The following is a 56,672-nucleotide window of genomic DNA, read 5'->3' on the forward strand; positions in this document are numbered from 1 at the left end:
ACATCTGGACGCTCCCGCGCGGCATGGAGCGGACCGGGCAGGTCGGCCCGACCTCGATGGAGTGGACGGCAGAGTACGGCAGCGTCGTCACGACCGCCTACGATATCGCCACCACTGACGGAATGAACGAGGCCGGCCTGGTTGCGAACCTGCTGTGGCTCCCTGAATCGGAGTACCCTGACTGGGACGGCGAGGAAGAAGCCATGGCGATCTCGCTGTGGGCGCAGTACATGCTCGACAACTTCGAAACCGTCGCAGACGCCGTCGAACACGCCCAACAGAAGGAGTTCGTCGTCGTCACCGAGCAGGTCCCCGGACAGGACAGACTGGCGGCGCTGCATCTCTCCCTCTCGGACGCGACCGGCGACAGTGCGATCATGGAGTACGTCGACGGCGAACTCACCATCCACCACAGCCGGGAGTATCAGGTGATGACGAACTCGCCGACGTTCGACAAGCAACTCGCGCTAGCCGAGTACTGGAGTGAAATCGGTGGGACAGTCATGTTACCCGGAACGAACCGTCCAGCAGACCGATTCGTGCGGGCGCGGTTCTACGTTGATGCCGTGCCGAGCGTCGAGGACCGTCGTACCGCGACCGCCAGCGCGTTCGGCGTGATTCGAAACGCCTCAGTGCCGTACGGCATCAGCACGCCGGACGAACCCCACATTTCCTCGACGCGCTGGCGAACCGTCGCGGACCACAAGGACGGCATCTACTACTTCGAGTCGGCACTCATGCCCAACGCCTTCTGGGTCGAACTCGACGAACTCGAGTTCGCTGCCGGCTCCGGGGCGCGAACCCTCCAACTCGGTCCCAACCAGTCGAACGCGTTCGCCGGCGACGTCTCGGGCCAGCTAGAGCCCCACGAACCGTTCGTCTTCCTCGGCCCCGAAGCGGCGACTGGGTGAGCGGGCACACCGCCGTCTCCGCGTAGCCCGGCAGCACACCAGCGATCCGACAGCTCAGTGTATTTATACACCTGCAGCGTACTGTCCGGGCAATGTATCTGGCTCAACTGGTCAACAGTGCGGATGTCCTGCTGGCCTCGCTGCTCGCGCTCATCGCATTCGCGGTCGTAGGCGGGAGCGTCACGCTGAACGCGAGACATCACCGCGTGGCGAATCCACCAGCGTGGGGACTGACGCTGTTCGCCGTACTCCTCCTCGCCACAGTCATGACCGGCCTTCGTGGTGCTGTCCTGTTCGGCCTCCTCCTCGTCGGTCTCTATCTTGCCGTGCGGCGTGATACCCGTCGTGCGAGGTAACGTAACACTTGAAGCGTGCACAGGTGTACTCGAGTTCCTTTCTGGCTGGCGGTGTTCTGGTCGGTATCGAATGGGAGGATTTGATTTTGATGCTGGCTCCGATTCTGGTTCTGACACCGGTTCAAATACCGACCCAGACGCACACGAGTACGCCGGCGACATCCGCTGGGGATGGTGCTGTCCGCGCTGTGAGCGGGACGTCTCGGTGACGAGAGATCCGCACTCGGAGACGTTCGTCTGGGCGTGTCCGGACGAGGAGTGTCCGGCCGTTGGCTTCGGTTTTCAGTCACGCCGACGCGCACGGATCGCACTACGTGAGTATCGCGAGCGGTATCAGCAGATCTATCGCTGACGGCAGCGATCAGCGGAAGGTGGGTTTTAGCACGATCAGCCAGCGAGCGACGCAGCCGGCTCACCCGGCTCCGCTTCGGCCTCGACGGTGCCGCCCTCTGACTCCTCGATCACGTACCGCTGGCCGAACATCGGATCGAGCAGGCTGTCCACCTCGCCACGGTCGTCTCGCAACACCGGCGCATCGTCCGATTCTGGCTCGTCGAGTTTGTTGTCGATCGCACCACTGAGGTCGACCCCCATCGCCGCGGCCCGCTCGTTGTTTCTGGACTCGAGTACTTCCTCGTCGAACGCTGGTGCGCTGTCGTCGTTAGTCGCGACGACCTGGATGTTCTGAATCGCGTTCGCGTCCGAGGTGCGGAAGCTGTAGGCCTCGGGGAAGACCTCGTCGATCGTTTCGTACTGGGCGTGGTAGAACTCGGCTGCTGGGCCGCTCGGCGCGGCGATGACGTTTGCGTGGAGGATGCCGTCGTCGGCCAGTCGGTCCGAGGCGAGTTCCATGAACTCCACGGTCGTCAGGTGGAACGGGACCTGATCCTTCTTGTAGGCGTCGAGAACGATCACGTCGTAGGTCTCGTCGGTGCTCTGGAGGAACTGCCGGCCGTCGGTCGCGTAGACGTTCAGGTCGTCGCGCTCGTCGTGGTCCTCGAGTGTGAAGTACTCCTCTGCGGCGTCGGTAACGGCGGGATCGATTTCGACGACGTCGACGGTCGCATCGTACTGCTCCGCGAAGTCTGTCGGGCCGGTGTAGCCGCCGCCACCGACGAACAGCACCCGCTCAACGTCGTCGATATCGTCGGTCATGAGCATCGGCAGGTGAAAGTACTTCGTGTAGGTGAAGACGTGCTCGTCGGGGTCGTCTTTGTTCAGCGCGCTGTGTCGCGCGCCGTCCAAGTACATCGTCCGGACGTTGTCGTCGTCGACGATCTCGAGTTGCTGGTGTGGCGTCTGGGTTTCGTGGACGATTTCGCCGCGGTGATCGACGTCGAAGATGGCGGGGCCGCCAGCCGCGGCGAGGACGAGGATGAGTGCGATGAAAACGCTCGCGACGGTTGGTCTGCGGGGCAGACTCGGTGCGACGAGGACGAGTGCGGTGGCGACGAGCATGAGCCCGAACAGGAGGCCGATCGCGTCGACACCCATGGAGGGAATCAGGATGAACGTCGTCGCACCCGAGCCGACGATGCTTCCGATGGTGCCGAGCGCGTAAACGTGGCCCGACGCCTCGCCAGTCCCGCGCTTTCGAGAGAGTTCGGCTGCGTAAGGACTGATGAAGCCGAGGAGGTAGGTCGGCGGCCCGAAGAGGATGATAACCGCAGGCAGTGAGGCATAGCGCGGCGGCAACGCGAGCGTCGAGGTGTACGTGAGAAGCAGGTCGCTCGCGAAAATCACCACGGCGACGTAGACCGCAGTCCCGAGCATGAGCCAGCTCATCTCGCGGGTGCTCGCCGTCGCCGCCCGCTTGCCACCTTGCCAGTAGCCGAGGCTCAGTGCAGCGAGGAGGACGGTCAGAATGCCGCCGACGGTGTAGATATGGTTCCCGAACTGCGGGGCGATCACCCGCACGGCGAGGATCTCAAGTCCCATGCTCGTGACCCCCGAGACGAAGACGGCGAGTTCGGGTTTCGTCGGGCGATACGCAGCGACCTCCTGGAGGGTCATCGTCCGGAATGTGATGGGCCGTCCGTGAGTACCTGTCGCCTCGGCGCGTCAGCGTGAGTGGGCTGTTCTATAGCGACCTTACGACGGACGCGTCATCACATGCGTCAACAAAAAGAGCCCGACCGCGACGACGGCGACCGTCGGCAGACTGTACTCGAGTGCCCCCACGAGTGCCGCGCCCCAGACGAGCCACCAGGCGAACAGTCCTGAGAGAATCGCGTTGAGGACGATGAGCAGTCGCGGATCGCCTCGGGAGGACTCGAGTCCCTCACGAAAGCCGCCGCGGTCGCCGTCCGTACCGGAATCGCCAGCCATAGCGCGATAGGGGAGCGTCAGTCACTTAGCCGTTTCCGTCGTCGGTGCTGCAGTCGCGTCCTCGTCGGGGTCGATTTGCGATGCAGAACACACGTGAGCAGCGGGCTTTATAACGCCTCGCTCGAACCGCTGACGTATGCGTGAGGTCACCGTCTCCCGAACGATCGACGTCTCGCCGGCGACACTCCAAAAGCGCCTCGATCCAGCGACGATTATCGAGGCGGAGGGGAGCTTCACCGTCGTCGATATCGACGAGGACGAGACGACGGGGGCCACAACTGTCGTCGCCAGCGGTCCCGGGATGCAGCTTCCGCTGGAGTTCGAAGAACGCGAGGACGCGATCTATTATACGCAAGCAGGTGAACAGGGGCCGTTTTCGCACATGGAGACGTGGCTGGAGTTCGAGTCTATGGCTGAGCGAATGCAGGGACAGGATCAGCAACAGGGCCGGCAACAGGACCCGCAACAACAGCACTCTCAAACCCACCTCACCCTCCGCTCTGCCGTCTCTCTCGCCGCTCCGCTCCCGTTCGGCGACCGAATCGCCGCCTGGAAACGCAAGGGCGAACTACAACGCGCACTCGAGACGTTCGCCGAGGAACTCGAGTAACGCCAGGTGGAGAGTGAGAGCAACGAGGGCTGGTGGACGGCGAAGTGATTAACTACGGCGGCGACCGGCGACCTGACTGAGAACGAGTCGATGGTCGTCCGCACACGCGAACGTTGTGAGGACGAACAGCGTCGTGATGATGGTGCCGAGGGTGAGTCCTGAGATGGGGAGCAGACCAAACGCGGCGGCGAGGAGCAGGCCGACGCTCGCCGTCGCAGTCGCTATGTAGTAGGTTTCGTCGGTATCGATTCGCCCGTCGAGGCGGGACCATAGCGACTCGCTCTCGTCGGCTGGTGCGTCAGTCATTGTAACCTCGAGATACGGCCTGAAGGTTTCGAGGTGCGCACCGGGGCGGATGATGCCGCGCGATTTGTTGTACTCGATGACGCCTGCCTTATCGAGTTTTGGCAGGTGAGACTGATACAGCGGGATGTAGACGCGCTGGCGCTGCGTAGAGGTTAGTTTAGCGACAGTAGTGTCGTGCTCGCGAGCGGCGACGTGCTCTGCGAGATTCCCCATCTTGACGGTTCCCTCGCTATCCAATACGTATCGGATCGCCTCCCGCCTGCGCGACGTCTGGAGGATATGGAAGACGTCGTCATCGGAGAGGGGTGTCGATTCCTCCGCGGCCTCGTCCGGCGGGGATGCCGACTCCGTCTCAGGGTCGCCAGCGGTTGGGCGGTCGGTGATGCTCATACTATCTACTCCGGTGGGGCGAACTGCGACTACCTAAATGTTGTTGTACGTCATGTCGTGAAAAACAGTAAAAGTTGCAATACGTTTCAAAAGTCAGACTGTCGCTGTTAATCGCTCATTAGTCCCATAATCGTATTGTTAGTGGTGTATTGGTGCCCCTAACAGTTTCATAAGGAGATACGATACGGCAAGTCTTCTTGCCAAAGATAGGACATTCATACACTTTTGAACCTCGTCGGTCGTGGCCGTTCAGAACGGCTGATAGCTATGAGCGTTCTCGGTGGAAGACAGCCTCTTCACCCGTTTCAGAGGGGAACCTATCCTCACTGCTGACTGTCTGTTGTTCCCATTCAGCATCCGTCACCAGACAGTCCGCGAGGCTCGTGCGCAGTTGCTGTTCGAGCCCCGCCATTTCGCGCTCGCAACCGTTGTCGTTCGGAGAAGGATGGGCGGTTTCGCCCCCATCGTTGAACCCCGTCCCGATGAAGACGAGTTCCGTCTGTCGGTCGCCAACATCGTCGTCCCACTCGAGTTCGGGTCGGTTAGAACGGTAGAGGTCGCGTTCGAGGTCGGGGAGGTCGGCGATCCAGGGGCCGGCGGCGGTGAGACGACTCGAGGAGCCGGCGTGAGAGAGGGTGAGTTGCATGTCGCTGCTCGCGACCCAGGCGGTTCCCTTGGAGCGGACGACGGATTCTGGAAGCGTTCGGAGGAAGGCAGCGAATCGTTCTGGATGGAAGGGACGGCGCGAGCGGTAGACGATGGAGTCGACGCCGTAGACTTCGTCGGGGTGGCGGTGCTGATGATCGTGCTGTCGCTGTTGGTTGTGGTGCTGGTCGTCGTGTTGGTGCTGGTCGCTGTGTTGGTGCTGGTCGTCGTTCGGACTCTGGCTCCCATCGGCCGCCTCAGCCACACGCTCGAGACTCTCGCGTTCGTCGAGGTTGCCCAGTTCAAACAGGTCCACACCGAGTAACTGATCGGGATCAACCGCGCTGAACTCGGTCTGAATCGTCCGCACGTCGGGCTGGAGTGCTTCGACGAGAGCCGTCGCCTCCGCGAGCTCCGCTGGCTCACAGCGGTCGGCCTTGTTACAGAGAACGATATCGGCGACCTCCAGCTGTTCGATGAGCAGGTCCGACAGCGGGCGGTCGGACTCCGCAGCGGGATCGGTCTCTCGTTCCGGCACGTCTTCCCCACCGAATGTGTCGATGAATAGTCGTGTATCGAGCACCGTGACGATCGAATCGACGTCGTAACTGGCGGCCACGCGCGACGTCGTCGTAAAGAGGCGAGCAACCGGTACCGGTTCGGAGATACCTGAGGATTCGACGATCAGGTGGTCGAACTCCCGGCTCCGGGCCAGGCGGACGACTGCGGTCTCGAGGTCGTCCTGCAATTCACAGCAGAGACAGCCGTTCGACAGTTCGGCGATGCCGTCGTCGACGTCGAGATCAGAGCCCTCGGCGACGAGTTCGGCGTCGACGTTTACCGCACCCATATCGTTGATGAGGACGGCGAGATCACGGTCTCCGGCGTTCTGTAACAGATGATTGAGCAACGTCGTCTTTCCCGCACCCAGGCTGCCAGCCAGAATCGTCACGGGAATCGTCGCGGACATATAGAGAGTGATTGTGTTGCATGGGTTAAGACCCGTCGTCTCGACGGCGCTTCGACGGGCCAATCGCTGGGTGCTGCGATGAAATCTCTCCAGGCACCATCACATTCGCGATGACGTATTTCTGGGATGGAAAGTAATGATAACCTACTTGTGTTAGTGGAATTAAAACGGGGCTACATGCAACAGTGTCCCCGCCGTTCGGTCCTCGGTGGAATCGGTGCGACGATGGCTGCTGCCGTTGCGGGTTCGACCGTCGCCGCGACGGACGAGCGCGCTACCACCGCCTCCACGACGACCGACACGACGTTCGACGACCTGCTCGCGTATCTCCCCTCCTCGATCGCGCAGGACTCGATGGTCCTGACGGCGACGAACTACGACCGGCTGCTCGAGGCCGATCAGCCCCACGATCCGTTCCCGAACGTTGGCACACTCGACCTCGAAGCCGAGGACATCTCGAAGAGCGTCCACGCCACCTCTTACACCGAGGAGTTCACACACCCACTCAAGATCCTCGCAGGGCCCAAACTCGAGGTGGATACGAAATCTCGCGAAACAGACAGCGGACTCGAGTACGAGTTTGCCGATTTCGACGACGATGACGCCGTCGCCGGAACCGATGGCGACGTTATCATTGTGGCCGCCGACGCCGAGACGATCGACGCAGCGATCGATTCCAACGCCGAAGAGGCCGATCGTCTCCTCGACGACGAATCGACGCTCGATGCAGGTCTGTCAGCCTTCGAGGACAGCGACGCGCGCACGGTTCAGATCGGAGACGAACAGTTGATGGCACCGGGAGAGATGGACGCCACGCCGACGTATCTCTCCCACGCCCAGACCGTCCTCGATGTGGACACGATCGAGATGTCGGTCGGACTCGAGTTCGAGGACGAGTCGGACATCACCGACGAGTTGATCGAATCGCTCGAAGCGGAGTTTGCCTACGCCGCAACGACCGACGAGCCGACGGTCGACATCGACGGAACGTTCGTCAGCACGACCGTCGAACGCGACCTCGCTGCCGAACGCGCGGTCAGAGATCACGACAGCCCCGGTCACCTCCGAGTCGACCGCGAGATCGACTTCGACGACGACTACCTCGAGATCGAACTCGGTCGTGGCGATCCGACGCCGGTTGAGGACCTCACCTTCGAGGTCGGCGACGAGGAGTACGACCGTGACATCTGGGCCGACGGTCACGGGAAACTCGAGGAGGGCGACACGATCGTGATGGACATGGACGATGTCGAGCCGAACCTGTCGATCAGGCTGCACCACGATCACGAACTCGGCAGTTCCGGAAGCGGAACGTCGCTCCTCTCTCACTTCCAGTTTACCAGTGAACTCGACGTTGACACCGGCGAACTCGTCGTCACGTACCTGGACGACTTCCCGCTCGACGGTGACCGGGTCCACCTCGCTGCCTACGACGAGCGCCCGCGGTACCGACCTGACGAAGACGCGCCCGAACCGCGCACGACAACGCAACCGTGGCAGGGCGAAGAGCTCACGGAGGGAACGACGGCGACTCTCGACGGCATCGAGCCCGGTGACGAGATTATCGTCGGCTGGGATGGTATCGAACCCAGTGACGGTATCAGCAACCTCCGGGCCCGTCCACCTGGTTCCGCGCGCTTCGAGTACGACTACGAGAACCGGACAGTCGAGGCCACACTCGAGTTCGGAGAACGCCAGCCGCACGCGAAGCCTGGTGTCACAGCAGAGGCAAATGGAGACGACGAAACCGACACTGACGACACCGAACGTCCGGCCGACGACTACGAACTCCTGATCGACGACGAACCGGCTGCCACCCAGTGGGCCGACGAGTACGACACCGTCTCCTCCGGGACGACGGTTAAAATCGACGGCGTCGACGTCGGCACCGAAATCGAAGTCGTCTGGGCTGGCACGGATGCCCGGATCGGCTGGACGCGTGTTCGGCCGTCGGTTCAACTCGAGTACGATGATGGAACGGTCGAGCACGTCGGCGGCGACCCGCTTCCGGCGTCCGAACTCACCGCAGATGTCTGGACAGATGCAGACCGGTTCGAGATGGAACTGGCTGACGAAATCGATGGCACGTTCGAGAAGGGAGAGACGTTCACTGTCGACTCGGATTCAGTTACTACCGATACTGCTGCCAACGATGAGGCGGACGAGCTGGAGTTCGGCGAGATCCGCGAAATCTCGCTTCAGTACGACGCCCACCGTATCGGGTTTGTGCTGCCCGATCGCTAAACACGCTGCGTTCGCGGGTATGGTCGGTTTCTGAAATCAACTCTCTGTCGGCTTTTCCTGCTGGTTTCCAGGGTCTCTTTCGATGTTGATTCGCATGGACTGCAGGTGGGTGTGCTGGTCGCTCTGTGTGTGTGTTGTACTGGTCGCTCTGTGTTTCTCTCGTCCACCGCTTCTGATCTGGTTGGCTTCGTTTAGTTTGGTCTGATTTGGACTGACCAGACAGGTTCGGCTTCGTCTGGTCTCCCTCTCAACAACACGTCGGCAACCACCAACGACCTGTCGGGAGAGGAGTGAAAGTTGAACAGACCAGTACACGGTCCATCGGTACAATACGTTGCAAGCGGTGTGATCCCACGAGGGCGAGATATTTTAGTCTCCGGCCCCGAGCATGACCGACGATGACACTTGCCGACCGAATCGAGTCGTTTCGGGTGACGCTCGAGGAGTGGCTCAGGGGACTCTACCACGGGATGTTCACGCACCCGGCCTACGAGAAAATCGAGCAGGAAGCCGAGGACACTGAGGACGCGTTCATGCTCGCGTGCTTTCCCGACGCCTTCGGCATTCCAAGTCCGGTCTCGTACTACACCGCCGAACTGCTGCCCTACCTCGAAGACGAGTTCAGCGCCTGGGAACGGCGCATGTGGGACCGCCAATCGATCGTCGAGCGCAAGGGCCACCAGTACCACTTCTAACTGCTGATGACTGACTTCGTCTTCTTCGGCGGGAAGGGTGGTGTCGGCAAGACGACCGTCTCCAGTGCGTACGCACTCGAGTGCGCCACGGTGGGCGAGGAGACGCTCGTTGTGTCGACGGATCCGGCCCACAGCACGACCGACGTGTTCGGCCAGCAGTTCAGTGACGAGCCCCAGTCGGTCGAGGGGTACGATGGGCTCTCTGCGATGGAAATCGATCCAGAAGAGGAGGTACAGGACCATCTGCTGGACCTCAAGCGACAGTTAAACTCGCAGCTGTCGGCGGCGATGGTCAACGAGGTGGACATCCAACTCGAGATGGCCCATCAGACGCCGGGAGCGTACGAGGCAGCGCTGTTCGATCGGTTCGTCGACGTGATGCAGAACGCTGAGGCGTACGACAGGGTGGTGTTCGATACGTCACCAACTGGGTCGACGCTGCGGTTGCTCGCGCTGCCGGAACTCCTGGAACAGTGGATCGACCGACTGATGGCAAAGCGTCGGCGAAGTATCGACCTCTACGAGAAGGCTGCGATCGGCAATCAGGAGCCCCGTCGCGTGATGGACGGTGATCCGGTGCTCGCACGATTACAGGGACGCAAGGAGCGGTTCGAATTTGCTGGGGATGTGCTGCGGGAGCAGGCTGCTTTCTACCTCGTGTTAAATCCGGACGAACTCTCGATCCGCGAAACTCGCCGTTCCGTCGAGACGCTTACCGAGGCCGAACTACCCGTTCGCGGACTCGTGGTCAATCGCCTGACCCCTGAACCCGACCCGGACGAAGAGGGACGTGGCGCACGCTACCTTCGCGACCGCGTCGCGACGGAGCGCGACCGTCTAGATCGAATTGACGACGAGTTCGACGTGCCGGTCGTGGCGACAATCGAAACGCGAGTCGAGGAAGTTCGCGGGAGTATCCTGGACGACGTTGCGACTGAACTCGAGATTGCCGGCCCGAGTGCGGACCTGCTAAACGAGCAGGTGTCCCCCGACGAGAGTTGACAGATTGTCAACTGCTTACGGCCGTATTGGTGTTCATCTGTCGAACCAGTGTTGCTTCAGCGAAAATATTTCCGATTCTAGTGGTGAAGAATCGCTTCTATCGGTGGATTGGCGAACCTAAATAAATTATATTTATGGTGTTCCCGTTCAACGGTTCGTGCGGGAGACAATAACATGGCAGGTGTGATCTGGATCGTTGCACTGATACTAACGACGTTTACCGTCGCGTACATCACGTACGGTCGGTACCTCTCGCAGTTCGTCAACCTAGACGACAGCCGTGAGACACCGGCGCACAAGTATCAGGACGGCCAGGAGTACGTACCGGCGAAAAAGCCGGTCCTATTGGGGCATCACTACTCGAGTATCGCGGGCGGCGCACCGGTCGTCGGACCGATTACGGCGGCGTTGGTCTGGGGGTGGGTGCCTGCTGTGCTGTGGGTTGCGATCGGCAACCCGCTCATCGGTGCGGTTCACGACTTCGTCTCGCTGTCGAGCAGTCTTCGACACGAAGGGAAGTCGATTGGGTACATCATCGGCGAGTACGTCGGTGAACGCGGCAAGAATATGCTACTGTGGTTCGCGTTCTTGCTGACGATTCTGGTCGTGGCGGTGTTCGCACTCGTCATCGGAGTCGTCCTGGACGCGTATCCACAGGCAGCGACGGCGAGCCTGATTTACATCACGCTCGCGCTCCTGTTCGGTGTCTGGCTCTACCAGCTTGGCCTGCCGTTCTCCGTCGGCACGGTCGTCTTCGTAGCTGGCGTGTTCGGCTCGGTCTGGGCCGGTATCCAGTATCCGCTCGCGCTCGTTCCAGGAGAGTACCCAGAGGGAACGATCGTGTTGCTGGAGTCGGCACCGTTCTTTATTCCGGCGTTACTCGAGAGCGTCAACATCGGTGCGTGGGTGCTCGTCATCCTTGTCTACGGGGCGCTTGCGAGTATCCTGCCGGTGTGGATGTTGCTACAGCCGCGTGACTACCTCTCGTCGTTCCTGCTGTACACGGGTGTCGGTGGGGGGCTGCTCGCAGTCATCGTCGGCACGTTCATCACCGGAATGGGAAGCGATGCAGTTCACCCGGACACCGGGGACGCACTGAGTTTCCAGATCGAAACGGGTGCCTGGTACGGCTTCTTCGGCGAGGCTGGCCCCATCGCACAGGAGGGGCTGATCCCGCTAATGCCGCTGTTCCCGCTGTTATTCCTCACCATCGCGTGTGGGACCGTCAGCGGGTTCCACTCGCTCGTTTCATCGGGGACGACGGCGAAACAACTGAACAAGGAGACTGACGCCAAGCTGATCGGCTACGGTGGCATGCTCGCGGAGGGACTGCTCGCTGCAGTCGCACTCGTGACCGTGACGATTATCGCAATTCCCGCCGCTGACGGCGGAATCGCGCTGGCGCTACCGAACTTTGCAACCGGTGGCGGGGCGATCCTCACGGCGTTCGGTATCCCGATGGAGTACGGTGCGCCGTTCATGGCGCTCGTCCTCGCGAGTTTCCTGTTGACGAGTATGGACACGGCCGTCCGCCTCGGTCGCTACATGCTCGAGGAACTCATCGGTACGCCTGAAACCGAGGTCGAAGCGTATGCAGCCAACAGCTACGTCAACACGTCCGTGATCGCCATCGCGGCGTTCCTACTGCTCGGCAGCGGTCGCTGGGAGGACCTCTGGACGCTGTTCGGCGGCGCAAACCAGCTGCTGGCGTCGCTTGCACTCCTCACGGCAACCGTCTGGCTGGCCAACTGGAGCAAGACGAAGCAGCTCGTCTCGACCGGTGGACCGATGATGCTGATGGGGTTCATTACAGTCTGTGGCCTGATATGGGTCGGTGGCTACCAGATCATTGGTGGTCGCCTCCTCGGGATTACCGCGGAGGCCGAGACTGGCGCTATCGGAATCGCCTCGGCGATCGCCCAGGTCCTGATCATCGCGACGCTGCTGTACCTGGCACTGTCGCTGTTCAAGATCGGGTACGACAACTTGCAGACGGCTCGCGACAGCGGGACGGGTGTCGTGGCCGACGTGAGTCAGGACGACGACTAGTCGAGCCGCACTCGCGGCTCGGTGGTGTGGTTCATTTTTTGACCGCTGCAGATCGACTGTGTCGAGTACCGACGGCAGCAATCTGTAGAAGCAGCCGACTGGCTGTGACTACAACTGGAGCCGTCGGGAGAGCAGCCCCAGTAGTCCCGGTTCCTCGTGTTCGATCGGCTCCCAGAGTCGAAACGCCGTTGCAACGTCTGCGTTGTCGCTTGCGACCAGTTCCGCTTCGTCCGGTGCGACGACGACGAAGTTCGTCTCATAGTGGCCGTGATAGCCGTATTTGAGCAGTGTTCGTCCGTCGTGGGAGTCGACACGACTCCGGACGGTGTCTGGAATACTGTCTGTGATGAGCACGAACGTAAACTCCGTACAGAAGTGCTCCTCGGTCGCCTCGATCCACTTATCCGCGAGGTCGTCGCCGAGAGCCGCGAACCGATCGAGTGTGTCGTCGTCGACACGGTCGACCTGTTTGACGAACAGGTGCTCGTTCGACTCGTGTTCGGCGAACGAGAGTGCAGGATGCAGGAAGTGCTTCTGGCTCACGAGCGACAGTTCGCCGTAGAGCGTGAACGACTCACCCTCTATCCGGTAGTCTTTCTCCAGGTCATAGTTGTGCATGAGCCGGTCGCTCACTCTGTCGAGGTACTCGTCGTCCCAGTCGGGGACGTCCGCGAGGTCAACGTCGGCCGGCGAGCCGCCGTCTTGGGAGCTCACACCAGTTTCAGTGTGACCATCCGCGGTTCGTTCCATGTGGATGAATGCCACGAGGGGACCAAAAAGCCGTCGGGACGACCTGTGTGTTTACATACCGCAGCGTCCAAAGACAGGTATAACCGAGTCACCACATGGCACGAAAACGCGAGGCGTGTGGCCGCTGCTCGATGTCCGTCGCAGTCGAAGCCGCACAGAGTGAGCAGTCTGACCGTGACCGGGCGGACCGAGACCCCTACGGTGAGGCACGAATCGAAGTCGAAGAATCAGCGCTTCGCCGTCTCTCTCCGGACGGCTGGCTTTCGGGACTGTCGACTCGAGTAAGCGAGCGCGTTCGGCAGCTCACCTGGGGGAACTGAGTCGCTGAGTGCTGAAGCACTGAAGTACTGACCGCTACGCACTAAACACTGGGAGAGAGAAGAGAGCCAGCAGACTGACAGTCGCTCAGTTCGTCGTGATGATTTCGATGACGTCTCGCGGCTCGACCTCGTAGTTCTTCCCGAGCTGGCGGTTCGACCGACAGTCGATTGCGTGGAGGAAGCCGTCGCCGATGTCCGAGTGGAGACTGTAGGCGAAGTCCTCGGCAGTCGAGTTCGGCGGGATCAGGTAGCAGTCGGGCAGCACCTCGCCGCGTTCGTTTCCGAGGCCGTTCGCGCCGCCGGGGAACACCGGCGTCACGCCGAGTACGTCGAACAGCGCGGTTTCCAGGGCTGCCTGGACACCGGTTGCGCCGTACCCGTCGAGGAAGTCACGGATCTGTTCCAGGCCCTGTTCTTGCTCGCCCGAGACATCGCCCGTAATTTCGAAGCCGTCGTCACCCGGTCGGTAATCGAGGACGCCGGCCTTGTCCGCCGACTTGAGGGCTTTCTCCGCGTGTGCGCTGCAGGGAACGATCGTCAGGTGTTCGTACTCTGGATCGGACGTGATCTCCTCGTAGTTCGCCTGCGCTTCCGGCGTGTCCATCTTGTTCGCCGCGATGACCATCGGCTTGGTCTCCTTGCGGATTTCGCGAGCCAACTCGAGTTGATCCTCGTCGTCCCACTCGTCGGGGTCGAAGCCGATATCGGTGCGGCGGATCAGGAGTTTGATCTCGTCCTCGTTGGTTTTGAACGCGCTCATCTGCTCGGCGAGTTCTTCCTCGATGGCGTCGTCCTCGGTGGTGTAGCCCGATTCGTATCGCTTGATCCCTTTCTCGAGGATATCGAGGTACCACTGGTCGAGTTCCTCCTCTAAGAAGGCGATGTCCTCGCGAGGGTCGTGGCCCTCCGTCGGCTCGCCTTCGAGATCGGTCTCGCCCGAGAAGTCGACGACGTGGACGAGCACGTCCGTCTCGTTCAGGTCGCTCAAGAACTGGTTGCCGAGGCCGTTGCCCTCGTGTGCGCCGGGAATGAGGCCCGCGACGTCGACGAGTTTCGTCGGCACGAAGCGGGTGCCGTGGTCGCAGTAGCCGACGTTCGGGGTACACTCCTCGTCGAACTCCGGGGCCGCACAGTCGACGCGGACGTAGGCCTCGCCGACGCTTGGGTCGATGGTCGTGAACGGGTACGCCCCTTCGGGCACATCGTTCATCGTCGCAGCGTTGAAGAAAGAAGATTTCCCGACGGACGGTTTGCCAACCAGTCCAATTCGGTAACTCGTACTCATTATCAGTGCCTGGCGAACCAGCCCTAAACGGGTTTCTGTCTGCTGTCCGCGTGCTATGGCTGGCCCTGACACACCCTTGGCCGACGTCCGGTCGCGAGGAAAACCGACAGCCACCCACTCAGTTCTGCGACTCGAGACGAGTTACCGGGCCAGCGTCGTCCAACTCCAGCCCGCAATCGCCAGCACGATCAGCGCAAGGACGGCAAAGGCACCCCACTGCTGGGTCTGCGTATCCGCAATCGGTGCGAACACGTCGACCAGCCCGGTCGCCTGCATCATGCCAATGACGAGCAACAGCAACACGAGGATCGAGACGACGGCGATCGCGATCCAGTTGCGAGCCATCTGCGCACCCTCCTGCTGGGCTTCCTCCGCGTCGTGCGTCGGCTTCTCAGTCGGATCCTGGTCGGTACCGGCATCAGGATCCAGATTGGAGTCGCGGTCAGACATATCAGCCAGTAGAACGGGATCACGGGAAACGGTTCTACCTGCAGGTTCCGGCCGCGGTTGAAGTATGGGCCACGAAGGGGCGGACTACGAAGGAGAGGGGCTACTCGAGTACCGTCGCCAGCGCGTCCATCGTCTCGTCGACCAGTTCGCGCTGTGCGTTGTGGCCCATGTGACCGACGCGGATGATATCGTCCTCGAGACCGCCGAGTCCCGTCGCGAGGACGATGTCGTGCTCTTCCAGGAGGGTGTTCTGCAGCTCGGTCGCGCTGCCGTCGTACTCGAGTGCGGTCACCGTGGGCGAGCAGTCTTCGGTTGCTGTCGGGTAGGGTTCGAGGCCGAGGTCGGCGGCGCGGTCGCGACAGTGGGCGGCGACCTCGCGGTGGCGCTCGAAGACCTGTGCGGGGCCTTCCTCGAGGATCTGGTCGGCCGCGGCGTCGAGAGCACGGATGTTTGCGGCCATGTGGGTGTAGGGGAACCACTCCTCGTCCTCGTCGGCGGCGGTGCGCCAGGGCGTGAGGTTGGTGTAGTGGGCGCGGTTTTCGACGGTCTCGATGCGCTCCCAGGCGCGCTCGCTGATCGTTGCGGTCGAGAGGCCAGGTGGTGCGCTGAAGCACTTCTGGCTCGCCCCAAGACAGACGTCGATCCGATCCGTTGGGACCGGCGTGCCGCCGAGCGAGGAGACGGCGTCGACGACGCTGATGATGCCGTGTTCGTTGAGCACGTCCAGAACCGGACGGAGGTCGTTCAGCGTCCCGGTGGGGGTCTCGCAGTGGACCATCGTCGCCACGTCGAACGGCTCGTCAGCGTCCTCGATGGCTGCCTCGACCGTATCGCGGTCGAGGGTCTCGTCCCAGGGGACGGAGCACGTGACCGGGTCGCCGTCGTACTGGGTGACGAAGTCGGCGAAGCCGTCGCCGTAGCGGCCGTTCGAGAGACAGAGGACGCGGTCGCCCGGCGAGACGAGCGAGTCGATGGCGGCCTCGAGTCCGAGGATGCCCTCGCCAGCGAGGATGGCGGTGTCGCGGCCGTCCGTGGCGGTGATACCGTCCGAATCAGCCGTGTGAATTCGCGTGAGTTTCTCGGCCAGCGCGCGGTAGCACTCGAAGAACTCGGGTTCGAGGTCGGGGTTGGGAACCGGTTCGGCGAGGCGCTCTCGAACTGCGGGTGGGATCTCGGTGGGTCCCGGCGTCATGCGCAGACGCTCGGGTACGTGGCAGTCGTTGGGCATTGGTTTCTACCCGCGTCTACCGGCGGTGCGGACTAAAGTCGTCGGTATCCGGCACTCCCGGCCACCGGATCGGAACCGTAACAGTAGATAGTAGCACGGCTTTTATTCAGGACCTGAATTGGAAATTAATCGGAGCAATTCGGTCACTTCACGTGCATATTGACCGTTAGAAGATCTCTCACCTCAAATAAACTCCCTTAACAGTTCACCAGACCTTGGAGAAAACATAATGACTGGAAGCTAAATTCTATTGGGTAATGTTTAGTCAGTATGAGAGAATCATTCGGCAGAAAGACAAGTGTGATATGAGAATTCAACTATATATTCTGGTCATCGCGATAGAGATCAAATTCGACAGCTACCGGTTCAGTTGTTCCAAAATACACAAACCGATACCGTCCAGATGAAAGTGAGGGACACACAGTGAGTACGTCATCATCATCAACGAGTCCACTATCAGTCAATTCGAACGTCCATTCGTATACTGTGCCAGGTCGATGACGACGTTCGACATCTATGTAATCCATGTTCCCTTCGATCACACCACGTACTTCTTCCCATCCTGCATCTGTATATACAAGAAAATTATAGTGGTCTCGGGTCGCGGTGTATTCTGAAGTGAAGGATGTGTTTCTGAGAGTAATCTCTACAGTATCACCATATCTGAAGGATGTGTCATTCACACGCAACGAGAACGATCCTGCATCACCTACTTCTCCTGTACCTCGGTTTGAGAGCCTATCAAAATCGTTGTCGTTACAATCAAGTGATGATGGGACACTTTCCGGTTCACGACTCGGTGAGATTTCACCACTAGCCAATATTTGTAGGCAACCACTAAGACCTACAATAGCAACTCCAGTTGCACTCGCAAGATATTGTCGCCTATTCATGCATAATACATGTATTCCAGAGGATAAATGTTTATCCCCTGTTGGGGAACTATATGTATGGCTGTAAAATTGTCTGTGGAACAATTTAATTAAACAATTGTATAATCCATTTCCTCTTCAATATCACCAATATAGTTACCGACTGATCTAGGGTGGGTACCCTGCGTAAGCGATGCTCTATGAAGTCCGACAACACGCATATTGTCAATGTCTCCATCATTATAAAAATAGGGTCCTCCTGAATCGCCATCACCATCTTCTTGGTCATTCGCTCTTATCAGTTCAATCCTCATTGGTGTAACATTATCATTAATTTGACCCACTGAGTGTTCACATCGACCAGTGCGTCGTCCTTGTTGACAAATGTTTCCTGTATATTCCTGATCCTTGAGCCAGTCCTCTCCGACAATTTCAGATCCTAATGCTCCAGAAAACCCACCACCAATGTCAGATAGTTGGCTCCCAGCATTTACCCCATCTTCCATTTCAATAAATGCGATATCCCAATCGCCATCGTGTTTAATTTCACCCACTTCGCCAATTTTATCATCGTCATATTGATATACAGATCGGCCTTCACCATCACTTGATGATTCATCATCAGTATCATATGTGATGTGACCATTTGTCAGAAAACCAACATCCTCTTCACTGTCCCGTTGGATACGAGGCCCGAGCGAACCACTACTGCTGTATCCGAACCAACCGGACTCCTCAATCGAAATACTACAACCAGTTCCCCGTAAACTATATCCATAATCATAACTCTCTTCGTAAAACCGTTCGTCAGAACCGTCTGTATTGTGACAGTCTTCATCAGAACATGCATCATTTGCTACAATATTGCTTTCGAATCTAACTGGAATGTCATCACGAGAAGCATTTTCAACAGATTCATGACCAATACTTCCTTCAGTAGTTTCAGGTACTTTCCTCATTATTTCGCTTAAATCAATATCGGGGGATCTAACACCGTCCAAAGTTTTGATTTCATCTATTTCTGATGGGTCCATATCCTTCTCTCCATCAATCGAACCAGGAACAGATATATCATAATTTACAACTACACTATATTCTTCGTTCTTACCTCTCCCATTGACATCCACACTAGATGAAATTAATTTACTATCCTCAATAGCATCAATCTTCTTCTGAATCCGTTCTGCTGCATCAAATGCTGTTTCAACAACAATCCACTTGTCCCGTGGAATTGTATAATAGTTAGCCACCCGTTCGCCCGGCCTGTCTGGGAAAGGTGGATTATTGTATTCCTCTGCGTTCGATAAGTTGTAGTATTCCACTCTCGGAACTCTATCAGTGGGATCATCCGTCAATTCTTTGAGTTCTTCTTTCGAAATGTTCGCTGCAACACCTCCAGACATTCCCAACTTTGCAAGCGTGTCCATGAACCGTCGGCGTCCCATCAGCGATAATTTATTAGATTTTCCTCTCATACTATAGCTTCAGTATACTAATATTTAAACTCTTTTATTCAATATTACTTTTTTGATAATGCTGTTACATACAGTAAGGGTTTAAAATAATTTCTCGGGTGAATAATGAGGTTGTGTCGGTAAAAAGCCAAAAACAAGATCACAACCAATTAGTGATTTTGACACTGACTAGTTTCGGTACTTCCCGACCGGTGTGAGAGCCGAAGATAAAGCGTTGTTCTGGTTGGGAAAACGTCCGGTTGAGAGGATGTGTTCATCATACCTCAACCACATGGTGTTCTTTCGGATTCGGCACTGTCTAGTTCAGCACCTTCTCAGCTGGCGTTCGGCCATTGAGCGCTTGATTCGGCCGATTGTGGTTATAGTGGTGCCTGAAGCGTCTCAGCCAGCGTCTTGCGCTGGTCGGACTGTCCCGCCAGAAGGAGTGAAAGCGGTCGATCCGCATCGAGACAGTCTGAAACCACTTTTCAACGTGGTTTCGCTCGCTGTAGTTGAGCTGACCGCTCAAGTCGTGACGCGCGAGGGCAATCAGATAGCCGCCAGCATCGACGAGAAACTCCGACTCGTTGAGATCGTGTTTCTCCGTAAGACGGTGCAGGAACGCCGCCGCGGGGTCAGTCCCGCGGCGGCTGTAGACGTCAATTTCGAGCAGTAGCTTTGATTCTGTGTCGATCGCGGTGTACAGCCACTTTTTCTCGCCGTCTACCTCGATTTGTTTCTCATCAACCGCGACCCGCGACGGCTGCGCCGTCGGCGGGTCACTCTGCACTTCCGAGAGTTTGTGTGTCCAGTTCCAGATTGCGCCGTGAGAACGGTCAATGCCGAGTAATTCAAGAACTACGACGACTTCCCGAACCGACAAGCCCATCGAATGGAGACGCACCCCGAACACCCTGACGGGTGTCGGGGTGCGCTTGTTCTCCCAAACCTCATCACAATCCACGTCTAAGGTCTCTCTGAGCAGGTTGGCGAGTTGCATTGGACACTTCTCGCCACTACCTGTTCGTTCCTCAAACTCACATCTAGACAGTGCCCTGCAGATCACCGGTTCAAAGGGACTACCCTTATCGGTCGGGCCGTCACACACTCGCGTATGCACGTCACGTTCCTCGGGACCGGGAGCGCGATGCCGACCGGTGAGCGCTTCCAGACCGGCATTCTCGTCCAGAACGACGGCCGACAGCTACTGATCGACTGTGGCTCCGGTGTCCTCCATCGCCTCCAGCAGTCCGGCGTCGGCTACGAGAACGTCTCAACGGTGTTGCTCACTCACCACCACTTGGACCACGTCGCCGACCTCCTCCCGTTGATGAAAGCCCGCTGGCTCGCCGGCGAGGAACACCTGGAAGTCGTCGGTCCGCAGGGGACCAAGGGGCTCCTTGACGACCTCCTCGACGTCCACGAATACATGCAGGACAAACTCGATCTGCAGGTACGGGAGGTCGTTCCCGGCGAGTTCACCGTCGCAGGCTTTGATGTCTCTGCCTACGAGACACGTCACTCGCTGCCGTGTCTGGCCTATCGGTTCGACGACCGCTTCGTCTTCAGCGGCGACAGTGAGGCCTTCGCCGGGCTGGCGAACTTCGCCGAAGGCGCTGCAATCCTGGCTCACGATTGCTCGTTCCCCGACGACGTCGACGTGTCCAACCATCCGACACCGGAGACGCTCGGGCGTGAACTTGCGGGTCGAGAAATCGGCCGCGTTTACCTGACACACCTCTATCCGCACACCGAGGGCCGTCACGAGGAGATGCTCGAATCGATCGGGCGACAGTACGACGGCGACGTTCGATTCGCCGAAGACCTCAAAACGATTTCAATCGAGTGACAGGCTGAATACGCCCTGTGGTTCTTTTCGTGCTGGTGCAACGCATCTGATTTCGTGACAGTCAGAAATATGTAACTCTCCAAACACGTATAAGCGACCGCGTTTGTAGGATCATAACAACAGCATGGTCCCCAGCGACGCATCACCGGCCTTGACCGCAACGGACCGACCAAGGACAAACCCGCAAACGGTTGCAAGCACCCGCAACAGGGTCCACAGCGGCCGGGCGCACTACCTACCGTCTGTCGAGACGGAGGAGACCAGATGAGCGCACCAAAACGGGTCGCAGACCTTCTGACCTCCCACTCGCGACTCGTTCTCGTCGTCCTCCTCGTGCTGACCGCCCTCGTCGGCGCGGGCGTCCCAATGGTCGACGACGATTCCTCGCTCGATCAGTTCGAAACCGACTCGCCCGAAGCCGAAGCACTCGAGGACATCGACGAGCGATTCGTCGCGGAGGATCAGGAGGACACGACGACAGTGCAGTTGATCCACCGCGGTGATGGCGGTGGCGACGGCGTAGACACCAACGCAACCGCTGAAAACGTCCTCTCACAGGACTCACTCATCGAGTCACTCGAGTTCCAGCAGGAGATTCGTAACAACGAATCAATCAACGAGACGCTCGCCTACGACAGCGAAGGTGATGTCATCACTGGCGTCGAGAACGTCGTCGCGATCACGGCAATCACCACGGAGCAGGCCGCTGATCTCGAAGAGCGCGGCGCAGAACTCGAACAGCGCGAAGGTGAACTCGAGGAGACGAGCGCACAACTCGAGGCCGGCATCGACGACGCGCGCGAGATCCAGCGCGAACAGGAGCAACTGAGCGCAACGTACGACGAAGACGACCCCGAATACCAGGAAGGTGTCGCCGAACTCGAAAACGAGTACGATGCCCTGCTGGACGAGGTGACGGCCGGCCTCGACGACGAGCAGGCCGAGGAGTACGAGGAGTTCGCCGATCAGGCGCGCTTCCTCGAATCACAGCTGTTCCAGATCGAACAGCAAGCCGAGAATCCCGAGGAAGTCCCCGAGTACCAGGAGACCTCTGAGAACCTCGAAGACGTCTACACCGGTGCGACGATGGGCGTCCTCGAAGACGAGTACGAGCAACTCGAGGCGGACGGTAACCAGCTAGAGGAAGACCAGGCCGAACTCGAGGAGAGTGAGCCTGATCCAACGCTCGACGAACAGCTCGAGGCACTCGAGGAACTCGACGAGGACGAGTTCGAAGACATCCTGACGGATACCCTCTCTGATGACGACGAGAACGACGGTGCCGCACTCGCGTTCATGCCGTCGGACTACGAGCCCGGCACCGCCGAGGCGGACGCGCGGATGACGGTGCTCACGCAGGAGGCAGCGGGTGAGATGGAGATGGGCGCTGGCGACGACGCGGTGATCGACGCACAGCTCGATCTGCGCGACCTCGCAGGCGAGCACGAACACGAGTACGTCGTCTTCGGTGTCGGTGTCATCACGGACGAGATCGACCGTTCGATGGGCGACAGCCTCTCGATCGTCGGGCCGCTCGCGCTGACGTTCGTCGTCGCCGCGCTGATAATCGCCTACCGCGACCCGCTCGACATCGTCCTCGGCGTGGTCGGTATCGGCACAGTCTTGCTCTGGACGTTCGGCTTCATGGGTTGGGCCGGAATCGCGTTCAACCAGATGATGATCGCCGTCCCGGTCCTGTTGATCGGGCTCTCGATCGACTATGCGATCCACGTCTTCATGCGCCACCGCGAGCAACGCGAGGCGGTTCGGTCAGACGACACCGATCGAGAGACGGGCGACGCCGACACCGTTCGCGGTTCGATGTCCATCGCACTCGCCGGCGTCGGCGTCGCGCTCGTCTGGGTGACCGCGACGACCGCTATCGGCTTCCTCGCGAACCTCGTCAGTCCGATCGCCCCCATTCAGGAGTTCGGGGTCGTCAGCTCTGTTGGGATCGTCGCCGCGCTAATCGTCTTCGGCGGGCTGATCCCGGCCGCCAAAGTCGAACTCGACTCGGTACTCGAGTCCCGTGGCTACGACCGCCACCGGCGCGCGTTCGGGACGGGTGGCGGGCGCTTCAGTAGCGTGCTTACGCTCGGTTCGACCGCTGCGCGGCGCATTCCGCTCGTGATCCTGATCGCAGTTCTGCTGTTGACCGCAGGCGGCGTCTACGGCGCGAGCCAGGTCGACACGAGCTTCGACGAGGAGGAGTTCCTCGCAGAGAGTCCGCCGGCGTGGACCGAGAACCTGCCTGGCGGGATGAGCCCCGGTGAGTACCAGGCGGCCGACGACCTCGATTTCGTCAACGAGAACTTCCAGCGCGAGGACACGCAGGCCCAGATACTCGTGGAAGGTAATGTGACCGACGCGGAGACCGTAGAGCGCCTCGACGCCGCCGGGGAGGCAGCAGCAGAGAGTCCGGTCACGTATACGCTGGCGACCGGCGAAGCGGACGTCGAGGGGCCGCTCTCGGTGATGGAAGACACCGCAGCACAGAACGAGTCGTTCAACGAGACCTACACTGCGGCGGATACGACCGGTGACGACATCCCCGACGAAAACATCGCAGAACTGTATGACGAACTCTTCGAGGCGAACGACGCAGGCGCGAGTGAGGTCATCCACCAGACTGACGACGGCGGGTACGAGTCCGTCCGGCTGATCGTCGCCATCCAGGGCGACGCCGACTTCGGTGACGCGACCGAGGAAATGCGCGCTATCGCAGCGGGCATCGACAGCGAGGGTGCCGGTGACGAGCGAACGGTCGGAACGGCGGTCGATGGCCCCACCGACACCGACACCGACACCGACACCGACACCGACGACGAACTCGCCGTCAGCGCCATCGCGACCGGCGATCCGATCGTCAACTATCTCGTCGAACAGGATCTGCTCGATACCGTCTTACAGAGCCTGCTGATTACGCTGGTTGCCGTCTTCACGTTCCTCACGGTGGCCTACTGGCTAACCGGGAATAGCGCCAGTCTCGGTGCCGTCACTCTGCTGCCGGTCGCGTTCGCCGTCAGCTGGATTCTCGGCACGATGTATCTCATCGGGATGCCCTTCAACGTCCTGACGGGGATGATCACCAGCCTCACCATCGGGCTCGGTGTGGCCTACAGCATCCACATTAGCTCGCGCTACACGCTCGAACTCGAGCGCCAGGGCAACGTCTGGGCGGCGATGCACACGACCGTCACCGGCACCGGTGGCGCGCTGCTCGGCAGCGCGGTCACCACTGTCGGCGGCTTCGGGACGCTCGTGTTCGCCATCCTGCCCGTACTCCGCCAGTTCGGGATCATCACCGGGCTGACGATCACGTACGCGTTCCTCGCGAGCGTCGTCGTGTTGCCGACGCTCCTCGCGCTGTGGACGCGGTACTTCGGCCCGGACGTGTCGTTCGACATCGATCAGGCCCGACAGCCGACGCCGACGGCGAGCGATGGTGGACGTGCGCTGGATGGAGATGGGGATGCGAGCTCGGCTGCAGCCGTCGATGCAACTGCAGAGACTGAAACCGAAACAGACACTGACGAGACGACAACCGAAACCGAAACAGACACCGACGAGACGACAACCGAAACCGAAACAGACACCGACGAGACGACAACCGAAACCGAAACAGACGACCGAACGCCACCCGCAGGTGACGACCAATGACCAGCGACGAGAGCGCCGCCATCGACGCCTTCGAACGCCTCGGCCTCACCAGCTACGAGGCCAAGGTCTTCATCGCCCTCCAGCAACTCGGTTCCGGCACGGCCCGGGACGTCGCCCGAACGACCGATGTCCCGCGCTCACAGGTCTACAGCGTCGCCGAGAGCTTGGAGGAACGTGGTCTCCTCGCTGTTCAGCAGGCGAGTCCGATCCGCTATCGCCCGGTCAGCATCGACGAAGCCCAGACGACCCTCCAGAACCGTTTCGAGCGCGAACAGGAACGCGCGTTCGAGTACGTCGAGCAGGTCAAACGCGACTCCGCCGAGGAGGAAACCCAGGAGGACATCTGGACGGTTCGCGGCCGCGAACGCGTCGATGACCGCGTCGTCGATCTGGTCTCGAACGCCGACGACCGGGTCCTGTTCGGCACTCGACTCCCCGACCTCGTCACCCCCGCGCTGGGCGACGCACTCGAGAGCAGTGCCGCGGTCGGCGTCGCCGTCACCGTCGTCAGCCGTGACGAGGGCGTCCGAGACAGACTCGGCTCCCTCGAGGGAGTCACGACGGATCTCCCGCCGACACACCGCGAGGACGACGAGCGGTCGGGACGAATCCTCATCGTCGACGACGACGCGTTGTTGCTGAGCGTCGTCGACGACAGCGGCGGCGAAACCGCGATCTGGAGTTCAGGCTCGCTGTTCGCGTCCGTGCTGATTCAGCTGATCGAGGCGAGTGAGGAGCTTCGCTGACGGGCCGCAAACACCAGAATCATCTCAGCGGTGGCGACGGCGACCACGACCACGACCACGACCACGAACCTGCCGAATCACTCGCACATTGTTCCCCACCGCAGCCACACCGACCACCGTAATCGCCAGCGGCACGAGCAGGTCGACTCGAGTACCCGGCGCGAACCGAGCCATCGCCACCGCGCCGAGGTAGAACGCCGCGAACAGCACGATCTTGAACAGCCCGAAGCGGACGACCCCCCACGCCGACGGTGGCTCACCGAGTAGCTGCCGTGCGAACGGCATTCCTTCCTCGATCTGGGTGTGTCTGAGGCCGACCGCGGTCGTCACGAGGTCGCCGATACCATAGGTAAGCACGGCGGCAAGCCAGAGCGTCGAACTGAGGGGCATGGCACGTGGCGGGGGGTGAGGGGTGAGAGGTGAGGGGTGAGGGGTGAGGGGTGAGTACTCGAACTGCGGGCTACTCGAGTCGGTATCGTAACAGCGCCGCAATGCCACCGAGGTTCGAGAGCTGTTGGCCAGGCGGGAACTCACTCGAGAAGACGGTGACCTCGCCGCCTTTCTGTTCGGCCGTGCGCACGACCTGGTCGACGTCGATGGCCCACTCGCCGTCGGGGCCGCGCTCCTTGCGCAGGCGGTCGTCGAGGATGAGCAGGCGCTCGATCGCGCCGAACTCGGCGGCCTGCTGGACCTCCTCGGGGCCATACGCTGCCTTCGCACCCTGTGCGATGCGTTCGGTGAGTTCGTCGATGTACTCGGCCTCGCTCTCGATGCGCGTCTCCTGTTGGACGTCTGCGACGGCACCGCGCTTCAGGACTTCGTGGACGCCCCGGTCACCGACGCTCGCCGTGTCGACCATCGTGATCTTCTCGGCGACTTCGGGCTCGTTGTCCTCGAGGTACGATCTGGCGTCCTGTTTCGTAAAGCCCGGTCCGGCGAGGATGATCGCGTCCGCGTCCTGTCGCCTGAGTACGTCGCCGAGTTCGGCGAACAGCTCTGAGCGTTCGCGGGCGTACTCCCCCTTTCCGGTGGGGCCGGTGATCGTGGCTCGTTCCTCGGTGCCGTACTGGGCGACCGTGTGCACGTGGGCCTGTCCTTCCTCGACGGTGGCGATGGCGACATCCGGGTTCTCGGTTGCCTCCTCGGCTTCCTCGAGACGGGCTTCCTGGTCGGGTTTGAAGCGCTTCTCGATCGAGAGCTCTTCGCGTTCCTCGACGTTCAGGGTGTGGTGAAAGCCGAGTTGGTCCTCGCGCGAACAGGCGACGATCTCGCCGCCGACGCGCAGTCGGTTCGCGAACTTGTGGAACTCGATGTCCTCGACGGCGATGGCGACCCACATGTGCTCGCGTTCGCCACCGGTATCTCGCATCTGATCGTCGTTACGCTGGATCCGTCGGGTCGTATCGCCGGCAACGCGGTCGCCGGGCTCTAGCACGTACTGGAGGTGCCAGAGGTCGTCGACGCTCTCGGGGACGACGGTAACCCGCTCGCGTCCGCCGTCGAGCGGTTCCCGGTCTTTGATTTGCATACGGTGCTGTTCTCGGGGTCACGGTAAGTGCGTGACGGATCGGCCGGTGCAACGATAGTCACGCACCGTCCAGGAGAGAAATCGGTGACAGGAACTATCTCACCCGAGTCGGTCGGTTCGGTGTAGAGTGGACAAATGTCGGAGTGGTTGCGTCCAACAGGGTTAGGAAGCGCCGTTATTACTTCTGTAGGCCTATCTCCCGTATGAGTACGGAATATACGACTCGACTCGAAGACTTTGGTACTCGATCGCTGCTGACACACGCCATTATGGCTGTGGCGTTCGTGGGCGCGATTTTGGGCGGACTGTTCGTCGATGGACAACTCGGGCTCGTCGCGTTCGTTTCACTCCTTGGCTTTGCCGCCGGTGCATGGGTCGTGCAGTCGATTCACTCGCTCGGAAACGCCAGAACTGACGATACCTATACTGGGATTCTGTCAGTGTTGCTCGATACGACCGGCGAGCGGACCTACCGTGGTCTCGATACGGGGAGACTCGCCCGACTACTTACACTCATCGCAGCCGTTACCGCTGTCTCGCTGCTGACTGCCGGACAGGTCCTGACCGGCATGCTGGCTTCGATCGGTATCGTCGCAATCGGCAGTGTCGCACTGATCACTGCGATGGTTGGTTTTCTGATCGCGCTCGGATCGTCCTACGACGCGTCCGAACGAAAGCTGGCTATGGAAATCGACCAAAACCGCGATGAGGGGGGCGCAGAATCATTCGACGACCTGTCCGACACTGAGGACTCCGTCCAGTAAGCAGTCGTTCGGTGAGTGGATAGCGGGCGTCTCCGGTATCCACACCGTTCCGCATGACGCACTCAGGCGTGAGCCAGATAGTTTTCCGAACACCAGACCCACTCGTTCTCCGATGGAACGTACAGCCCCCACCAGGTGATGTCATCACACTCCTCGGGGCCGTTCATCACCTCGGCCTGGGTTCCCTCGGGCAGCGTCAACACGACATCGTCGTTGAGACACGGCTGTTCGCGCCCGTTCAGATCCGTCGTCGTGACGACCTGGTCGCCGTCCTGGAACTCGTCGCCGCCACCACCACCGCCACCGCCACCGTCCTCCTCTTTCACCAGACTCTCGAAGTGATCCATATCCCAGTCCGGATACGGACAGGTACGACCACCGTGGTGGAAGCTACTGCAGTCGCCATCCGGCACGTGCGTGTGGCCGATGATCCCTCCCGACTCGTTCTGGATGCAGGTGTTGCTCGTATAGAACTCGAGTGGGATGTCGTGCATGTCCGCAATGCAGCGTACGAGTTCGGCGGAAGACTCGTAGCAGGCGTCGGAGATGCCGTTGTCGTCGAACCACTCGTGTTCGATACCGATTGAGCGATGATTCGCGATGGATCGGGCGTGCCAGGCCGCGCGGTCGTGGTGAACCAGCTGGTCGACGTGACCTGCCTCGGGGCCGTCGGTCCAGTCGTAGTTCTTCACGAGGTAGTGAGAACTGACGCCCGAGTCCGAACTGGTGAGGGTGTTGAGCGCGCCCTGATATGCGCCGGCAGTGACGTGGATGACAATCCAGTCGATGCTATGGTCGCGCGCGCTGTGGTTCGCCGCCTCGACCCAGCGGTCCGCGGCGTCGCACTCGGTGTGTGAGGCTGCTGTCCGATCTACCTGGGTTCCGAGTATCGTCCCGGTCCCGGCGGCAACACCGGTCGCCTGGAGAAACGATCGCCGCTTCCAGTTGCTATGGCTGGTCGTCTCTCGGTCGTCGGTACTCGAGTGCTGTTCGCCGTCCGGATCGTGTGTGGTGCAATCAAGGCACATAGAAAGACTATCACACAACACAGATACTAATAACTATTGGATATTTGGGTGTCGAATTTCGGTTACGGCCGCTAGCACAGGTAGCGAAACAGAAGTCGAAAGTCGGAGGGAAGGTCGCCAGTGCGTGCAGACACCTCCATACGCTCCGGCTGATCGAACAGGTCACCGGCACAGTCGGAGATAGAGCGTGGGCACACCAGAACTGACCAGAACTGACTGGAACAACCGCATCAGAAACAGTCTCGACGACAGTTCAGGGCCGTCTTGTGTCGCTGTGTCTCGAGCGGACGGCAGAGCGGTCTATTCCTCTGCAATCCGGCTCCCGCCCGGCGGCATGAAGTGCTGAATACGGTCAGGGCTGGCGATCTTCCGCACGAACGTCTCGTCTTCGAAGCGGTCACGGAAGCGACGGTACAGTCGTTTGGCCGCGTCGGCCTGCGCGTACCGACCCGGCTCGAGTTCGATCGTCGTCTCCGCGGTGCCCTCGATGGCCGACGGCGGGCCGCCGATGACGCGAGTGTAGGGCTCACACTGGATGCCGACTGCGGCACCGACGGGGGTGTCGCGGTAGTAGGTTCGGTCGCCGCGGATGGCGAACCCGCCTTTCTCCAGGTACTCGCCGCTCTCCGGTGTCTTGGTCACCTGATCGGAGTCGACAGCGTAGACGTCACCCGCATAGCGGCCGTCCTTCCAGACCGAGGAGTACGAGACTGCGAACTGTGCGGCCTCCTCGATGCTCGACTCCGGCAGTTCGATGTCCGAAGAGGAGGCCTCGCTCGGATCGGTCGCCTTCAGCACCGTGACCGGACCGCCGTGTGCCTGAGTGTGAAGTACCTTGTCGCCGGGTTCGAGATACTTCTTCACCAGTTCCTCGTTCTGGTCTGCGTCCCGGCCGCCGATCACGAGGTAGCCGTCGCTGGTGTGGAACCAGCGGAACCGGTCGAACCAGGGCTCGTTCTCTCGAATCGGAATGGAGGACTCGGCGAGCCAGTCGCGGTCGTCGTCCTCGTCGTCTTCGTCCTCGTCGCCCGCGCCCGGTTTGCCGTCCTGTTCTTCCCACTCGTCGCGGCGCCGCTTCGCATCTTTCAGGTCCTCTCTGGTGTCTTCGATAGCCGCGAGCGCACCCTCTTTTTTCTCCGCGACGCGTTTCGCCTCGGTGTAGAGGCGGTCCGCGTTCTGCTCGACGCCGTCGTGTGCGACGAGTTCGATGTACTCGCCGTCGACGTCGACGGTGACGATTCCCTCGCTGCCGTCGACGTCGATGACTGCCTCGGCGGCTTCGATGCCCTGCTCGGCACCGTCCTCGAATCGCGCCTCGATTTCGTCCCAGGGCCGGTCCTGCGCGCGAGCCTCCTGTATCGTCGAGAGGATGTCGTCGACGAGGCCGTAGTTGGCGTAGAGCAACTCGGCGTTCTCGCGCAGGTTCTCGGCCTCCTGCTCGAAGCCTTCGATCGCACCCTGCTGTTGCTCGATGATCCGCTCGTGTTTGGCGATCTCTTCCCCGAAATCGGGGCGCTGGCTCGTCGGATCCGGCTCCTCCTCGTCTTCCAGTTCGAGGTGGAAGAAGTAGTCGTCGAGCGCGTCGAGGAAGGTGTCGTACGGCTCGCCGTCGAAGCCGGCTTCGTCGTGCTCCTCGAGTGGGAACGGCGTGACGTCGACGACGCGGCCGGTGTCGCCATCGTCGTTGGCGCGGTCCTCGTTGTTGTCGTCGTCCGCACTCTCGCTTTCGTCCGCCGACTCCCGATACAGTCGCGAATTGAAGTTCCCGTTCCGGATATCCAATGCGAGCCGTTCGATCGCCTCGTAGAGCCTGTCGTAGGTCTCCTCGTCGGCGTCGCCGATATCCATCGCCTTCTCGACGCCAGCGCGGGTACAGATCTCCTCGGCGTACAGCCCACCGAAGTTGAGCTGTGTCGCGAGGGTTCGCACCACGTCCGTATCCGACTCCTCCATCTCGTGAGCGAAGACCTCTCGGGAGACCGTCAGCGGATTCGTCCGCGTGTCCGGGAACTCGTATCGCGATCCCGGCACGACCGTTCGTGACTTGAGCCGCACTGTCTCCAGACAGTCGATTACCTCGTACTCGCCGTCCGTGACTGCGACGTTTCCTTGTCCGAACAGCTCGACGATAAGCCGGGTCGTCCCGTCGTCGCGCTCGAAGGTGAACTCGAGTATCCGGTCGAACTCGTACTGTTCGACGCCGGCGAAGTCCGCGCCGGAGAGTCGGTTGCGCAGCATCATCGCGAACTGTGGCGGTCGGCCGGGGGCGTCCGGCACCCGCTCTTGGGCGACCGTGTGGGCTCGTTTGACCTCGCCGACCTCGAGCAGCAGTTCGATGCGGCCGCGGTCGAAGTCGCGCATTTTGAGGCGGACGAGGTCGTCGCCGTAGCGATAGGCTTTGTCGACCTTCGCGCCCTCGTAGGTGCCGAACTCGCGGACGAGGGCGGCGAGATCGACGCTCGTCAGCTCCCGCTTTGGATCCATACAACAGAGTGCCCCGCGCGGTCAAAAAGGCGTGTCGCTCCGTGGCGGGCGTCGTCCGCTGGTTTGGTCGCCACTCGTCGCCTTCGCAGCACACGTCCGAATGCAACAACCACAGCCCTCAGACGACGCTCTGCTCGACAGTCGGAAAGGCTAATCCCGCCCGACCCACTGCATACCGGTATGAACGCTGTGAGCGAGTCGACGAACCGCACCGACGCACACGGGGGCGATCGACAGCCATGAGCGCACCACAGGACAACGCCTCCTGGCAGGCCCTCCTCGAGTTACCTCCAATTCTGGAGCGACTCGAGGACACCGGTGGTATTCCGGTGCTCGAACTGGTCGAGCAGCTTTCAGAACAACACGACCTCGGAATCGAGGCCGAGGGAATCGCCTACCACGACCGTGGAATTCGCGTTCCCGGCTACGACGCAACCTTCGTCCACGAGCCGACGGGGTCACGCGGCCGGCCCGCCTTCAGCGTCGAGGTGAACTCCGTCGGCTCACGAAACACCTGGGGCATCTTCGACAAGACCAACTCCTGGGACGTCTACCTCGTGCAGGCACCCGGTATCGCGGCGCTCGCCTGGATCAGCGACGAGGAGTACCGCGTCGAGGAGGCCGAGCAGTTCGAGACCAAACAGGATGCCGTCGCCGCTGGCCGGTTCTCGTTCGGCATCTTCCTCTACGGCGGCGACGCCTGGCAGGAACAACTCGAGTACATGCGCCGGACGAACGCGCCGGCGTACCTCCAGCGCGAGGACGGGTCGACGATGCATCCCTCGACGCAGTCTGAGTTCTTCCAGCTCGTCGATTCCTCGCCGACTGAGTTCCGAACGAGCGGCAACGCGCCCTCGTATCTGGGGCTGCTGGAGCTCGAAGTGACGATCGACTGAGAAAGAGGGACGCGCTCTCACGCACTCAGAGCCAACAACACGAGCGGGACGGTGTTGACCGCGACGTGTGCTCCCACGACCACGAAGAGGGTTCGCCGCCAGACGTAGGCCACGGTCAACAGAATGGCTGCTGGCACGAAGACGAGCATTCCGACAACCCCGTCACCGATATGGATGAGAACGAACACGGTCGCCGTCACGATCCCGGCGACCCACGTCGACGCCGTGACCGCCTCGAGTCGTTCGAGTGCGTATCCCCGGTACAGCACTTCTTCGGTGACGCCGGCGGTGGCGGCGATGAACAGCGTCCAGTACAGTTCGGTGCCCTCAGGGGGTGTTCCGTTGCCGCTGGCCGTCTCGAGTAGCCCGAACTGGCCGAGCAGCGATTGCATGACCCCAACCGAGAGCATGATGGCGAGCCAGAGCCCGACGGTAATGGCGAGGTCCCACCGGTCGGGCCGTCGAAACCCGATCGACGACAGCGAGCGGTTCTCGATCCCAACGACGAATAGACAGAGTCCCACAGCGAGAACCCACTTGTAGACAGCCACGTCGACGCCGGAGAGCGACCAGCCGGTCACAGTCTCGAACGGAATCGTCAGAAGGAGCCCGAAAAGCGCCAGCACGATGGCAACGAGCGTGAGACGGGAGTGTTCGTGCGTGGCAATCGAACGCATGGGGTAGCCAACTGAACGATACACCTTAGGTGTTCTGACTGATGGCTCCTTTGACAGATGGCGCAACAAACGGACGATTTCCGGATGTCTCCCGAGCCGCGACGCAGAACCGACTCAAAGCCGAACCAGAACGACCGTCAAAATCAGAACCGCGCCACCGACCTCACAGCTCCCATCCTTCCTGCGTGTATGCCATCTCCCAGAACCGGTACTCGAGTTTCGCGCTCGTCAGGAACGCCTCGCGCATCGCGTCGTGCTCACCTGGGTAGCGCTCGCCGCAGTCGTCGACAAAGTCGCGACACCACGCTGTGGCGTCGCGGAACTCGTCGCTCGTGTACATCTCGATGAAGGGAGTGTACTGGTGCTCTTCGGTGGCGAGGTCGGCCATGTGCTCGCCGACGTCGAGGTAGCCCTGCATGCACGGGTAGAGCGCACCCGCAATTTCGGCGAGCGAGCCCTCGTGGGCCGTTCGAACGAGGAAACTTGTGTAGGCGATGCAGGTCGGTGCTTTCTCGGTGGACTCGAGTTCGGCCTGTGAAATGCCGTAGTCCGCGGCGAACTCGCGGTGGAGATCCATCTCGTAGTCGAGCACCTCGTGAGCGACGCCGAGCAGGTGAGTCATCGTCGCCTCGTCGCGTGCCTTCGCGCCAGCGATGGAGAACAGGCGCGCGTAGTCGAGCAGGTACCGGTAGTCCTGTTTCACCCAGTGCTTGAAGGCAGCCTCGTCGAGCGTGCCGGCGGCGAGTTCGGTGACGAACGGGTGGCTCTTCTGTGCGTCCCAGATGTGGGTCCCTTCCTCGAGAAGCTGGTCACTGAATGCCATACGCTATCGACGGCGCTGCACAGTAATATAAGCTAGTGCTATAATCTGCTTATACTCGAGAACGCCAGGGACGCCTTTCCCGACCGTCGGTGAACGGCTGGTATGGTTTCGCTCGCGGAGGTCGTCCTCGTCGCCGCCGTCGCGGGCGGGGTGACGGGACTCGGTGCGCTCCCGCTCTTTCTCACCGACCGCATCAGCCACCGCGTCTACGACGGTGCACTCGGACTCGCTGCTGGGATCATGGTCGTCGCGGTCGTCTTCGCGCTCATCGTGCCCGGACTCGAGTTGGGTTCGCCACTCGAGGTCGTCGCTGGCGTGCTCGCGGGCGGTGCGGTCTTGCTGATCGGGAACGCGGTGTTGCCCCATCTTCACCTCCGGTTCCGGGCGGATCGGGTCGAGGGGACGGCAATCGTCGAGCCGTCGGTCGATCCCGTTGGTGAGGCTGGTGCGAATGGAATCCATGGCATCGAAGCCGACAGCGACGACAACAGCGACAGAACTGGCGACGACGACACAGTCGGCGACGACCTCCGTCGCGCCACCCTCGTCGGCAGCGCCGTCACGATCCACAACGTGCCCGAGAGGTTCGCGGTCGGCATCGCGTTCGCCAGCGGCGAGTCCGCGGTCGGGTTCGCCATTGCGACCGCGATTGCCGTCCAGAACGTCCCCGACGGGTTCGCGATGGCCGTTCCCGCTGTCCGGGCGGGCGTCTCCCGGCAGAAAACGCTGGTCTATACGACCCTCTCCGGCGGTGTCCCGGAGCCGCTCGCCGCGGCGGCCGGCTTCGCACTCGTCACCGTGGTCACCGGGCTCTTACCGGTGGCCGCCGGCTTCGCCGCGGGCGCGATGATCGCCGTCGTCTTCCGCGAACTCGTCCCCTCGAGTCACGGCCACGGCTACGCCGACACCGCGACGGCAGCGTTCATCCTCGGCTTCGCGCTGATGTTGGTCGTGGATACGGTGCTCGCAGTGTGACGGGGCGGGTCCGAAGCGAAGTTGGAGCTGCCACGCCGGGCGTTGTCGTATTCAGGCCGGTCCTTGTTTGGAACCGCCTTCCTGCTGTTCCCGGAGCAATGCTATAGTAACAACTGCAACTAGTTACACACTGATCGCCGAGCAGGCTGGCGATCAGGTGTGTATTGACTTGCAGTGGCTACTATAGCCGACTGCGACCGTGACGACACTCGAGTCGGTCGGCAACCAACTCGGATTTTGAGCTGGCTGGAATCGACTACTGGATGCTCTTTGTATCTCGTCTGGAGACGACGGCAACGGTGACTTTTTTTCTCGCACCAGGGAAGTCACCGCCATGACGTTCGTTTCCGCCCTTCGGAACCGCGAGCCGCTCGTCGGCAACTGGCTCGCGCTGGGCGACCCGGCAGTTGCAGAAATGAGCGCGCAACTCGCATTCGACGCCGTCGTGATCGACATCGAACACACGCCACAGTCACTCGAGACGGTGACCGAAATGATTCGGGCGGTCGAAGCGGCGGGTGGCGCTCCCGAATCACCAGCCGCCGACACCGGTTCGATCGTCCGCGTCTCCGAGAACGACCCCACCGAAATCAAGCGCGTACTGGATGCCGGTGCTGACGGCGTCATGGCACCGATGGTCGACACCGCGGCCGAGGCGCGTGACCTCGTCGAGGCGACCCGCTATCCGCCGGAGGGCGTGCGCGGAATCGGCCTGGGCCGCGCGACGACGTACGGCGCGACGTTCCCCGAGGCCGTCCGGAATCCAGAGACAGCGCCCATCACTATTGCGCAGATCGAAACCGAAACTGGACTCGAACACATCGCCGACATCGCCGCCGTCGACGGTCTCGACGGCCTCTTCGTCGGCCCGGCGGATCTCTCGGCCGCGCTCGGTATCGTGGGGGAACTCGAGTCCGACCGATTCCTCGACGCGGTCGACCGGGTACTCGAGGCGGGCCACGCCGAAGACAAGCCGGTGGCGACGCTCGCGCTCGGTGGGGACGATGTGGAGCGCTGGCTGGATCGCGGGTTTGATTTTGTGGTAGCGGGTGTCGACGTGAGTTACGTGTGGACGGGGAGTGAGCGGGCGCTGGCGGCGTTCAAGCGCGTCGTCGACGAGCAAAGCGAGGTGTGAGCAGTAGGGTTGTCCTTCTGTGGCTGACGCCAATTGCGGACGATTGATCGCAGTGGATGTGGTGTGAGGCGTAAGTGGATTATGCGACGTGAGTGGGCTGCTACCCCACCCCAACGGAGCGAAGATCAACGATACGATTCAGTTATACCCCGCTCCGTCACCTGTCGCCTGCGTCGTTGGTATCAGTCCCACCGACAGCGTCGATGCTGCCTCCGTCTGTGGTCACGTCCGTAGGGGGCACTCGAGACGGATTCTGCGTCGACGAGCAGGACCTCTGGTGGTGCACGACAGCCACAGGGTGCTGCGGTCGCTGTCGTGGGACCGTGGATCGTCACGGTTGTCACTGACTGTCCGCAGATCGGGCAGTCGGGGAGGGGTGGTGGAGATGAGGGTGAGGGAGAGTGTGACGGCTGGTCGTCGGCTGCGTCTCCGGCGGTGTCACCGGTATCGCTCATCATTGCCTCCGAACACTGCCTGTACGGACCACCGTGGGGAAGCTAGCGGTGATACTCGAAGTGGACGATACGTCGGTCGTGCGGGATGTTTATGTCCCGGTAGAATGAACGGAATCATGGCTACAAACCCTCCCTGGGGTTTGGAAGCCACGTCTCGGGTGTCTTCAGCACCCGGGGCAGTTCGCATATGCCCGTTGTGGCTTCCGTTCTAATAGTTGACGTAAACAGACTTATATCTACTGCTAAGAAACCGATAAAGATGGGCGCACGCCACTCTCGTCAGTAGCGAGTTGAAGCAACTGGGTTACAGAACTGGGTCCAACCGATCGTTAGAGCCGCTTGCTCACGTACGGCCCGTCCTGATGATAGCCGAGCTTGTTCCGGTAGTACTCCCGCGCGCCGATACCCGAGATGACGCTAACCTTGTCGTAGCCTGCGTCGGCTGCGAGCTCCTCTGCTTGCTCCATCAGGCGGCGGCCGTAGCCCTGATGCTGGTGCTGTCCTGACTCGCCCTCCTCGCCCATCGTAACCTCAGACCCGTAGACGTGAAGTTCGCGAATGAGCGCGGTGTTCTCGAGTTCCGGTCGCACAGGATCGTGCGGAAACCGGAGTCGGCAGAAGCCGATCAGGAGGTCCTGCTCGAAGTCCTCGAAGGAAATGAAGTGTTCCGTGCCGCCGCAAGCGTCGTAGGTCATGACGTCGAGTTCGACCTCGTTCGGTTCGGCGTCGTTCATCCCGACCTCGCGACAGCGGATGCACTCGCAAGTCCAGTCGTGTTCGTCCATGCGCTTGCGCGCGAGCTGGCGGAGGTTCGACTTCCAGACGCCGGCGTCGATGAAGTCCGCCGGAATGTCGCGCTGGACCCGCTGGAGGCGCGTGTAGCGCGGAATCATGTCCTTGATTTCAGCGACCAGGTCGGCGGCTTCGTCGTTGTCGAGGGGATCGTACTCGCCCTTGTGCCACCAGTCGTACGTTGCGGTGCCGCGGACGATGAGCGTCGGGTAAATCTTCAGGTAGTCGGGCTTCCACTGCTCTTCTTCGAAGATGCGCCGGAAGTCTTCGAGACACATCTCCTTGCTCATCCCTGGCTGGCCGGGCATCATGTGGAAGCCGACCTTGAACGCCGAGTCACGGAGTCGCTGGTTGGCGTCGATCGACGCCTGCGCGCCGTGGCCGCGGTGCATCTCCCGATTGATCCGCTCGTAGGTGGTCTGGACCCCGACCTCGACTTTCGTGCCACCGAGGTCGAGCATCCGGTCGATCTGCTCGGGGTCACACCAGTCGGGCTTGGTCTCGAACGTCGTGCCGATGTTACGGACGTCTCCGGTCTCGTTCTCCGCGATCACGTCTTCGAGATATTTGAACTCGTACTCCTCGGGGTCCTCTGCGAAGCTGATGCCCTCCGCCGGCTCGGGCTCCTTGTCGACGTCGTAGTCGTTCATCGCCTCCAGGGCGCGCTTGACGAACCACTCCTGGTAGTCGTGGCTCCGGGCGGTCATCGTCCCACCCATCAGGATGAGTTCGACCTTGTCGATCGGGTGACCGATCTCCCGGAGCTGCTCGAGTCGCAGCGTCACCTGGCCGTACGGGTCGTAGTCGTTCTGGACGCCGCGGGCGGCGGCGGGTTCGTTTCCGGTGTAGCTCTGGGAGGAGGAAAACTCCGAGTCGGGGCCGCCGGGACAGTAGAGACACTTCCCGTGAGGACACCGCTCGGGCGAGGTCATGATCGCAACCGGTGAGACACCCGAGGCGGTGCGGACGGGCTTGCGCTGGAGCACCGCTTCCAGATCCTCACGGTGTTCCTGTGGCGCATAATCAAGCAGCTCCGAGTTCTTCGGCACCTTCGGCGCGGAGTGCTCCGAACAGGCCTCGAGTTTGGCCTTCTCGACCTCGTCGCGCTCGATTTCGCCCGCGAGGATCCGGTCGACGAGCGTCTCACAGACCCGTCGGAAGGCTTTCGTCTCGGTTGGATCGTCGGAATCGGGCGTCTCGGTACTCACTACAGGACGTTCATCGTGCAGCGCGAATAAGCGTGTCGGACTCGCTACTGCTTGCTCGCAGTCTCCAATCGGCGTTCACTCGTCAATCTCGTTGAACTTCGTCGAACCGCACTGACAGCCCGCCGGCCGTCCGATCAGGCGCGTCGTCCCATCCGGCCACTTCTCGGCCGCGTACGCCGTCTGACAGTCAGCACAGATGACTGCGACTTTCCGCTTTTCCGCACCCGTCTTGTTTTCCGTTTGCACCGCAACTCCCGGCGCCGATTCCACAGGTGACTCGTTCACACCCTCTTTCGTCGTACTCTCTCGCCCCGCTGAGTTTGTCTGCTCCGCATCCTGTTGCTCCGACTCGGTCGCGGATGCGGACTCCGATGGCGATCTAGATGGCACACCAAAAGAAGTGGTCCGAACGGACATCCGACTCACCCTTTGAACGTGAGTCCCTTTATGACAGTCGGCTGGCTCTCGGTGCGGTTACGTCCCGTTTGTCAGGATAGGGAAGGACAGGAAAGGACAGGACTGACTCACGAAAACACGAAAACTGCCATCACCGTTCTCCACCCTGCTCTCCTATAGTAACAACTGCAACTAGTTACACACTGATCGCCGAGCAGGCTGGCGATCAAGTGTGCAGTGACTTGCAGTGGCTACTATATTGGCCTCACCCATCGCTCTCGCCGGACGCTGTCTCAGCACGCTCACTCGAGACGACCAGCGTATTCTGCGTGAGATTCGCCGTCGCTCGGCGCAATCGTTGTGAGACCGCGTTCGTCGAGATGCCGAGTTCGTCAGCCAGATCGCTAATCTGTGCGTTGCGGGGGATGGCGAAGTAGCCCAACTCGAGTCCGACGACGAGCGCCTCCCGTTGTTCGGTGGTGAGTTCGTACTCACGTTCTCTCGGGGCGGTGCCGTCGTAGATGCGCTGGAGTTCGAAGGTGTACTCTTTCTCCTGAAAGTAGCGCTGGAACCCCTTGACTGCGGTCTGGCTCACGAATTTGAGTTTGAGAAACCAGCGGCCATCGGTCGCCTGCGCCTCCTGTATGATCCCGTGTTGATTGACGATCTCGTCGACCAGTTGCTGTACCGGTTCGGTCCAGTGGACGTTGAGGTAGGCGATGTCTTCTTTCTGGTCGAGGAGTTCGAATTCCTCGATGCTCGAGTCGGACTCGAGTGCAGCAGCCATCGCGTCGATGTCACAGTCAGAGACCCACAGGAAGGGCATGATCCACTCCCGGCTGTGGGTGGCGAGTCGTTCGACCTCGATGGTTGCCTCGCCGATGCGGTCGAACGTGTCTCCGAGAGCGAATGCGTCGGCGGGAAGCGTGAACTCGGCGATGACGCTCATAGGGGACAAAACAGCCGACCGAGGATAAGTTGGCGGGGTGGCTGTCAACGGCGTGGCTAGTCGGTAACCAGCTGGTACAGTACTCGGATGAGTCGGTAGCCTGGATGAGAAATCCCGTCTGCGGCGTTCCTGAACTGGCCGTTACGTCGCTTACGTCCGCTCGCGTTCGCGCTCCCACTCCGATCCACGGTCTCCGTCATCACTGTCGACACGCCGCTGTCGCTCCTCGTTCACTCGGTTCCTATCCCGACTCGGCTCACGCTGCCACCGATCCGCCGCTTCGATTGTTTCCGTCTCGAGTAGCCGCTCGAGTTTCGCCTCGAACTGGGCGTCGGTGAGTTTGCCGGCGGCGTATCGCTGGCGGAGTGTCTCGAGTGCGTCGCTGGCCGAGTCGTCGCTGGCGGTGTCGCCGCTGGCGGTCGTGGTCGTGTGGGTGTGGGTGTGTGGCTCGGAGTGGCGAGCTGTCGAGTGCCGTGAGTGACGTGAGGTGTGGGACGATTCTGGTGCCGAGTCTGTCGTGCTATCGGCCCTCGCTGACTCCTCGGCTGTCGACTCGTCCCACCACTCTGCGCGATCATCGTCATCGCCGAACAGCAGCGCGATGATCGGAATCACGGCAATGTAGCTCACGAGCAACACGGGAAGCCACCACGACGCACCGATGAACAGTCCGAACAACCAGAGCCCGGTAAGCCCCAGCGTTACCACTTCGACGACGTGTTCTCGAAGTCGCCCGACGGCGTCGTCGGCCATAGGTTGGTGTACAGGTTATGCTCCCGGCCAGAAAGCTGTTTCTGCACTCACATGCCCGAGGGATTTCGGTTTCGATTCGTGACCGCTGCTGTGAGCTCACGCCGAGAGCGAACAGCCTCCAGCGTTGCCACTTCGGTATCCGGTATCGGGTATCGGGTATCGGGTATCGGGTCCGGAGTGGTCGGAGAACGAGGCAGCGTTGTGTCGCGGCGCGCGGGCTCTATGCGAGCGTGTCGTCGAGCGCCTCGAGTGCAGCCTGGCGCACGGCATCGCGTTCACCGGGCAGGAACTCGACATGGCCGTCCTCGCCGCCGACGACGTGGACGCCTGCGTCGGGAACTGCCTCGGCGATCGCGTCGCCAAGGTCGCGGACGTTCAGCGATTCGGTCGCACGGACGTGGAGTTCGTCGTCACCGAGGCCGATGGTGACGAACGAGTCGTCCTCGCGTTCACGACGGTGCAGCGCGTCGAGCAGGAGCGTCGTCGTCGGGAAGTTGTAGCGGTGGGTGAACGCCGCCGTATCGAGCACGGCGACGGTGTTCCCGTCGACGTCTTCGGTCGTCAGGTTCTCCCGTGCCGTCTCAAGTCCGGTATCGAGCTTCGAGCGGAACTGCTCGGAGACGTGGGCTGCGAGGTCGCCATCGTGATCGAACAGCAGGTCGGCGACGAGTTCACGCTTGTCCTTGTAGGACTGGTAGTAGGACTCGAGTGCGACGGCTTCGCGACGCTCCGAGAGCGCCGTCTCGTCGAAGCCGGCCTCGGTTGCGAGGTCGGTGTAGGCCTCGGGGGTGTCCTCCCAGTAGCTGATCGCCGGAAGGTGTTCGACGTCCTCGCGTACGTCGTTGTTGACCAGCGCGGCGATGTTCGCCGAGAGCGCGGTCGACGTAACGTCCGAGACGTCTTCGCTGGCGAGCGACGGCGCGACGGCGACGGAGACTGCGTCGGCAACCTCCTCGTCGGCGTTGCTGTCGTCGACGACGAGCGCGTCGGCGTCGTACAGCGAGAGCAGGTCGTAGCCGTCGACGGATTCGACGGTCGAACCGGCGTCGACGAGGACGACGAGCGGCAACTGCTCGCCGTGGCGCTCGCGCGCCTCGAGCATCGAAGTCACGTCGTCGGTTGCGGCGTCCATGTCGTAGACGCGGCCGTCGAGCGGTCGGCGCTCGAAGTAGTGGTACTCGGCGTCGTCGCGGGTGTGCTTCTCGCGGATCAGCGGGAGCACGGCGCGCTCGATGGCGGCACCGGCGACGTAGCCGTCCGCAGTCGCGCCGTGACGAACGACGACCGGGCGCGCCTCCATAACGGCACGACGAATCTCGGTCGCGGCGTCGACGAGGCCGTCCTCGACGGCGGCCACTGCGTCGTGCTCGGCGAGCAGGGATGCGTCGTCAGGGCTCGCCTCGCGCTCGAGTGCGTTCTCGAGTCGGTCGACGACGGTCTGGCGCTCTTCGTCTGCGAGCTGGTCGAGCATTTCGGTCTCGACTTGCAGGTCGCCGTAGTGGCGTTCGACCTCGCCCTCGAGTGCGACGACGTCGTCGACGTCGACATCGGGGTAGGCGCGGACGCCGGCTTCCTCGAATGCGGCGCACTCGACGGTACCGGTCTCGTCGCGCAGTTCGAAGACGGTCGGGCCGCTGGTCTGGCGGACACCGGTAATCTCGCCCTCGAGGCGGACGACGCTGCCGACCTGATTTTCGATGGCGTCGACGGTGGTGCGCTTGAGGGCGGGTCCCTCGTCGGCGTCGGCATCGACGTCAGTGTCTGCGTCTACGTCTGCGGTAGCGGTGTCAGCGCTTGCGTCGGCCTCTGCAGCGCCGGTCGACGTGCTGGCCGCCGCGGACTCGGTTGCAACGGAGCCGCTGCCGTTCGTGACGGGTTCGGTTGCGTTCGATGCGTCGGGTGCCGACTGGCTGCCACTCGAATCGACTGATTCGTCGGCGGCGGAATCGGTGGTCTCTACGCTGGAGTCAGCGCTGGACTCCGAATCGGAGTCAGAACCAGCATCCGACGACTCGTCGCCAGATCCGTCCTCACCGTAGTCTTCGGGACGGAACTCGTCGTCTGCCGTCTCGATCAGTTTGCCGCGGAACTCGCGTTCGCGCTGGCGGATCGACCAGCCGAGGTCGACGTTACCGTTATCTCGAACGTCGAGCACCTGGACGTAGACGTCGTCGCCAGGTTCCCAGTCGAGACTTTCGAGTCGTTGGTCGAGTTCGCTTCTGTGCAACAGGCCTGTAACGTGTGATCCGATGTCGATGAAGACACCGAAATCGGCGTAGCCGTCGACGGTGCCCCGGTAGTATCGGCCGGGGGAGAGCTGCGAGGCGGACGTGCCCTCGAATTCGAAGACCGCGTCCTCCTCGTGACTCTCGCAGATTTCGCCGTCAACGGGTATGCCGCAGATGATACAATTACCCATCTACCCCTAGCAAGCAGTTTCGTCCTAAAACGGTTGTCGAAATGCGTCCGGGTTGTCACGGTCCGGAACGGTCCGGTAAACGCGACGGTAGGACCGGTCACGACCGGGAGTAGCTTACTCTCCCTCGCCCGAGGGGCACAGTCGCTTGTCGTTGGCGATACGCTCCGGAAACAGCTTGGGACCGTTACTCGAACACCGCGGAGTTCTCCTGGAGGTCCTCGATATCTTCGACGAGTTTCTCTATGTCTTCCGGGAACAGCGAGACCTGTACCTCGTTGCCGTCCTCGTCGTCGAAGACGAGTTTGACGCGTTTGTCCCCGAATTCGCGGGCTTCGGCACCGTCGACATCGAACAGTTTGACGGTGGCTTCCTTGTTGTTTGGACCGATGTTCTTGATCGCGCCGTCGTTCAACTCGAGCATGAACTCCTCGAGAGTCAGTGCGAGCATACACCTCGTACGAACGCCGGGTAAAAAACGCCACGGCATTCGCCGCCGTGACGGTAACCACATCGGACCCCAGGTCAGAAAGACAGGGTCAGACCGTTGCACGGTGTGTCAGCGTGCAGACGGTAGACAGTTGTTCTGCTAGCGACTGAATAAATAGTGGGGATCGTTTATTCGCCAGATAGCGTGGCCTTCGATCCGAAACACGATTCGATATCGTGCGACTCGGCACACAGCATTGTAAAGTCGGAATCCCCACCGGCCGTCGCCGGTGAATTGAATCGTCTCACCATCCTCGACCGAGGCACGCACCCAATTTTAAGTCGTACAGGACGAACAGTTCGAGTGGTATGGCTATGGAACTCACCTGGCACGGCCACTCGACCTGGCACGTCACCGTTGGCGACACCGACCTGCTGATCGACCCGTTCTTCGACAACCCGAAGACGGATCTCGATCCGTCGGACATCGAGACACCCGACTACGTCCTGCTTACGCACGGGCATGCAGACCATATCGCCCACGCGGGCGAGTTTTCTGAGGCAACGCTCGTCGCGACGCCCGAACTCGTCTCCTACTGTGAGGAGGAGTTCGGCTTCGAGGACGCCGTCGGCGGGATGGGCATGAACCTCGGCGGCACCGTCGAGTGTGGCGACGCCTTCGTCACGATGGTCCGCGCCGACCACACGAACGGCATTATGACCGAGAACGACACGAGCGGCGGCATGCCTGCCGGCTTTGTCATCTCGGATACGAATCCAACACAGGTGGCGGACGAAGAGTCGACGACGTTCTACCACGCTGGCGACACCTCACTCATGAGCGAGATGCGCGACGTTATCGGGCCGTACCTCGAGCCCGACGGCGCCGCCGTGCCGATCGGCGACCACTTCACCATGGGCCCCTGGCAGGCTGCCGTCGCCATCGACTGGCTCGACGTCGACCACGCCTTCCCACAGCACTACGACACGTTCCCACCGATCGAACAGGATACCGACGACTTCGAGGACGAAGTGCAGGCAACCGGCAGCGACGCCGAGGTTCACGCGCTCGCTGCTGACGAACCGTTCACGCTCGAGTCCTGAGCAGGCTGTCGGGCTGTTCGTCCTCTCCTGACTCTCGGAGACGGGACCTGCCCCGTCTCCGACACTCGTATCACCATCCCGAACGCTTTTGCTCCCGAGAACAACGTTTACAGCACCGGCTGTGGACGTCACGACTGCCATGTCGAAACAGGCGACCACCATCTCCGAAGAGGGGTTCAGCGCGACCAACGAAATCCGTGACTTCGAGACGACGATCGACTCGAACGGCGAGGAGGGCCCGGACACACTCGAGACGCTGCTCGCAGCGTATGGGTCGTGCTACGTGCCCGCGCTGCGTGTCGGCGGACAACAGCGAGGCGTCGACGAACTCGGAAAGATTCAGATCGACACCGACGGCGAACTCAACGACGACGACAAACTCGAGTCCATCTCGTTCGACATTCAGGTCGAAGCGGACGTCGACGACGAGACGGGCGAGGAGATTCTCGAGCGTGCGTTCGAACTGTGTAAGGTGCACGACGCGCTGAAGGACAGTCTGCACGCGGACGCGAGTATCGACGGCGACGCGTTCTGAGTGACACCGTCGTGCTCTGGGCGATTTCGAGACGCACACGTCCGAGCCAGATAACACGGACGGGCGACAAGAAACGGCTCAGAATCGATTCGATCAGTTGTGGGGTGGCTTTCAGACTGTGAGTGGCGGGGTGTAAGCGGAGTAGTATTGTATTCTTATCGTCAATGGTTGTTCACTACTGACCACTCACTAGTGTGTCGTTTCTCACGGAGTGCGTTTACACTGAAAAACTCGCTCACCGCAGTGGTGAGCGGTGCCGGGGTGGAAGTGGGGTGGATGTGGGTTGGATGTGGGTTGGATGTGGGGTGGAACCGTCGGGTGCAGTGGGGAACACCCTGGTTCCAGTGGATGGCTGCAGTGGGATGGGGTGGAGTGAAGTGGGGTGGGTAGGGGGTGGGGTGGGTAGGGGGTGGGGTGGATGTGGGATGGTGGGTCGGATGACCTGTGGATGACACGTCAGCGGAACGCTGGCCGGGGAAGCCAACTCGCCCGCTGTATTCACACATTCCTGCGCTTGTGTATTAGCCGTAGTGCCAAATTGTGTTGGAGACCATGAGAGTAAGACACATTCAATACGACTCGCGAGACAGCACCAGCCATGTTACGGTCGTTCGACGGAACCGAACCCCAGGTCGCCGACTCCGCGTACGTCGATGACGCCGCCGTCGTCATCGGCGACGTTCGTATCGACGCCGACGCAAGCATCTGGCCGAACACCACCCTCCGCGGCGATCACGGCACGATCGTCGTCGGCGAGCGAGCCAACGTCCAGGACAACGCCGTCCTCCACGAGCACGCGACACTCGAGTCCGAGGCCACCGTCGGTCACAGCGCCATCGTCCACAACGCCACCGTCGCCGAGGGCGCGCTTGTCGGCATGAACGCGGTCGTTCTCGACGGCGCTCATATCGGCGAGGGGGCTGTCGTCGCGGCCGGCAGCGTCGTCACCGAGGGAACGGAGGTCCCACCCTCGACGCTGGTCGTCGGCACGCCTGCGGAGCCGAAAACCGAAATCGACGACGCGCGCCTCGCGGGGACGGCCGACCGATACGTCGAACTCTCGAAGCGCCACGCCGAAACCTCGACCCGTCTCGAGTAAGTGGCTGGCTGGTACTCGAGTGTGCCCGCCGACGAGTGTGCCCGCCGAGAGTGGCGTTTCGGGGAGCAACGAGGGAAACGCTGATACAGCCACCAGCCGAAGCCACGCGCATGAGCAAGTCATCGTGGACGGACCAGATCGTCGGGGAGCGGATGACCGTCGATCAGGAGTTCTCCTCGCGGGTCGCGAGTTCCCAGTTTTCGAACCAGCAGTGGAGTCTGATCATGACCGCGACGGAGTTCGAGATCGAGGATGCCGACGATCCGGAACAGGCGCAACTGATCGCGGATACGTCGAAACTCGAGCAGATCATCCCCGAACTCGAGAACGTCGACGCGGGCATGGGTGCGATGGGGGGTGCAGGCGGCGCAGGCGGCGCAGGCGGCGCAGGCGGCAGTTCGGGCTCCGGTGGCTCGGGTGGACTCGTCGATTCCATCAAGGGCGCACTCGGCATGAGTGGCGGTGGGAACGACCACGAGGAAAAGCGCGAGGCAGCCGAACAGCTCACTCAGGAGTACGCCGACGAGTTACAGACCCATCTCGAGTCGAGTGGCCGCTGGGAGTCGGTTCGTGAGGCTGCTGCGGCCGAGACTGAGGCCGAAGCTGACACCGAGACCGAGACCGAGTCCGGGGCTCAGACGGGCGGCGACGAGACTGATGCGACGAACTGACGCGACGAACGGACGCGGCGAGCCGACCGGCCGACTGTGGTAACGGGTTGGCCCAGACTGGCACTCCGCCAGCGATCAGCAGGTGAGTAGTAGCGCTCAATCGCCCGCGTGAAACAGCGTCAACTCGCTGGCCTCGTAGATGTTTATCAGTTCCATCACCAACTCGTCGTAGGACTCGTCCTCGACGCGAATGCCGTCGAGCCGCTCGATCGTTTCCTCGTCTAGCTCTATCTGTGGCATGTGTGTACACACGACATCGAAGGGTAAAAACCCGCGGGCGGCTCGCGGCCGGGCAGTCGTGTCACCCCCTCCGACGGCACCGAAACCCACAGCACCTTTAGGCACGCTCCACGACCGTAGTGGTATGGCAGACTCCGACGACGTCGAAACCACGACCATCACGATTAGCGCTGACGACGACACCACGGACGAGGTCACAGTTCCCACCGGTCTCCTCGATCTCGTCGCTGAGGGCGACCAGACCGCAGCCGAAACCGTCGGCGACGTGACACTCCTCTCACTCGCCAGCCGCGCTCATCACATCGTCCACCACGGACACGAGGCCGACGAGGACCTCGAGGCACAGGAAGCGCGCATCATGGACCTCTTCGAGGAGCGCTTCGGCGTGACGTTCGGCGAGGCGACTGGTCACCAGCACTAGCACCGGCACAACCGCTACTACTACTACTACTACTACCACTATCAGGAAGACGAAGACTACCACTCGTACTGAACCAAATCCTGTCTCGGCTCTTCAAACCGTTCTCGAACGACCGCGCAGCCGCTGCACTTTGCGTCGGGCACTCGAGTCGACCCGACGAACGCACACCCAGACGGTACTCGAGTGGATACCTCCTGTGTGTCGATTACCGATTCTGAGTGTGTTGATTGCTGAGTCTGGTAGCGTTACGCCGTCACTGCCGCAGCCGGTTCTGAGGTAGTGTCCGTGGTGTCGGCTGTGTTCTCGTCGCCGTCATTCTCTTCGGTATCGGGACCGTTGTCGGCGGCGGTAGCGTCCTCGCCGCCAGCGTCGTCGCCGCCGTTGGTTCCGAGCGTCTCGTCACCGTCGTCGGCTGCACCGTCGTCGGCTGCACCGTCATCGGTTTCGACTCCGTTCGGCTCCTGTTCCTGTTCCTGTTCCTGCTCTTGTCCATCCGTCTCAGCGCCATTTTGCTCTTGATTCTCCGCATCCGCACCGGCCTGGTCGCCGTTTGCCGGCGGCTCAGTAGGCATCTCCTCGTCCGGCGAGCCGTCATCCGGTGATTCCCCGTCAGGTTCCGGTTCGGCTGGCTGCTCTTCGCCAGCGATTCCATCATCTGCCTCTTCGCCCGGCAACACCGCAAGCCCCTCGATCGTCACCGTCTGCTCCGCATCCTCGGTTGCGACCGTGTGGTCCGACTCGCCCTCCGGCAGCGTCGGCGAGAACTGCTCGACCGTCGTGTCGCCCGGTTCGAGCGAGACGCTCCGCTCTTCGATTACCTCTCCGTCTACGCTGTACGTAACCGTCTGCGTGTCGCCGTCGTCGCCCGTATTCATAATCGTCGCGACAACAGTCGTCGGCTGGCCGGCCACGTCAGACGGCGGTGCCGAGAGATCCACCAGCGAGAACTCCGCGGCTGCCGGCTCGGTCACCGTCACAACCGCCTCGTCGGTCTCGTTCTCGCTCGCGACCGTTGCCGTGTACTCACCAGGTGCGAGCTCGTCGGTCGGCGTACTGAACGCAACCGTCTCGCTCGCATCGGACTCGAGTGCCACCGGCTCCGAATCGACCAGCGTCTCGTCGAGGGCGAACTCGAGTTCCTGCTCGCCGGCCTCGTCGCCGACGTTCTCGACGAGTGCCTCGACCTCGAGATCGTCGCCCTGTTCGACGGGCGAGTTGGTGTCAGTGATTTCGACCTCGAACTCGGCGGGGTCGGCTGGCTCCTCGATCGTGACCGGCGTCTCGTCGGTGTCGTTCTCGCTTTCGACCGTCGCGGTGTACTCGCCGGGCTCGAACTCAGTGGTGTCCGCTTCGAGCGTGACCGTTTCGTTCGGGTTCGTCCCGAGTTCGAGCGTCTCCGCGTCGACCGCGGTGTCGTCGAGTGTGAGTTCAATCTCTTGCTCGCCGGGTTCGTCGCCGACGTTCTCGACGAGCGCCTCGACCTCGAGGTCGTCGCCCTGTGTGACCGGCGAGTTGGTGTCAGTGATTTCGACCTCGAACTCGGCGGGGTCGTCCGGCTCGGGGATGTCGACGACTTCGCCGGCGGGATCCGTCTCGGCGAGCAGCGGCTCCTCGTAGCCGAACGACTGGAGGCCGAACTCCCAGACGAGCCGCTCGTCTTCGTCTGCGGGCGTCCACTCGACGGTGAACGTCTCGTTGCCGGGCTCGAGTGCACCGACCGGTTCGTCTTCGGTCGTTCCCTCGACGAACTCGCTCACGCCGGGCAGTGCCTCTTCGTTCGGGTTCTCGGAGCTAAAGGTGACATCGATCGTGTCCTCACCCCACGCCCACTCGCCGTCGTCGCCGGTCGGCTCACCCGGCTCCGTCTCTGCGACGGAGATCGACGGCTCCTCGGGCCGTGCGTCCTCGTTGCACTCCTGTCCCTGCGGATTCGGATGGTCGATACTGGCGAACGGAATCGCTTCGTCCGAGCTAATGCCGGAGATGTAGGTCCCGAACGTGCCGTAGTCGGGCACACCGACCGTGATGGTGCCCTCACCATCTTCAGCTCCCTCGAAGTCGTCTTCCGCACCGATCTCGAAGACAATCGTCCCCGTGAACGGTGCCTCGACCTGGTCACCGACGGTCACGAAGTCTTCGATAATCGTATTGCCAAACCCACTGGCCGCGTAGAAGCCCGTGCTCGCGGCGACCGTCTCACCTTCCTCGAACGAGCCCGTCACCTCCGCGCGCGTACAGTTGACGAATTCGACCTGGAACTCCTCGTCGACGGTGTACTCGAGTGACGCCGTCTCGAGCGTCTGGTTTTCCTCGGTGGCGACGAGTGAGACCTCGAGGAGTGCGTTCTCCTCGAGTGGCGTTTCGAGGTCGATCGATTCGTTTTCGATGGCCTCGCCGGCGGGGAAGGGTTCGGTTTCGGTGAGCGGCTCGCCGTCACCGTCGCCGTCGGTCACGGTGAGCGCGTACTCGACAGAGGCGTTGGCTTCGTCGATGGTGACGCTGGTGCCGTCGCCGGTCTGGTCGCTCACGCTGAGCGTCGACTCGGGGTCGAACGGGTCATCGAGCGTGTACTCGATGGTGTCACTCGCGAGCACCTCGTCGTCCGCGCCAGCGCGGACGGCAACTGAGACCGGTCCGTCCGATTCGATCGGCGGCTCGAGGTCGAGTTCGAGTTCGGAGACGGTCTCGTTGGCTTCGATAGTCTCGCTGTCGACCCGCTGGTCGTCGTAGACGGCGCTCACGACGTAGTCGACGGTTGCGTTGGCTTCGTCGACCGTGAGCGTCTCGCCGTCGCCGGTCTGGTCGCTCACCGAAAGCTCGGCCTCGGCCTCGGGCTCGTCAGGCTCCTCGGGGTCGACCATGATGAAGGCCATATCGAGCACCGGTGCGCCGCCCTCCGTGACGTACGGCTCGTCGTCGCCGCCGTCGCGTTCGACGTACCGGAACGTCTCGTCGTCGGTCGTGTCGTGGTGGACCGCCGCGACGAGCGAGCGGTCGTCTTCGAGGGGCTCCTCGAGTTCGATTTCCACGTCTCCGTGTTCGCCGGGTTCGAGGTAGCCGGAGACGCCAATCACGTCCTCGGGATCGAGCGCCGCGGTCGTGTCGTCGTAGACCGCGACGAAGCCGCCTTCGGAGAGGTCGACGCTAGCGATATTGACCGTCTCGCCGGTCGTGTTCTGATCGGGGAACGAGAGCGAGGCGGTGCCCTCGAGTTCGTCGATCAGTTCGATGCGCTGGACGAGTTCGATTTCGACGTACTGGACGAGCTGTGCGCCGTCGTCGATGCCCTGGTCGACGGCGTACCCCGTCGCGTCGGCCGCGGTCTCTGCGGTCAGCAACTGGAGTTGCGTGACGCTGATCCGCTGTTCCTGGATCGCCCGCGCCGTCTCCTGGCTCGCGGTCGACGCCGCGACCTGAAGCTGTGTGACGGTCGCCTCCTGGTGTTGCGTGAGCGCGCCCTCTGCGCTTCCCATCGCGAGGTGCTGGACCTGCGTGATGTCGACGACCTGCTTCTGGATCACCGCGCCCTCGCCAGCGCCGAACGCGACGGACTGAATCTGCTCGATTTCGACGACCTGGTACTGGATCGCCGACGCGACTGCCCCCTTCGAGGCACCCGTCGCGGCCGACTGGATCTGCGTGACCGACACGTCCTGGCGCTGGACGAGCACACCCTGTGCGCCGCCATCAGCCGCCGCCTGGATCTGTTCGACAGTCGCCTCTTGGGACTGCGTGATCGCCCCCGTCGCCGCCCCCTTCGCAGCCTCCTCGATCTTCGGCGTCGTGATCTGCTGGACCTGCTCGACGTGGACCGACTGGACCTGCTTGAGCGCACCCGCGCTCGCGCCCCACGCCGCGGACTGGGTCTGCTCGACCGTCACCGTCTGCTTCTGGACCAGCGCACCCTTGGCCGCTCCCTTCGCGGCAGTCTGGATCTCCTTGATCGTCACCGCCTGGCGCTGCTCCATCTCGATGTCGATCTGCTGTTCCTGCTCGAGTGCAATCTCCGAGCTGCCCTCGAGTGCACCCGAGGCGGCACCGATGGCTGCGTGCTGGACGTGCTCGATCGTAACCGTCTGGCGCTGTTCGGCCGTCAGTTTCTGGTACTGCGTCAGGACGCCGTAGGCCGCGCCCTGTGCTGCCTCCTGAATCTTCGGCTGCTCCTCGACCTCGTACTCCGCGGCCTCACTCGCAGCACCTGCCGCCGCGCCGAAGGTAGCAACCTGTAACTGCTCGACGGTAACGCGCTGTTCCTGCGCAATCGCGCCATGGGTCGCACCCCAGGTCGCACTCTGGAGTTGGCTCGCGGTCGCCGTCTGGTGCTGGGCGAGCGCGCCGTCCGTCGCGCCGCCGACGGCGTGTTGAATCTGGGTTACGTTCACGCGCTGCTCCTGAATGAGCGTCCCGTGAACTGCCCCAGCCGTCGCCTCCTGCACCTGCTCGACCTCTGCTTCCTGGTGCTGTTCGGCCGACTCGCTGGCCGCCTCGACTGCGGCCGCGCGCTGTTCCTGGCTCACCTCGACGCCCTGGGCCTGTACGAGTTCGATTCCCTGGTCGACGCCAGTTTCGACTGCGTCCTCGTGTTCCTGGAGCGTCTGTGCCTGTGCCTGTGCCTGTGGCTGCGCTGGCGACTCAGCGTCTGCAGCTGCATCGCCCACCGCCGCTCCGTCGGCCACCGCACCACCGTCCGCCACCGCTCCACCGTCCGCCCCATCAACCTGGGCTTGAGCAGGGCCAGGGTACTCGAGTGGCGCAAGCGGCGCAGTGTGCTCACCCATCCCGGCAGGGCTGGCGGTTGCCGTCTCGTCGGCGGCTGCGACCGGCGGTGACGCCTGTGTCTGCTCGCCGGGCTGGTCTCCCTGTGCCGAGTCGTCACCGAGTCCCGACAGGCCGCCGTCGAGCAGCGGCAGTGCGATCAGGCTCGTGACGAGCAAGCCGGCGACGAGCGCGACGACGAGTGCGCCGCGTGTGCGTGGTCCCATGCGACGTGGACGGCGACGAGTCATCGCCGATCACCGTCGCGGTGTTGCTGGCTGTAGGCACGGTCGGTGCTAGTGGTACTGGTGTCGGTGGCGCTGGTGTCGGTGGCGCTGGTGTCGGTGGCGCTGGTGTCGGTAGCGCTGGTGTCGGTAGCGCTGGTGTCGGTAGCGCTGGTGTCGGTAGCGCTGGTGTCGGTAGCGCTGGTGTCGGTAGCGCTGGTGTCGGTGGCGCTGGTGTCGGTAGCGCTGGTATCAATGACACTGAAACCAGTGCTCCTGACAACCCAACCGCAACCGTCGGGCGCGCCACCAGCCACCGGTATCTGTTCCCCTCCTATACGCGTCAACGGTTGCCATACGGACCGATTCCGGATCCAATACCTGCTCCTCACCCCATCCGCGATACTCACTCCCATTCGTTTTCCTCACCCGTCCGAATCGGCGCATAAGCACGCCGCCCGTTTCGCTGCTCGTGCTGACACAATCACCCGTTACGACGGGCACAGCACGGAGTCAATCGACTGATAATGGCCTGCCGACTGGACTGTCGGGTCGGCCGTCGCAGCCGGGTTCGAACAGTCACCAGCGTCGACAGGAAGCGATTCGTTTCGCCTCCCGGTCGGTCGGTGATGACCGATTTCGGCAATGCTCCGTCCGTTCTGCCGGTGGCTCGACCACGCTATCGTCCGGCCACAGATCTCGGAAACCGAAGTTTTGATCACGGTTTACGAGAGAGCGGGTGGCATGGAAACAGACCAGCGGCAGGTCGAGCTCGTCGACGCCACCGTCGCGAGCCAGTTCGCTCGCGCGGCGCTGCTCACCGTCTTGCTCGGCGCGGCCGCACAGATCGCCATCCCAATCCCGGGCCCATCACCACCGATCACCCTTCAGGTGCTATTCGTCTTCCTTGCTGGCCTCATCCTCGGCCCGGTCTGGGGATCGTTCTCCATGATCCTCTACCTCACCGCCGGCGCAATCGGCGTCCCGATCTTCGCCAACTTCGGGAGCGGAATCGGCATCCTGTTCGGCCAGAGCGGCGGCTTCCTCTGGTCGTACCCCCTCGCCGCAGCCCTGATCGGTCTCTTCGTTCACCGCGGCTACCGCAGCCACGGGCTTCGTGACCCCGCCGCCGTCTCGCTCCCGCTCGTCGTCGCCGCCCTCGTCACCGGCACCATACTCATCTACGGGATGGGTGCCGCCTACATAGCGATGCTACTCGAGTTGACCGCGTGGCAGGCGATTACGGCTGCCGTCATTCCGTACATCCCGGGTGAAATCCTGAAGATAGCTGCGGCGATCGCAATCGTCAGGAGTGGCCGATTACCGACCCCAGGATACCAGTCGGGTCGGTGACCGAGTCGATGATCGAATTCGACGACGTCACCTACGGGTTCGACGACGTGCCGGTACTCGAAGACCTCTCACTGACGATCGACGACGGCGAGTTCGTCGTTCTCGCGGGGGCCAACGGGAGCGGCAAGACCACGCTGTTGCGCCACTGCAACGGACTGCTCTCTCCCGACAGCGGGACCGTTCGGGTCGACGACACACCGGTTTCGGAAAACCTGATCGCCGCCCGCTCGCGGGTCGGCATGGTTTTCCAGCACCCGCGGGATCAGTTCGTGGCCGCCACGGTCGGTGCCGACGTCGCCTTCGGCCCCGAAAACCTCGGACTCGACCGCGACGAGATCGACCAGCGCGTGACGGATGCGCTGGCAGCCGTGAACCTCGAGGGCCGAACAGACGAGCGCATCGACACACTTTCCGGCGGAGAGCAGGCTCGCGTCGCCATCGCGGGCGCGCTCGCGATGAACCCTATACACCTCGTCCTCGACGAACCGTTTACCGGTCTCGACGCCCCCGCCCGCCGCTCAGTACTCGACCGACTCGCGTCGCTCTCCGACTCGGGGACGGGCATCTGCCTCGCAACGCACGACCTGCGCGACGTCTGTGAACTTGCAGACCGGTTGATCGCGATGCAGGACGGACGGGTCGTCGTGGACGACGCGCCCGAGGGTGCACTCGAGTCATTCTCGGAACTCCCGATTGCGGTTCCGGATTCGGTCCGCCGGCAGCCCGCGGACTGACGCTGGCAGCCGGTCCACGCTACGAGCCGAGCACACCCTTACCGCTACATGCTTACCTACGAACCAGACGACACGCTCGCCCACCGACTCGATCCGCGCTCGAAGCTCGCGATTCAGATCGGGTTCGCAGCGACGGCACTCTCCCATACCGCTCCGCGCGCACTCGCCGTGCTCACGCTGGTCACGCTCGCGATCCTGGCAACTGCTCGTGTGCGACTCTTGCAGACGCTCTACGCGTATCGCTTCGCGTTCGTGTTCCTCGGCGGTGCACCCCTGCTCGCGTCCATCACACTCGGGCCGCCGTGGGTCGACCCCTCCGCTGGTGTGGACTCGCTGCTCGCGAGCTATCGCGTGCTCCTCATCTTACTCGTCAGTGCTGCCTACGTTCGTTCGACGCGGGTCCGGGACTCACGAGCGGCGATTCAGCGGACGATTCCCGGCAAGCCGGGGCAGTTGCTCGGCATCGGCGTCGCGCTGGTCTTCCGGTTCCTGCCGGTCCTTCGTGCAGACGTGAAGACGATCAGGGATGCGATGGCGGCCCGACTGGGAACCGAGCGGGCAGCCCACGAGCGCGCTGGGACGATCGCACTGCTCGGACTCGAGCGCGCGTTCGACCGGGCGGATCGGCTGTCGCTCGCGCTCCAAGCGCGGTGTTTCGCGTGGAATCCGACGCTGCCGCGGCTGTCGTTTTCGCGACTCGACGCGCCCGCGCTTGGGATTGCACTCGTTCTGGCACTCTCCGCGTTGCTCTGATTCCGTTGGCCACTAGCAGTTGTTGCAAATACACTTTTTTTCATTCACCAGTTAGAGTGAATTTTCCACGAGCGATTTCGAATACCTCTCGGGGTCAGGAGGATAGATGCGCTGGAATCGGTCCTCGAAGCTGAAGACTGAGCCGAGCAACAGTTCTATCAGTACCACCCGCGTACCACGATGTATGAGTACGGACGCGGGCGACAACGGTGACATGGTGAAACTTAACGTCAAGGTTCCGAAGCGGCTTCTGGAGGAACTCGACGAACTGGCTGCGGAACTGAACTACACCAACCGCTCGGAGTTCATCCGTGAGGTCCTGCGCGATACGACGGAGCCGATTCTGACGCCCGGTGCACAGGAGGGTGTCTCCCAAGGGTACGCGGACGTGGCAGCGGGACGCACGATGTCAATCTCGGAAGCGAAGGACCGACTCGGCATCGAAGACGACAGCGAGGAGTGAGGGCTGTCGTGTGGCGCACGAAGTCGTTCTAACGGAGACGGTTGTTTCGGCACTCGAACAGTACGAAACGCAGGACGCCGAACGTATCCTCAACACATTGGAGGACATCGGAGACTTCCCCGATCACTTTCTCGACCGGTTGAAGAATTACCCTGGATATAAGCTCCGAGTCGGCGATTTTCGCGTCCTGATCGACTGGGACAAAGATAACGAGGTGATCTATGCGATTGACGCGTTCGAGCGGAAGACGGAGTATCGGGAACTGGGGAAGTACCGCGAAGTGTGGGGGTCTTGGCGCGACGACGACTGACAGACACAACGGCAGACGATTCCGAGGGCTCTTGGGAACTCACCATCGGCTCCGAGCGTGACCAGGGTGACGATCTTGGTGAAGCGGTCGGCAACTGCTGCTTGTTCTAGACGAAAATCGGGGCGAGTACCCCGCGCCACAGCGCGCGGGGGTGAAGCCCGATAGCTACCCTGGGTCACTATTTTTTGCAACAACTGCGAGGGCGGCGCTACCCGACTGCTGTCCGGACACGGTCTAGGCATGCCACTCTCGGGTGGTGCCAGAAGGGGGAGACGCGAGAGTGGGTTGTGCCTCTCGCAGATCGCGAATCCACCCGCATGCAGTCTCACTGGATGGGGGGATGGAGTGACAGCGGGTGGGGGATGGAATGCCGCCAGACGAACTCGTCTGGATGGGCATACTATTGTTATTGGTGATAACTAATAACCCTTTGGCAGACGTTCGTCTGACGAGATCCGCGTGGGCGTTCCCAGTAGCCTGACTTCGGAAGATGAAGCCCAGATACGGAATCCAGAATATAAAACAGTGGGCGAGAGTTCACCGATGTGGACCGAGTAGGTGCTGATAGCAATTTTCAGAGACTGCCATAGAACGGATCTATGGTCGCCTACCGCAGTCAGTGCACAGTTTCACGCTTGATAAGACACCCCTTCCGACGGGTCATTCGAGGGGATAGTCAACAAGAAAGCTTATTACAGATCCTCTAAAAGTCCTGCTTACCCCTACCCGGAGGCTGAGTGAACGCAGTGGCAGGCCGTGCCGGGCGGCGTGATACTGCTAAACCTGCCCCGGCGAATCGCACGCTAAGCAACTTACAAGACAACAATGACAAACGAAAATTCATTCCGCGAAAAGGGACGCGCAGTGTTCCTGGCCGCACTTATGGTCATGTCGGTTGTCGCTATGTCCGCTGCCTTCACGGGCGCGGTCGCAGCGACCAACCACGATGACCTTGACGAACAGGGTGCTGATGACTACCTCGATTCAGCCAGCACCTTCTGGGAAGGACAGCACCTCCTCGTCCACTATGATGACGATGACTACGCGGACGACGATGAGTTCGAACTCCGCGATGTAGATGACAACTCGGCTGGCTCGCTCGTCGACCAGTTCTCGCTCGATGACGGCGCGTACGTTATCGACACCGAGGGCCTTGATGGTAACTACGTCATCGAGGACGAC

The 56,672-nt window shown here is 61.7% G+C and carries 54 protein-coding genes (2 of these 54 running past the window's edge); 28 read left to right on the plus strand and 26 right to left on the minus strand.

Annotated features, from left to right (window positions below; all coding sequences use genetic code 11):
* The 3 genes from NMAG_RS03990 to NMAG_RS04000 form a co-directional block, all read left to right on the plus strand.
* Window positions 1–911, plus strand: partial view of a linear amide C-N hydrolase gene (locus tag NMAG_RS03990; RefSeq protein ID WP_012996424.1) — the 3' portion only. Its footprint begins 85 nt before the window's first position; 911 of the gene's 996 nt are visible here — the last part of the coding sequence; the start codon falls outside the window, past its left edge; the stop codon is at window positions 909–911.
* 92 nt (window positions 912–1,003) lie between these two features.
* Entirely contained in the window at window positions 1,004–1,267 is a 264-nt protein-coding gene (locus tag NMAG_RS03995) for a hypothetical protein (protein WP_004216612.1), read from the plus strand.
* Window positions 1,268–1,427: 160 nt separating this feature from the next.
* Entirely contained in the window at window positions 1,428–1,619 is a 192-nt protein-coding gene (locus tag NMAG_RS04000; RefSeq protein WP_237076836.1) for a hypothetical protein, read from the plus strand.
* A gap of 35 nt (window positions 1,620–1,654) precedes the next feature.
* Here the strand turns inward: NMAG_RS04000 and NMAG_RS04005 are convergent, their stop codons facing one another.
* The gene (locus NMAG_RS04005) at window positions 1,655–3,280 is read right to left on the minus strand and encodes a spermidine synthase (RefSeq protein ID WP_004216614.1); all 1,626 of its coding nucleotides are present in this window, start codon (window positions 3,278–3,280) and stop codon (window positions 1,655–1,657) included.
* A 78-nt stretch (window positions 3,281–3,358) separates the two neighbouring features.
* The gene (locus NMAG_RS04010; protein WP_004216615.1) at window positions 3,359–3,595 is read right to left on the minus strand and encodes a hypothetical protein; all 237 of its coding nucleotides are present in this window, start codon (window positions 3,593–3,595) and stop codon (window positions 3,359–3,361) included.
* Window positions 3,596–3,731: 136 nt separating this feature from the next.
* Between NMAG_RS04010 and NMAG_RS04015 the strand changes: the two genes are divergently transcribed.
* Window positions 3,732–4,205: a hypothetical protein gene (locus tag NMAG_RS04015; protein ID WP_004216616.1), complete on the plus strand. Its 474-nt coding sequence runs from the start codon at window positions 3,732–3,734 to the stop codon at window positions 4,203–4,205.
* A gap of 48 nt (window positions 4,206–4,253) precedes the next feature.
* On the opposite strand, the gene NMAG_RS04020 is transcribed toward NMAG_RS04015, so the two are convergent.
* On the minus strand, window positions 4,254–4,901 hold the full coding sequence (locus NMAG_RS04020; RefSeq protein WP_004216617.1) for a DUF7344 domain-containing protein: 648 nt from the start codon (window positions 4,899–4,901) through the stop codon (window positions 4,254–4,256).
* 265 nt (window positions 4,902–5,166) lie between these two features.
* Window positions 5,167–6,516 (minus strand): CobW family GTP-binding protein, encoded by a 1,350-nt coding sequence (locus tag NMAG_RS04025; protein WP_004216618.1) that lies wholly within the window; start codon window positions 6,514–6,516, stop codon window positions 5,167–5,169.
* Window positions 6,517–6,693: 177 nt separating this feature from the next.
* Here NMAG_RS04025 and NMAG_RS04030 point away from each other — a divergent pair, with 177 nt between their 5' ends.
* The 4 genes from NMAG_RS04030 (at window position 6,694) to NMAG_RS04045 (ending at window position 12,506) form a co-directional block, all read left to right on the plus strand.
* On the plus strand, window positions 6,694–8,760 hold the full coding sequence (locus tag NMAG_RS04030; RefSeq protein WP_004216619.1) for a hypothetical protein: 2,067 nt from the start codon (window positions 6,694–6,696) through the stop codon (window positions 8,758–8,760).
* 398 nt (window positions 8,761–9,158) lie between these two features.
* Window positions 9,159–9,455 (plus strand): hypothetical protein, encoded by a 297-nt coding sequence (locus NMAG_RS04035; RefSeq protein WP_004216620.1) that lies wholly within the window; start codon window positions 9,159–9,161, stop codon window positions 9,453–9,455.
* Window positions 9,456–9,461: 6 nt separating this feature from the next.
* On the plus strand, window positions 9,462–10,457 hold the full coding sequence (locus NMAG_RS04040) for an ArsA family ATPase (RefSeq protein ID WP_004216621.1): 996 nt from the start codon (window positions 9,462–9,464) through the stop codon (window positions 10,455–10,457).
* 174 nt (window positions 10,458–10,631) lie between these two features.
* The gene (locus tag NMAG_RS04045) at window positions 10,632–12,506 is read left to right on the plus strand and encodes a carbon starvation CstA family protein (protein WP_004216623.1); all 1,875 of its coding nucleotides are present in this window, start codon (window positions 10,632–10,634) and stop codon (window positions 12,504–12,506) included.
* 108 nt (window positions 12,507–12,614) lie between these two features.
* Here the strand turns inward: NMAG_RS04045 and NMAG_RS04050 are convergent, their stop codons facing one another.
* A complete protein-coding gene (locus tag NMAG_RS04050; RefSeq protein WP_004216624.1) occupies window positions 12,615–13,256 on the minus strand; it encodes a hypothetical protein in 642 nt (213 codons plus the stop codon).
* 95 nt (window positions 13,257–13,351) lie between these two features.
* On the opposite strand from NMAG_RS04050, the gene NMAG_RS04055 reads away from it, so the two are divergent.
* The gene (locus NMAG_RS04055; RefSeq protein WP_004216625.1) at window positions 13,352–13,576 is read left to right on the plus strand and encodes a hypothetical protein; all 225 of its coding nucleotides are present in this window, start codon (window positions 13,352–13,354) and stop codon (window positions 13,574–13,576) included.
* Between the two features lie 85 nt (window positions 13,577–13,661).
* Here NMAG_RS04055 and NMAG_RS04060 read toward each other — a convergent pair whose 3' ends face one another.
* The 6 genes from NMAG_RS04060 to NMAG_RS04085 form a co-directional block, all read right to left on the minus strand.
* Window positions 13,662–14,861: a redox-regulated ATPase YchF gene (locus NMAG_RS04060; RefSeq protein WP_004216626.1), complete on the minus strand. Its 1,200-nt coding sequence runs from the start codon at window positions 14,859–14,861 to the stop codon at window positions 13,662–13,664.
* 141 nt (window positions 14,862–15,002) lie between these two features.
* On the minus strand, window positions 15,003–15,311 hold the full coding sequence (locus tag NMAG_RS04065) for a hypothetical protein (protein ID WP_004216627.1): 309 nt from the start codon (window positions 15,309–15,311) through the stop codon (window positions 15,003–15,005).
* Between the two features lie 100 nt (window positions 15,312–15,411).
* Window positions 15,412–16,539 (minus strand): pyridoxal-phosphate-dependent aminotransferase family protein, encoded by a 1,128-nt coding sequence (locus tag NMAG_RS04070; protein WP_012996426.1) that lies wholly within the window; start codon window positions 16,537–16,539, stop codon window positions 15,412–15,414.
* Between the two features lie 317 nt (window positions 16,540–16,856).
* Window positions 16,857–17,432 (minus strand): hypothetical protein, encoded by a 576-nt coding sequence (locus NMAG_RS21955; protein WP_012996427.1) that lies wholly within the window; start codon window positions 17,430–17,432, stop codon window positions 16,857–16,859.
* An 89-nt stretch (window positions 17,433–17,521) separates the two neighbouring features.
* Window positions 17,522–18,886, minus strand: a complete 1,365-nt coding sequence (locus NMAG_RS21490; RefSeq protein WP_012996428.1) for a chymotrypsin family serine protease — start codon at window positions 18,884–18,886, stop codon at window positions 17,522–17,524.
* A 298-nt stretch (window positions 18,887–19,184) separates the two neighbouring features.
* Window positions 19,185–19,865 (minus strand): IS6-like element ISNma4 family transposase, encoded by a 681-nt coding sequence (locus tag NMAG_RS04085; RefSeq protein WP_012996429.1) that lies wholly within the window; start codon window positions 19,863–19,865, stop codon window positions 19,185–19,187.
* A 114-nt stretch (window positions 19,866–19,979) separates the two neighbouring features.
* On the opposite strand from NMAG_RS04085, the gene NMAG_RS04090 reads away from it, so the two are divergent.
* The 3 genes from NMAG_RS04090 (at window position 19,980) to NMAG_RS04100 (ending at window position 25,120) form a co-directional block, all read left to right on the plus strand.
* Window positions 19,980–20,714 carry an MBL fold metallo-hydrolase gene (locus tag NMAG_RS04090; RefSeq protein WP_004216632.1) on the plus strand — a complete coding sequence of 245 codons (735 nt, stop codon included), beginning with the start codon at window positions 19,980–19,982 and terminating at the stop codon, window positions 20,712–20,714.
* A gap of 264 nt (window positions 20,715–20,978) precedes the next feature.
* Complete coding sequence (locus tag NMAG_RS04095; RefSeq protein WP_004216633.1) at window positions 20,979–24,374, plus strand: MMPL family transporter; 3,396 nt, start codon at window positions 20,979–20,981, stop codon at window positions 24,372–24,374.
* Window positions 24,371–25,120: a TrmB family transcriptional regulator gene (locus NMAG_RS04100; protein ID WP_004216634.1), complete on the plus strand. Its 750-nt coding sequence runs from the start codon at window positions 24,371–24,373 to the stop codon at window positions 25,118–25,120. The genes NMAG_RS04095 and NMAG_RS04100 overlap by 4 nt, the downstream gene beginning before the upstream one ends.
* A gap of 24 nt (window positions 25,121–25,144) precedes the next feature.
* Here the strand turns inward: NMAG_RS04100 and NMAG_RS04105 are convergent, their stop codons facing one another.
* Together NMAG_RS04105 and NMAG_RS04110 are read right to left on the minus strand one after the other, a co-directional pair.
* Entirely contained in the window at window positions 25,145–25,510 is a 366-nt protein-coding gene (locus NMAG_RS04105) for a hypothetical protein (protein WP_004216635.1), read from the minus strand.
* 70 nt (window positions 25,511–25,580) lie between these two features.
* Window positions 25,581–26,648: an mRNA surveillance protein pelota gene (locus tag NMAG_RS04110; RefSeq protein WP_004216636.1), complete on the minus strand. Its 1,068-nt coding sequence runs from the start codon at window positions 26,646–26,648 to the stop codon at window positions 25,581–25,583.
* Window positions 26,649–26,851: 203 nt separating this feature from the next.
* Here NMAG_RS04110 and NMAG_RS04115 point away from each other — a divergent pair, with 203 nt between their 5' ends.
* A complete protein-coding gene (locus NMAG_RS04115) occupies window positions 26,852–27,412 on the plus strand; it encodes a hypothetical protein (RefSeq protein ID WP_012996430.1) in 561 nt (186 codons plus the stop codon).
* 62 nt (window positions 27,413–27,474) lie between these two features.
* Here the strand turns inward: NMAG_RS04115 and NMAG_RS04120 are convergent, their stop codons facing one another.
* Together NMAG_RS04120 and rqcH are read right to left on the minus strand one after the other, a co-directional pair.
* Window positions 27,475–28,440: a peptidoglycan recognition protein family protein gene (locus NMAG_RS04120; protein WP_004216638.1), complete on the minus strand. Its 966-nt coding sequence runs from the start codon at window positions 28,438–28,440 to the stop codon at window positions 27,475–27,477.
* A 300-nt stretch (window positions 28,441–28,740) separates the two neighbouring features.
* Window positions 28,741–30,924: a ribosome rescue protein RqcH gene (gene rqcH, locus NMAG_RS04125; protein WP_004216639.1), complete on the minus strand. Its 2,184-nt coding sequence runs from the start codon at window positions 30,922–30,924 to the stop codon at window positions 28,741–28,743.
* Window positions 30,925–31,163: 239 nt separating this feature from the next.
* Between rqcH and NMAG_RS04130 the strand changes: the two genes are divergently transcribed.
* Entirely contained in the window at window positions 31,164–31,820 is a 657-nt protein-coding gene (locus NMAG_RS04130; RefSeq protein WP_004216640.1) for a hypothetical protein, read from the plus strand.
* Between the two features lie 17 nt (window positions 31,821–31,837).
* On the opposite strand, the gene NMAG_RS04135 is transcribed toward NMAG_RS04130, so the two are convergent.
* Both NMAG_RS04135 and tenA read right to left on the minus strand, forming a co-directional pair.
* Window positions 31,838–32,497 (minus strand): CPBP family intramembrane glutamic endopeptidase, encoded by a 660-nt coding sequence (locus NMAG_RS04135; RefSeq protein ID WP_004216641.1) that lies wholly within the window; start codon window positions 32,495–32,497, stop codon window positions 31,838–31,840.
* 163 nt (window positions 32,498–32,660) lie between these two features.
* Window positions 32,661–33,320 carry a thiaminase II gene (tenA, locus tag NMAG_RS04140; RefSeq protein WP_004216642.1) on the minus strand — a complete coding sequence of 220 codons (660 nt, stop codon included), beginning with the start codon at window positions 33,318–33,320 and terminating at the stop codon, window positions 32,661–32,663.
* 102 nt (window positions 33,321–33,422) lie between these two features.
* On the opposite strand from tenA, the gene NMAG_RS04145 reads away from it, so the two are divergent.
* Together NMAG_RS04145 and NMAG_RS04150 are read left to right on the plus strand one after the other, a co-directional pair.
* Window positions 33,423–34,295, plus strand: coding sequence for a ZIP family metal transporter (locus tag NMAG_RS04145; protein WP_004216644.1), 873 nt, complete (start codon window positions 33,423–33,425; stop codon window positions 34,293–34,295).
* Between the two features lie 334 nt (window positions 34,296–34,629).
* A complete protein-coding gene (locus NMAG_RS04150) occupies window positions 34,630–35,430 on the plus strand; it encodes an HpcH/HpaI aldolase family protein (protein ID WP_004216645.1) in 801 nt (266 codons plus the stop codon).
* Between the two features lie 182 nt (window positions 35,431–35,612).
* Here the strand turns inward: NMAG_RS04150 and NMAG_RS20830 are convergent, their stop codons facing one another.
* From NMAG_RS20830 to NMAG_RS04180, 7 genes are all read right to left on the minus strand, one after another.
* On the minus strand, window positions 35,613–35,885 hold the full coding sequence (locus tag NMAG_RS20830) for a hypothetical protein (protein ID WP_237076816.1): 273 nt from the start codon (window positions 35,883–35,885) through the stop codon (window positions 35,613–35,615).
* A 329-nt stretch (window positions 35,886–36,214) separates the two neighbouring features.
* Window positions 36,215–37,885 carry a tRNA uridine(34) 5-carboxymethylaminomethyl modification radical SAM/GNAT enzyme Elp3 gene (locus tag NMAG_RS04155; protein ID WP_004216646.1) on the minus strand — a complete coding sequence of 557 codons (1,671 nt, stop codon included), beginning with the start codon at window positions 37,883–37,885 and terminating at the stop codon, window positions 36,215–36,217.
* A gap of 75 nt (window positions 37,886–37,960) precedes the next feature.
* Entirely contained in the window at window positions 37,961–38,131 is a 171-nt protein-coding gene (locus NMAG_RS21495) for a hypothetical protein (RefSeq protein ID WP_335331775.1), read from the minus strand.
* Window positions 38,132–38,546: 415 nt separating this feature from the next.
* Window positions 38,547–39,230: a helix-turn-helix domain-containing protein gene (locus NMAG_RS04165; protein WP_004216649.1), complete on the minus strand. Its 684-nt coding sequence runs from the start codon at window positions 39,228–39,230 to the stop codon at window positions 38,547–38,549.
* Between the two features lie 150 nt (window positions 39,231–39,380).
* Window positions 39,381–39,983: an SHOCT domain-containing protein gene (locus tag NMAG_RS04170; RefSeq protein ID WP_004216650.1), complete on the minus strand. Its 603-nt coding sequence runs from the start codon at window positions 39,981–39,983 to the stop codon at window positions 39,381–39,383.
* A gap of 220 nt (window positions 39,984–40,203) precedes the next feature.
* Window positions 40,204–42,402, minus strand: a complete 2,199-nt coding sequence (locus NMAG_RS04175; protein WP_004216651.1) for a DHH family phosphoesterase — start codon at window positions 42,400–42,402, stop codon at window positions 40,204–40,206.
* A gap of 184 nt (window positions 42,403–42,586) precedes the next feature.
* On the minus strand, window positions 42,587–42,850 hold the full coding sequence (locus NMAG_RS04180; RefSeq protein ID WP_004216652.1) for a hypothetical protein: 264 nt from the start codon (window positions 42,848–42,850) through the stop codon (window positions 42,587–42,589).
* A gap of 353 nt (window positions 42,851–43,203) precedes the next feature.
* Here NMAG_RS04180 and NMAG_RS04185 point away from each other — a divergent pair, with 353 nt between their 5' ends.
* From NMAG_RS04185 to NMAG_RS04200, 4 genes are all read left to right on the plus strand, one after another.
* Entirely contained in the window at window positions 43,204–43,932 is a 729-nt protein-coding gene (locus NMAG_RS04185; protein ID WP_004216653.1) for a metal-dependent hydrolase, read from the plus strand.
* A gap of 139 nt (window positions 43,933–44,071) precedes the next feature.
* Window positions 44,072–44,467 carry an OsmC family protein gene (locus tag NMAG_RS04190; protein ID WP_004216655.1) on the plus strand — a complete coding sequence of 132 codons (396 nt, stop codon included), beginning with the start codon at window positions 44,072–44,074 and terminating at the stop codon, window positions 44,465–44,467.
* Window positions 44,468–45,065: 598 nt separating this feature from the next.
* Entirely contained in the window at window positions 45,066–45,566 is a 501-nt protein-coding gene (locus NMAG_RS04195) for a gamma carbonic anhydrase family protein (RefSeq protein WP_004216656.1), read from the plus strand.
* A 110-nt stretch (window positions 45,567–45,676) separates the two neighbouring features.
* A complete protein-coding gene (locus NMAG_RS04200; RefSeq protein WP_004216657.1) occupies window positions 45,677–46,237 on the plus strand; it encodes a DUF5799 family protein in 561 nt (186 codons plus the stop codon).
* Between the two features lie 96 nt (window positions 46,238–46,333).
* Here the strand turns inward: NMAG_RS04200 and NMAG_RS21960 are convergent, their stop codons facing one another.
* Window positions 46,334–46,477: a DUF7557 family protein gene (locus tag NMAG_RS21960; RefSeq protein WP_004216659.1), complete on the minus strand. Its 144-nt coding sequence runs from the start codon at window positions 46,475–46,477 to the stop codon at window positions 46,334–46,336.
* Window positions 46,478–46,601: 124 nt separating this feature from the next.
* On the opposite strand from NMAG_RS21960, the gene NMAG_RS04205 reads away from it, so the two are divergent.
* Window positions 46,602–46,898 carry a DUF7545 family protein gene (locus NMAG_RS04205; RefSeq protein ID WP_004216661.1) on the plus strand — a complete coding sequence of 99 codons (297 nt, stop codon included), beginning with the start codon at window positions 46,602–46,604 and terminating at the stop codon, window positions 46,896–46,898.
* Between the two features lie 245 nt (window positions 46,899–47,143).
* Here NMAG_RS04205 and NMAG_RS04210 read toward each other — a convergent pair whose 3' ends face one another.
* Window positions 47,144–51,880, minus strand: coding sequence for a DUF7282 domain-containing protein (locus NMAG_RS04210; RefSeq protein WP_004216662.1), 4,737 nt, complete (start codon window positions 51,878–51,880; stop codon window positions 47,144–47,146).
* Between the two features lie 72 nt (window positions 51,881–51,952).
* Here NMAG_RS04210 and NMAG_RS21965 point away from each other — a divergent pair, with 72 nt between their 5' ends.
* From NMAG_RS21965 to NMAG_RS04245, 7 genes are all read left to right on the plus strand, one after another.
* Window positions 51,953–52,402 (plus strand): hypothetical protein, encoded by a 450-nt coding sequence (locus tag NMAG_RS21965; RefSeq protein ID WP_191219370.1) that lies wholly within the window; start codon window positions 51,953–51,955, stop codon window positions 52,400–52,402.
* A gap of 219 nt (window positions 52,403–52,621) precedes the next feature.
* On the plus strand, window positions 52,622–53,230 hold the full coding sequence (locus NMAG_RS04220; protein ID WP_049916402.1) for a biotin transporter BioY: 609 nt from the start codon (window positions 52,622–52,624) through the stop codon (window positions 53,228–53,230).
* Window positions 53,231–53,238: 8 nt separating this feature from the next.
* Window positions 53,239–53,964, plus strand: a complete 726-nt coding sequence (locus NMAG_RS04225; protein ID WP_012996433.1) for an energy-coupling factor ABC transporter ATP-binding protein — start codon at window positions 53,239–53,241, stop codon at window positions 53,962–53,964.
* A 48-nt stretch (window positions 53,965–54,012) separates the two neighbouring features.
* Window positions 54,013–54,717: an energy-coupling factor transporter transmembrane component T family protein gene (locus NMAG_RS04230; protein ID WP_004216666.1), complete on the plus strand. Its 705-nt coding sequence runs from the start codon at window positions 54,013–54,015 to the stop codon at window positions 54,715–54,717.
* A gap of 184 nt (window positions 54,718–54,901) precedes the next feature.
* Window positions 54,902–55,180 carry a ribbon-helix-helix domain-containing protein gene (locus tag NMAG_RS04235; protein WP_004216667.1) on the plus strand — a complete coding sequence of 93 codons (279 nt, stop codon included), beginning with the start codon at window positions 54,902–54,904 and terminating at the stop codon, window positions 55,178–55,180.
* 10 nt (window positions 55,181–55,190) lie between these two features.
* Window positions 55,191–55,490, plus strand: coding sequence for a type II toxin-antitoxin system RelE family toxin (locus NMAG_RS04240; protein ID WP_004216668.1), 300 nt, complete (start codon window positions 55,191–55,193; stop codon window positions 55,488–55,490).
* 882 nt (window positions 55,491–56,372) lie between these two features.
* Window positions 56,373–56,672: the 5' portion of a DUF7827 domain-containing protein gene (locus NMAG_RS04245; protein WP_237076837.1), read on the plus strand. 2,031 nt of this gene lie beyond the right edge of the window; 300 of the gene's 2,331 nt are visible here — the first part of the coding sequence; the start codon lies at window positions 56,373–56,375; its stop codon lies off the right edge, out of view.

Origin of the sequence: Natrialba magadii ATCC 43099, from assembly GCF_000025625.1 — an archaeon.
Taxonomy (GTDB): domain Archaea; phylum Halobacteriota; class Halobacteria; order Halobacteriales; family Natrialbaceae; genus Natrialba; species Natrialba magadii.

What these genes read in the sequence shown, in the direction of transcription:
- NMAG_RS04070 (WP_012996426.1), bottom strand. Translation starts at nt 16,539, where the DNA reads ATGCCCAACGACTGCCACGTACCCGAGCGTCTGCGCATGACGCCGGGA.
- NMAG_RS04130 (WP_004216640.1), top strand. Translation starts at nt 31,164, where the DNA reads ATGAGCGCACCACAGGACAACGCCTCCTGGCAGGCCCTCCTCGAGTTA.
- NMAG_RS21490 (WP_012996428.1), bottom strand. Translation starts at nt 18,886, where the DNA reads ATGAGAGGAAAATCTAATAAATTATCGCTGATGGGACGCCGACGGTTC.
- NMAG_RS04185 (WP_004216653.1), top strand. Translation starts at nt 43,204, where the DNA reads ATGGAACTCACCTGGCACGGCCACTCGACCTGGCACGTCACCGTTGGC.
- NMAG_RS04025 (WP_004216618.1), bottom strand. Translation starts at nt 6,516, where the DNA reads ATGTCCGCGACGATTCCCGTGACGATTCTGGCTGGCAGCCTGGGTGCG.
- NMAG_RS04020 (WP_004216617.1), bottom strand. Translation starts at nt 4,901, where the DNA reads ATGAGCATCACCGACCGCCCAACCGCTGGCGACCCTGAGACGGAGTCG.
- NMAG_RS04225 (WP_012996433.1), top strand. Translation starts at nt 53,239, where the DNA reads ATGATCGAATTCGACGACGTCACCTACGGGTTCGACGACGTGCCGGTA.
- NMAG_RS04055 (WP_004216625.1), top strand. Translation starts at nt 13,352, where the DNA reads ATGGCACGAAAACGCGAGGCGTGTGGCCGCTGCTCGATGTCCGTCGCA.
- NMAG_RS04040 (WP_004216621.1), top strand. Translation starts at nt 9,462, where the DNA reads ATGACTGACTTCGTCTTCTTCGGCGGGAAGGGTGGTGTCGGCAAGACG.
- rqcH (WP_004216639.1), bottom strand. Translation starts at nt 30,924, where the DNA reads ATGGATCCAAAGCGGGAGCTGACGAGCGTCGATCTCGCCGCCCTCGTC.
- NMAG_RS04005 (WP_004216614.1), bottom strand. Translation starts at nt 3,280, where the DNA reads ATGACCCTCCAGGAGGTCGCTGCGTATCGCCCGACGAAACCCGAACTC.
- NMAG_RS04060 (WP_004216626.1), bottom strand. Translation starts at nt 14,861, where the DNA reads ATGAGTACGAGTTACCGAATTGGACTGGTTGGCAAACCGTCCGTCGGG.
- NMAG_RS20830 (WP_237076816.1), bottom strand. Translation starts at nt 35,885, where the DNA reads ATGAGCGATACCGGTGACACCGCCGGAGACGCAGCCGACGACCAGCCG.
- NMAG_RS04170 (WP_004216650.1), bottom strand. Translation starts at nt 39,983, where the DNA reads ATGGCCGACGACGCCGTCGGGCGACTTCGAGAACACGTCGTCGAAGTG.
- NMAG_RS04165 (WP_004216649.1), bottom strand. Translation starts at nt 39,230, where the DNA reads ATGAGCGTCATCGCCGAGTTCACGCTTCCCGCCGACGCATTCGCTCTC.
- NMAG_RS04065 (WP_004216627.1), bottom strand. Translation starts at nt 15,311, where the DNA reads ATGTCTGACCGCGACTCCAATCTGGATCCTGATGCCGGTACCGACCAG.
- NMAG_RS04030 (WP_004216619.1), top strand. Translation starts at nt 6,694, where the DNA reads ATGCAACAGTGTCCCCGCCGTTCGGTCCTCGGTGGAATCGGTGCGACG.
- NMAG_RS04175 (WP_004216651.1), bottom strand. Translation starts at nt 42,402, where the DNA reads ATGGGTAATTGTATCATCTGCGGCATACCCGTTGACGGCGAAATCTGC.
- NMAG_RS04100 (WP_004216634.1), top strand. Translation starts at nt 24,371, where the DNA reads ATGACCAGCGACGAGAGCGCCGCCATCGACGCCTTCGAACGCCTCGGC.
- NMAG_RS04110 (WP_004216636.1), bottom strand. Translation starts at nt 26,648, where the DNA reads ATGCAAATCAAAGACCGGGAACCGCTCGACGGCGGACGCGAGCGGGTT.
- NMAG_RS21955 (WP_012996427.1), bottom strand. Translation starts at nt 17,432, where the DNA reads ATGAATAGGCGACAATATCTTGCGAGTGCAACTGGAGTTGCTATTGTA.
- NMAG_RS04205 (WP_004216661.1), top strand. Translation starts at nt 46,602, where the DNA reads ATGGCAGACTCCGACGACGTCGAAACCACGACCATCACGATTAGCGCT.
- NMAG_RS04135 (WP_004216641.1), bottom strand. Translation starts at nt 32,497, where the DNA reads ATGCGTTCGATTGCCACGCACGAACACTCCCGTCTCACGCTCGTTGCC.
- NMAG_RS04210 (WP_004216662.1), bottom strand. Translation starts at nt 51,880, where the DNA reads ATGGGACCACGCACACGCGGCGCACTCGTCGTCGCGCTCGTCGCCGGC.
- NMAG_RS04190 (WP_004216655.1), top strand. Translation starts at nt 44,072, where the DNA reads ATGTCGAAACAGGCGACCACCATCTCCGAAGAGGGGTTCAGCGCGACC.
- NMAG_RS04050 (WP_004216624.1), bottom strand. Translation starts at nt 13,256, where the DNA reads ATGGAACGAACCGCGGATGGTCACACTGAAACTGGTGTGAGCTCCCAA.
- NMAG_RS21960 (WP_004216659.1), bottom strand. Translation starts at nt 46,477, where the DNA reads ATGCCACAGATAGAGCTAGACGAGGAAACGATCGAGCGGCTCGACGGC.
- NMAG_RS04095 (WP_004216633.1), top strand. Translation starts at nt 20,979, where the DNA reads ATGAGCGCACCAAAACGGGTCGCAGACCTTCTGACCTCCCACTCGCGA.
- NMAG_RS04090 (WP_004216632.1), top strand. Translation starts at nt 19,980, where the DNA reads ATGCACGTCACGTTCCTCGGGACCGGGAGCGCGATGCCGACCGGTGAG.
- NMAG_RS04230 (WP_004216666.1), top strand. Translation starts at nt 54,013, where the DNA reads ATGCTTACCTACGAACCAGACGACACGCTCGCCCACCGACTCGATCCG.
- NMAG_RS04150 (WP_004216645.1), top strand. Translation starts at nt 34,630, where the DNA reads ATGACGTTCGTTTCCGCCCTTCGGAACCGCGAGCCGCTCGTCGGCAAC.
- NMAG_RS04035 (WP_004216620.1), top strand. Translation starts at nt 9,159, where the DNA reads ATGACACTTGCCGACCGAATCGAGTCGTTTCGGGTGACGCTCGAGGAG.
- tenA (WP_004216642.1), bottom strand. Translation starts at nt 33,320, where the DNA reads ATGGCATTCAGTGACCAGCTTCTCGAGGAAGGGACCCACATCTGGGAC.
- NMAG_RS03995 (WP_004216612.1), top strand. Translation starts at nt 1,004, where the DNA reads ATGTATCTGGCTCAACTGGTCAACAGTGCGGATGTCCTGCTGGCCTCG.
- NMAG_RS04045 (WP_004216623.1), top strand. Translation starts at nt 10,632, where the DNA reads ATGGCAGGTGTGATCTGGATCGTTGCACTGATACTAACGACGTTTACC.
- NMAG_RS04015 (WP_004216616.1), top strand. Translation starts at nt 3,732, where the DNA reads ATGCGTGAGGTCACCGTCTCCCGAACGATCGACGTCTCGCCGGCGACA.
- NMAG_RS04180 (WP_004216652.1), bottom strand. Translation starts at nt 42,850, where the DNA reads ATGCTCGCACTGACTCTCGAGGAGTTCATGCTCGAGTTGAACGACGGC.
- NMAG_RS04145 (WP_004216644.1), top strand. Translation starts at nt 33,423, where the DNA reads ATGGTTTCGCTCGCGGAGGTCGTCCTCGTCGCCGCCGTCGCGGGCGGG.
- NMAG_RS04235 (WP_004216667.1), top strand. Translation starts at nt 54,902, where the DNA reads ATGAGTACGGACGCGGGCGACAACGGTGACATGGTGAAACTTAACGTC.
- NMAG_RS04010 (WP_004216615.1), bottom strand. Translation starts at nt 3,595, where the DNA reads ATGGCTGGCGATTCCGGTACGGACGGCGACCGCGGCGGCTTTCGTGAG.
- NMAG_RS04115 (WP_012996430.1), top strand. Translation starts at nt 26,852, where the DNA reads ATGAGTACGGAATATACGACTCGACTCGAAGACTTTGGTACTCGATCG.
- NMAG_RS04105 (WP_004216635.1), bottom strand. Translation starts at nt 25,510, where the DNA reads ATGCCCCTCAGTTCGACGCTCTGGCTTGCCGCCGTGCTTACCTATGGT.
- NMAG_RS04085 (WP_012996429.1), bottom strand. Translation starts at nt 19,865, where the DNA reads ATGCAACTCGCCAACCTGCTCAGAGAGACCTTAGACGTGGATTGTGAT.
- NMAG_RS04220 (WP_049916402.1), top strand. Translation starts at nt 52,622, where the DNA reads ATGGAAACAGACCAGCGGCAGGTCGAGCTCGTCGACGCCACCGTCGCG.
- NMAG_RS04195 (WP_004216656.1), top strand. Translation starts at nt 45,066, where the DNA reads ATGTTACGGTCGTTCGACGGAACCGAACCCCAGGTCGCCGACTCCGCG.
- NMAG_RS04200 (WP_004216657.1), top strand. Translation starts at nt 45,677, where the DNA reads ATGAGCAAGTCATCGTGGACGGACCAGATCGTCGGGGAGCGGATGACC.
- NMAG_RS04120 (WP_004216638.1), bottom strand. Translation starts at nt 28,440, where the DNA reads ATGTGCCTTGATTGCACCACACACGATCCGGACGGCGAACAGCACTCG.